Origin of the sequence: Hydrogenophaga sp. T2, assembly GCF_049843535.1 — a bacterium.
Taxonomy (GTDB): domain Bacteria; phylum Pseudomonadota; class Gammaproteobacteria; order Burkholderiales; family Burkholderiaceae_C; genus Hydrogenophaga; species Hydrogenophaga crocea.
On record NZ_JBBHZJ010000009.1, the window covers coordinates 57672 to 115342 of the forward strand.

The 57671-nt window shown below is 67.2% G+C and carries 48 protein-coding genes (2 of these 48 cut by a window edge); 12 read left to right on the plus strand and 36 right to left on the minus strand.

Features of this window, described 5'->3' with window-relative positions:
• Window positions 1–1452: the 3' portion of a recombinase family protein gene (locus WDZ95_RS19180; protein WP_425780817.1), read on the plus strand. 312 nt of this gene lie to the left of the window's left edge; only the last 1452 of its 1764 coding nucleotides appear in the window; the start codon falls outside the window, past its left edge; it ends in the stop codon at window positions 1450–1452.
• A gap of 6 nt (window positions 1453–1458) precedes the next feature.
• Here WDZ95_RS19180 and WDZ95_RS19185 read toward each other — a convergent pair whose 3' ends face one another.
• Complete coding sequence (locus WDZ95_RS19185) at window positions 1459–1791, minus strand: helix-turn-helix domain-containing protein (protein ID WP_425780819.1); 333 nt, start codon at window positions 1789–1791, stop codon at window positions 1459–1461.
• Between the two features lie 184 nt (window positions 1792–1975).
• Between WDZ95_RS19185 and WDZ95_RS19190 the strand changes: the two genes are divergently transcribed.
• Entirely contained in the window at window positions 1976–2773 is a 798-nt protein-coding gene (locus WDZ95_RS19190) for a hypothetical protein (protein WP_425780821.1), read from the plus strand.
• Between the two features lie 239 nt (window positions 2774–3012).
• Here WDZ95_RS19190 and WDZ95_RS19195 read toward each other — a convergent pair whose 3' ends face one another.
• The 6 genes from WDZ95_RS19195 to WDZ95_RS19220 form a co-directional block, all read right to left on the minus strand.
• A complete protein-coding gene (locus WDZ95_RS19195) occupies window positions 3013–3480 on the minus strand; it encodes a PIN domain-containing protein (RefSeq protein WP_425780823.1) in 468 nt (155 codons plus the stop codon).
• Complete coding sequence (locus tag WDZ95_RS19200) at window positions 3480–4634, minus strand: ImmA/IrrE family metallo-endopeptidase (protein WP_425780825.1); 1155 nt, start codon at window positions 4632–4634, stop codon at window positions 3480–3482. Before WDZ95_RS19200 ends, WDZ95_RS19195 begins: the two co-directional genes overlap by 1 nt.
• Before the next feature lies 1 nt (window position 4635).
• Window positions 4636–5079: a ribbon-helix-helix domain-containing protein gene (locus WDZ95_RS19205; RefSeq protein ID WP_425780827.1), complete on the minus strand. Its 444-nt coding sequence runs from the start codon at window positions 5077–5079 to the stop codon at window positions 4636–4638.
• A gap of 291 nt (window positions 5080–5370) precedes the next feature.
• Entirely contained in the window at window positions 5371–6486 is a 1116-nt protein-coding gene (locus WDZ95_RS19210) for a M12 family metallopeptidase (RefSeq protein ID WP_425780829.1), read from the minus strand.
• Window positions 6487–6489: 3 nt separating this feature from the next.
• Window positions 6490–8037 carry a hypothetical protein gene (locus WDZ95_RS19215; RefSeq protein ID WP_425780831.1) on the minus strand — a complete coding sequence of 516 codons (1548 nt, stop codon included), beginning with the start codon at window positions 8035–8037 and terminating at the stop codon, window positions 6490–6492.
• Window positions 8038–9133: 1096 nt separating this feature from the next.
• Entirely contained in the window at window positions 9134–10291 is a 1158-nt protein-coding gene (locus WDZ95_RS19220) for a hypothetical protein (RefSeq protein ID WP_425780833.1), read from the minus strand.
• Between the two features lie 320 nt (window positions 10292–10611).
• Between WDZ95_RS19220 and WDZ95_RS19225 the strand changes: the two genes are divergently transcribed.
• On the plus strand, window positions 10612–12159 hold the full coding sequence (locus tag WDZ95_RS19225) for an ATP-dependent nuclease (RefSeq protein ID WP_425780835.1): 1548 nt from the start codon (window positions 10612–10614) through the stop codon (window positions 12157–12159).
• The gene (locus tag WDZ95_RS19230; RefSeq protein ID WP_425780837.1) at window positions 12144–13175 is read left to right on the plus strand and encodes a DNA helicase UvrD; all 1032 of its coding nucleotides are present in this window, start codon (window positions 12144–12146) and stop codon (window positions 13173–13175) included. The genes WDZ95_RS19225 and WDZ95_RS19230 overlap by 16 nt, the downstream gene beginning before the upstream one ends.
• A 426-nt stretch (window positions 13176–13601) precedes the next feature.
• On the opposite strand, the gene WDZ95_RS19235 is transcribed toward WDZ95_RS19230, so the two are convergent.
• The 7 genes from WDZ95_RS19235 to WDZ95_RS19265 all read right to left on the minus strand — a co-directional run bounded on the left by WDZ95_RS19235 (window position 13602) and on the right by WDZ95_RS19265 (window position 22787).
• Window positions 13602–15548 carry a DUF3732 domain-containing protein gene (locus tag WDZ95_RS19235; RefSeq protein WP_425780839.1) on the minus strand — a complete coding sequence of 649 codons (1947 nt, stop codon included), beginning with the start codon at window positions 15546–15548 and terminating at the stop codon, window positions 13602–13604.
• A complete protein-coding gene (locus WDZ95_RS19240; RefSeq protein ID WP_425780841.1) occupies window positions 15545–16060 on the minus strand; it encodes a three component ABC system middle component in 516 nt (171 codons plus the stop codon). Before WDZ95_RS19240 ends, WDZ95_RS19235 begins: the two co-directional genes overlap by 4 nt.
• Window positions 16057–17271: an ABC-three component system protein gene (locus WDZ95_RS19245; RefSeq protein ID WP_425780843.1), complete on the minus strand. Its 1215-nt coding sequence runs from the start codon at window positions 17269–17271 to the stop codon at window positions 16057–16059. The genes WDZ95_RS19240 and WDZ95_RS19245 overlap by 4 nt, the downstream gene beginning before the upstream one ends.
• A gap of 28 nt (window positions 17272–17299) precedes the next feature.
• Complete coding sequence (locus WDZ95_RS19250) at window positions 17300–19201, minus strand: UvrD-helicase domain-containing protein (protein ID WP_425780845.1); 1902 nt, start codon at window positions 19199–19201, stop codon at window positions 17300–17302.
• Window positions 19202–19203: 2 nt separating this feature from the next.
• Complete coding sequence (locus WDZ95_RS19255) at window positions 19204–21174, minus strand: ATP-dependent nuclease (protein WP_425780847.1); 1971 nt, start codon at window positions 21172–21174, stop codon at window positions 19204–19206.
• Window positions 21175–22224: 1050 nt separating this feature from the next.
• Window positions 22225–22347, minus strand: coding sequence for a hypothetical protein (locus WDZ95_RS19260; RefSeq protein ID WP_277345026.1), 123 nt, complete (start codon window positions 22345–22347; stop codon window positions 22225–22227).
• Window positions 22348–22523: 176 nt separating this feature from the next.
• Window positions 22524–22787, minus strand: coding sequence for a hypothetical protein (locus WDZ95_RS19265; protein WP_166222910.1), 264 nt, complete (start codon window positions 22785–22787; stop codon window positions 22524–22526).
• A gap of 257 nt (window positions 22788–23044) precedes the next feature.
• Between WDZ95_RS19265 and WDZ95_RS19270 the strand changes: the two genes are divergently transcribed.
• The 5 genes from WDZ95_RS19270 to WDZ95_RS19290 all read left to right on the plus strand — a co-directional run bounded on the left by WDZ95_RS19270 (window position 23045) and on the right by WDZ95_RS19290 (window position 31751).
• The gene (locus WDZ95_RS19270; RefSeq protein WP_287468361.1) at window positions 23045–24595 is read left to right on the plus strand and encodes a PhoX family protein; all 1551 of its coding nucleotides are present in this window, start codon (window positions 23045–23047) and stop codon (window positions 24593–24595) included.
• A gap of 19 nt (window positions 24596–24614) precedes the next feature.
• Window positions 24615–25193 carry a PEP-CTERM sorting domain-containing protein gene (locus WDZ95_RS19275; protein ID WP_287468360.1) on the plus strand — a complete coding sequence of 193 codons (579 nt, stop codon included), beginning with the start codon at window positions 24615–24617 and terminating at the stop codon, window positions 25191–25193.
• A gap of 250 nt (window positions 25194–25443) precedes the next feature.
• Window positions 25444–28608, plus strand: a complete 3165-nt coding sequence (locus WDZ95_RS19280) for an ExeM/NucH family extracellular endonuclease (protein WP_425780851.1) — start codon at window positions 25444–25446, stop codon at window positions 28606–28608.
• Between the two features lie 25 nt (window positions 28609–28633).
• Window positions 28634–30946, plus strand: a complete 2313-nt coding sequence (locus tag WDZ95_RS19285) for a 5'-nucleotidase C-terminal domain-containing protein (RefSeq protein WP_287468358.1) — start codon at window positions 28634–28636, stop codon at window positions 30944–30946.
• 43 nt (window positions 30947–30989) lie between these two features.
• Entirely contained in the window at window positions 30990–31751 is a 762-nt protein-coding gene (locus WDZ95_RS19290) for a PEP-CTERM sorting domain-containing protein (RefSeq protein ID WP_166222919.1), read from the plus strand.
• Between the two features lie 13 nt (window positions 31752–31764).
• Here the strand turns inward: WDZ95_RS19290 and WDZ95_RS19295 are convergent, their stop codons facing one another.
• Window positions 31765–32442: a PEP-CTERM sorting domain-containing protein gene (locus WDZ95_RS19295; protein ID WP_425780854.1), complete on the minus strand. Its 678-nt coding sequence runs from the start codon at window positions 32440–32442 to the stop codon at window positions 31765–31767.
• Window positions 32443–32687: 245 nt separating this feature from the next.
• Here WDZ95_RS19295 and WDZ95_RS19300 point away from each other — a divergent pair, with 245 nt between their 5' ends.
• Window positions 32688–33488, plus strand: a complete 801-nt coding sequence (locus WDZ95_RS19300; protein WP_425780856.1) for a trypsin-like peptidase domain-containing protein — start codon at window positions 32688–32690, stop codon at window positions 33486–33488.
• On the opposite strand, the gene WDZ95_RS19305 is transcribed toward WDZ95_RS19300, so the two are convergent.
• Genes WDZ95_RS19305 through xrtB form a run of 16 tightly spaced genes read right to left on the minus strand, consistent with a single transcriptional unit; the run spans window position 33489 to window position 51720 of the window.
• Window positions 33489–34424: an FkbM family methyltransferase gene (locus WDZ95_RS19305; protein WP_425780857.1), complete on the minus strand. Its 936-nt coding sequence runs from the start codon at window positions 34422–34424 to the stop codon at window positions 33489–33491.
• Window positions 34425–34446: 22 nt separating this feature from the next.
• Window positions 34447–35826 carry a hypothetical protein gene (locus WDZ95_RS19310; protein WP_425780859.1) on the minus strand — a complete coding sequence of 460 codons (1380 nt, stop codon included), beginning with the start codon at window positions 35824–35826 and terminating at the stop codon, window positions 34447–34449.
• Entirely contained in the window at window positions 35810–36916 is a 1107-nt protein-coding gene (locus WDZ95_RS19315) for a glycosyltransferase family 4 protein (protein WP_166222932.1), read from the minus strand. Before WDZ95_RS19315 ends, WDZ95_RS19310 begins: the two co-directional genes overlap by 17 nt.
• Window positions 36913–38157, minus strand: coding sequence for a glycosyltransferase WbuB (locus WDZ95_RS19320; protein ID WP_287468353.1), 1245 nt, complete (start codon window positions 38155–38157; stop codon window positions 36913–36915). The genes WDZ95_RS19315 and WDZ95_RS19320 overlap by 4 nt, the downstream gene beginning before the upstream one ends.
• A complete protein-coding gene (locus WDZ95_RS19325) occupies window positions 38154–38999 on the minus strand; it encodes a glycosyltransferase family 2 protein (RefSeq protein ID WP_287468352.1) in 846 nt (281 codons plus the stop codon). The genes WDZ95_RS19320 and WDZ95_RS19325 overlap by 4 nt, the downstream gene beginning before the upstream one ends.
• Entirely contained in the window at window positions 38996–39556 is a 561-nt protein-coding gene (locus WDZ95_RS19330) for a putative colanic acid biosynthesis acetyltransferase (protein WP_287468351.1), read from the minus strand. The genes WDZ95_RS19325 and WDZ95_RS19330 overlap by 4 nt, the downstream gene beginning before the upstream one ends.
• Window positions 39553–40710: a glycosyltransferase gene (locus WDZ95_RS19335; protein ID WP_425780863.1), complete on the minus strand. Its 1158-nt coding sequence runs from the start codon at window positions 40708–40710 to the stop codon at window positions 39553–39555. Before WDZ95_RS19335 ends, WDZ95_RS19330 begins: the two co-directional genes overlap by 4 nt.
• Window positions 40707–42503 carry an asparagine synthase (glutamine-hydrolyzing) gene (asnB, locus tag WDZ95_RS19340; protein WP_425780865.1) on the minus strand — a complete coding sequence of 599 codons (1797 nt, stop codon included), beginning with the start codon at window positions 42501–42503 and terminating at the stop codon, window positions 40707–40709. Before asnB ends, WDZ95_RS19335 begins: the two co-directional genes overlap by 4 nt.
• A 3-nt stretch (window positions 42504–42506) precedes the next feature.
• Window positions 42507–43709, minus strand: coding sequence for a glycosyltransferase (locus WDZ95_RS19345; RefSeq protein WP_425780867.1), 1203 nt, complete (start codon window positions 43707–43709; stop codon window positions 42507–42509).
• Between the two features lie 3 nt (window positions 43710–43712).
• Window positions 43713–45338, minus strand: a complete 1626-nt coding sequence (locus tag WDZ95_RS19350; RefSeq protein ID WP_166222946.1) for a hypothetical protein — start codon at window positions 45336–45338, stop codon at window positions 43713–43715.
• Window positions 45339–45360: 22 nt separating this feature from the next.
• The gene (locus tag WDZ95_RS19355; RefSeq protein ID WP_425780869.1) at window positions 45361–46893 is read right to left on the minus strand and encodes a lipopolysaccharide biosynthesis protein; all 1533 of its coding nucleotides are present in this window, start codon (window positions 46891–46893) and stop codon (window positions 45361–45363) included.
• 8 nt (window positions 46894–46901) lie between these two features.
• Complete coding sequence (locus tag WDZ95_RS19360) at window positions 46902–47978, minus strand: CgeB family protein (protein WP_166222950.1); 1077 nt, start codon at window positions 47976–47978, stop codon at window positions 46902–46904.
• On the minus strand, window positions 47975–48961 hold the full coding sequence (locus WDZ95_RS19365) for a GDP-L-fucose synthase family protein (protein WP_425780872.1): 987 nt from the start codon (window positions 48959–48961) through the stop codon (window positions 47975–47977). The genes WDZ95_RS19360 and WDZ95_RS19365 overlap by 4 nt, the downstream gene beginning before the upstream one ends.
• 4 nt (window positions 48962–48965) lie before the next feature.
• A complete protein-coding gene (gene gmd, locus WDZ95_RS19370; protein WP_425780874.1) occupies window positions 48966–50084 on the minus strand; it encodes a GDP-mannose 4,6-dehydratase in 1119 nt (372 codons plus the stop codon).
• Entirely contained in the window at window positions 50081–50800 is a 720-nt protein-coding gene (gene epsI / locus WDZ95_RS19375) for an exosortase-associated protein EpsI, B-type (RefSeq protein WP_425780876.1), read from the minus strand. The genes gmd and epsI overlap by 4 nt, the downstream gene beginning before the upstream one ends.
• A gap of 2 nt (window positions 50801–50802) precedes the next feature.
• Entirely contained in the window at window positions 50803–51720 is a 918-nt protein-coding gene (gene xrtB, locus WDZ95_RS19380) for an exosortase B (RefSeq protein ID WP_205710696.1), read from the minus strand.
• Between the two features lie 16 nt (window positions 51721–51736).
• Here xrtB and WDZ95_RS19385 point away from each other — a divergent pair, with 16 nt between their 5' ends.
• Window positions 51737–52144, plus strand: a complete 408-nt coding sequence (locus WDZ95_RS19385) for a VanZ family protein (protein ID WP_425780878.1) — start codon at window positions 51737–51739, stop codon at window positions 52142–52144.
• On the opposite strand, the gene epsG is transcribed toward WDZ95_RS19385, so the two are convergent.
• Genes epsG through pstS form a run of 5 tightly spaced genes read right to left on the minus strand, consistent with a single transcriptional unit; the run spans window position 52131 to window position 57270 of the window.
• Window positions 52131–52997, minus strand: a complete 867-nt coding sequence (gene epsG / locus WDZ95_RS19390) for a chain length determinant protein tyrosine kinase EpsG (protein ID WP_287468340.1) — start codon at window positions 52995–52997, stop codon at window positions 52131–52133. The genes WDZ95_RS19385 and epsG overlap by 14 nt on opposite strands.
• A complete protein-coding gene (gene epsF, locus WDZ95_RS19395) occupies window positions 52994–54373 on the minus strand; it encodes a chain length determinant protein EpsF (RefSeq protein WP_425780881.1) in 1380 nt (459 codons plus the stop codon). Before epsF ends, epsG begins: the two co-directional genes overlap by 4 nt.
• A gap of 10 nt (window positions 54374–54383) precedes the next feature.
• Window positions 54384–55199, minus strand: a complete 816-nt coding sequence (gene epsE / locus WDZ95_RS19400; RefSeq protein ID WP_166222965.1) for a polysaccharide export protein EpsE — start codon at window positions 55197–55199, stop codon at window positions 54384–54386.
• Window positions 55199–56188, minus strand: a complete 990-nt coding sequence (locus WDZ95_RS19405) for an EpsD family peptidyl-prolyl cis-trans isomerase (protein WP_287468338.1) — start codon at window positions 56186–56188, stop codon at window positions 55199–55201. Before WDZ95_RS19405 ends, epsE begins: the two co-directional genes overlap by 1 nt.
• A gap of 41 nt (window positions 56189–56229) precedes the next feature.
• Window positions 56230–57270 carry a phosphate ABC transporter substrate-binding protein PstS gene (gene pstS / locus WDZ95_RS19410; RefSeq protein ID WP_166222971.1) on the minus strand — a complete coding sequence of 347 codons (1041 nt, stop codon included), beginning with the start codon at window positions 57268–57270 and terminating at the stop codon, window positions 56230–56232.
• A gap of 186 nt (window positions 57271–57456) precedes the next feature.
• On the opposite strand from pstS, the gene WDZ95_RS19415 reads away from it, so the two are divergent.
• Window positions 57457–57671, plus strand: the 5' end (the start) of a protein-coding gene (locus WDZ95_RS19415) for a response regulator (protein ID WP_425780884.1). 481 nt of this gene lie beyond the right edge of the window; only the first 215 of its 696 coding nucleotides appear in the window; it begins with the start codon at window positions 57457–57459; its stop codon lies beyond the right edge, outside the window.

Consider the following 57671-nt stretch of genomic DNA (forward strand, 5'->3'; position numbering starts at 1 on the left):
GTGATCGTGGTCTACAAGGTTGACCGGCTCACCCGGTCGTTGGCTGATTTCGCGAAGCTGGTTGAACTCTTCGATGCCAAGGGGGTTTCCTTTGTCTCGGTCACCCAGCAGTTCAACACCACCACCTCCATGGGGCGGCTGACCCTGAACGTTCTGCTGTCCTTCGCCCAGTTCGAGCGCGAGGTCACGGGAGAGCGCATCCGGGACAAGATCGCTGCGTCCAAGCGCAAGGGCCTGTGGATGGGGGGCGTACCCCCCGTGGGCTACCGGGCCAAAGGCCGGACCTTGGAGCCTGAGGCGCCGCACGCTGGGCGGATTGCCGAGATCTACGCGCTGTACCTGCAGCTCAACTGCGTGCGCAAGGTGGCGGCCGAGCTGCAGGCCCGTGGCTGGCTCACGCCCGAGCGGGAGAACAAGCGGGAAGGATTTGGGGGCAACAAGCCGTTCAGCCGGGGCCACCTGTACCGGATCCTGAGCAACCCCATCTACGTGGGCCTTCTCCCCCACCGAGGAGAAAACCACCCTGGCCGGCACCCGGCGATCGTGGAGCAGGCGCTTTGGGATCAGGTGCAGCAGCGCCTGGAAGCCAACCGCCAGGGGCACAAGAGCCAGTCCAAGGCGGCAGCCCCGAGCCTGCTCAGCGGCAAGCTCTTCGACGAAACGGGGCGCAGGCTCATTCCGTCGCACACCCGCAAGGGCAAGAAGCGGTACCGGTACTACGTAACGCCGGCGGACGACCAGGGTGAGCCGATCCGGCTGCCGGCCAATGAACTCGAGAAGCTGGTGGTCCGGGCGATCGTGGAGTGGAGCTCGAGTGAAAAACGGGTGATCGATGCTGTGGGCTGGAAGGACGCCAAGCGGGCGCAGGAAGCGCTCACTGGTGCGAAGAAGCTGGGGCAGACGATTCAGCATGAAGCCGGTACGCAAATCGCCAAGGCGGTGCGCCGGGTGGAGGTGGCGCCTGAGGAGGTACGCGTCACACTGGACCTGGTGGGCTGCGGGGTGCTGAAGCCGGAGGCAAAGTCAGAGACAAAACCCACGACCGAAAGCGGAGCAGGGCAGGGGAGCGTCACGATCTCGGTGCCAGCGAAGAGGAAGCGCTGCGGCATGGCGGTGCGGCTGGTGATCGGAGACAACGCCCCGGGGCAGAGTCATAAGCGTGCGCCTGACCCGACGCTCGTGGCGCTAATGGCCAAGGGCAAGGCCTGGCTGCAGCAATTCACCCAAGAGGGTCAGTCAATTGAGGAGATCGCCGAGCGCGAGAAGTTCAGCGTGCGCTACGTGAACCGGGTGATCAACATCGCGCTGCTGGCGCCCGACATCGTGCAGGCGATCGAGAGGGGTGAGCACCCCGAGGAGATCAATGCGACCAAGTTGCTTACCTCGGTGCCACTACCCGAAGCCTGGAGCGCTCAGCGAGAAATGCTCCGGGTGGGAGGGCGGCCGCAATGAAATGCTTCAGGGAGCAGCAGAGGCGTCACCGCTGCCCGGCAGCTGCTGGGACACAAAGTCCAGCACGGCCATGCGCTGAGCGATGGACAAGCGGTGAAAGGCGAGGAGCAGGGCGGCTTCGTCGTCGCTGGACGCGTAGAAGTAAGCAACTGGGACGTGCAGGACGTCGGCCAAGCGAGCCACCATGGAGTGATCTGGCGCGTGTTTGCCACGCTCGTACTGGTTCATCCGTGCACTGGCCGACATCTCGTCCACGCCGGCCAGCACGCCCAGCCGCTCTTGAGACAGCCCAGCCGCCAGCCGCGCGGCTTTAAGCCTCTTCGGAAAAACCAACAACACGCACCCCGTCTACTTCCAAGGCCGGGATCGTCTTGTTAACTCATGCACTCCACACTAAGGAATACTGAGTGTAAGATGGCATTTAGATGGCGCTTGAAAGTGCGATTGCGTAATCGAGGGGAGGGTTGTTTGCAGGACCAAGGGGTTCCGGTGAGTGTTCGTGATTCAAATCTAGAGCTGATTTATGAAAAACCTGATGATTCTTGTGTTGGTCGTGATGCTGTCGGGCTGTTTGCCCGATTCAATTTCGTTTGGCAGAGATAAGCCCGGGGAGGAAAAGATTGAAGAGGGCGCGGTGACCGCGGATGCGGGCACGTACTTCCGAAACCCGTCTTTGTACCTGGGCAAGCCCGTTTATCTGTACCTGCGTGAGGTGCAGGGCCCCACGAAGGAACGAGTGTTCATGTCGCTGGACGAGCGCCCGCTGTTTCAGCACACCGGGATGATCCCCACTGCCAAGGTGTTGGATCAGTGGCTGCAGGCCGGTCTTGATCCGGAAAGCAACTACACCGTCACCTTCCGTGTGACCACGACGATTGAGATTCCAGGGACTCCGCCGGTTTACAAAACCGAGTTTGATCGATTTATTGTCAACACCGAGGACGGCCCGTCCATTGAAAATGGCCGTCTCCCGATGAATCTCACGCTGATCGATAGCCTGCCGCAAGAGCGGGTAAAGAGCCCAATTGCTAAAGTGGTCAAGGAGATCGAGAGCATTGCGCTCCATCCCGAGCGGTACGTTGATGGTCGCGTGCGCTCAGCGCTGACGATTCACAAAGACAAACTTCGGGTTCACGACGACAAGAGCTGGGTCGTCAAGTACAGGGATCTCAATGTCTTGCTGCCCAAGTCCATCGCTCGGTTTGACGCGACCGCGATGCCAAGTCTGTTCGACCTCGCTGTTGCTGGCACGCTCGAGTCGAAGAGGGATGGGTACTGGCTGACGGCCGATCAAGTCGGGTACGTTGTGCCAACCCGTTGAACTCGGTCCGCAGGGTGTGACGCCACTTCGTGTGAGGAGCCATTGGACCAGGCCTGGCGTTCAGCTTGCGTCGAATGGCGTTGGGCTGCTGTGCAGCGTTCTCGGCCGATCGGCGCTGCTGGTGGTCCGACCGGTCCTTAGCGCATTCCGCTCACCAAGGCGCTTGCTGGCTTGGACGTCGGCCGGCCTGTATGTGCGCTGGACCCGCCGTTGCTGCAATCACCCGTAGCGAGTCGAGTTCAGAACTCCCAGCCTTCCTTCTCCATGAAGCCCTCGAGGTCGAGGTACGGAATCTTGAAGTGCTCGCAGATATTTGGGACCTTTACTGCGTTTGGCTTTAACCGCTCCATCGTCACGACGGTTCCTCCAATGGCATAGGCGCGCGCCACGATGAACGCGTCAGCGTTGCGGCCACCTTTAAGGAGCTTCTGCTTCTCAATGTTGGCCTGGAAATGAGCCACTGAGTAGATCTGTCCAACGAAGGTGCCCTCCTTTGCGTCAGGCGTCGTGAAGAGGCCTTCATTGGCCATGGCCCATTCGGTATCAGCGCCCGGCACTCCATCTTGCAGCTCGCGATAGGCTTCCCGGGTTGAGGTGATCTTGCCGTCTGCGACGAGTTGGTCGAAGGCCTTCCATAGAGAGACAAATCGCTTGCGGTAGTAGTTCTTGTGCAGGCTCGAAATGACGTTGGTGTCCAGAACGTACATCAGAGGCCGCCCCCAGCGAACTTCTCTGCGAAAGTTGGCAGATTCTTCGGCTTTAGATTTAGGTACTCGGCGAGCTGGCCGCGGTCAAACCGGCGCTGGTGGTACCTCGTAAAGGCCAAATCAATGTAGCGTTGCCCCAGGTAGGCGCGCTGGCTGTTGTAGTAGTTGCCCGAAGACTCATCGTCCGTGCGCTTCATCTGCGCAGCCCATTCCTTGGCGGCCGAGTCGTACTCGGCAGGGTCAATCAGACCGCGATCAAGGAATTTCCGGTAGATCACCTCGCGACTCACGCTGAAGTAGCCGGCGATCTGGGCAGCGAGCGGCCGGCCGATCGTGGCGCCCACAAGCATCTTGTCGAGCACGTCGTCAGGCACCAAGACACGAGCGGCGAGGCCGTTGCAGATGATCTCGATCTTCTGCTCTATGCCGGCCAGGTGGTCGATGAAATGGTCATCGAGCATGTCTATGCCGCTCGTATGAAAGAGCAAGTGCCCCAGCTCGTGAAACAGCGTGAAGACTTGCCTAGACTTGGCCGAGCTGTTGTTTATGTAGATGACGGGAAACTCGTCGTCGTATAGGCAGAAGCCGAAATAGCTGGGCGCACGGAAGGCGTCCTTGAAGACGTAAACGCCGGCCTTCGTGGCAAACACTTCGCGCCAGCGCTCAAGGGCTTCGTCGACGCTCTTCCAGCTAGCCTGCTCGTCGATGCTTACGCCCAAGTACTCTCTAACTTGAGCAGCGATCTTGTCGAGCGACATATTCGCAGACGGCTTGAGGTCGCGCGAGATCACGCGACCGGCCGGATTCTTTCCGTCGTTCAGCTCTGCCAGATTAAGCTGCATCGCCTGGCCGCGGCGAAGGAAGAGTCGAACCGTGCGGGGGATAGCAGCAAAGTCCGCGGCGGTGAGCGTACGAAAAGACTGCTCAATCGGCGGCACTGCGGGCGGTTTGGGAAAAAAGAAAACAGCAACCGGGATCTTGAAGCGCTCTGCCATCTGTTCCACTTGGACGTAGGTGGGTAGCGCATCGCCTGATTCCCAGGCGGCGATCCTCTTGAAGTGACGGACAGCGTCGTCCACCGAATAACCAGCGCGCTCCCGCGCCCACCTTACAACAGCAGGTGTGACCGGCAAGCCTTCCTTGGCCTCTGCCATATCAGCGCCCTCCGCCCAGATAAGTAGAGACGGGCACGTTGTGTTTCCTAAATAGGTCGTGCAGCGCTTCGGCCAAGCAATCCTTGACGTTGTATCCCGTCTTCGCCTGGACCATTCGCAGCGAAGCTTTCACCTCGGCTGGAAAGTAGGCTGAAATGTTGACCTCGCCCACCTTGTGGACTTGGCGAGGCTTTGGAGCAACTGCTGACATTCCCCCAGGAGCACCAGGATTAACCTCGGCGACAGACGGACCTCGCTTGACCTTCGCTCCCGTTTCCGCCGGAGTGATGAAGGGTCTTCGAGTTGCTTGCTTCGCCACGACTTCGCCACCATGAGATGTTGAGAGATTGAGAGAATACACCGTAGCGCGCTGCGGGCGAGCGACCGTTGGCGGGCTTGGAGCGGCCGGCCAGTTCACAGAATGCCAGTGGACGCTATCAGGCATCGCTACCACTCAGTATCTGGCCCACGAGTGACGCGGATCAGTCTAGTGCTGCCCTCGTAGCTTCGTAGTGGTCTTCGGCGTCGGCCTGGCTGCGGTTGCGGCTGGTCGATCTGGTGGGGTGAAATCACGCCGACCGTCACCAAGCCAGCCAGATGGCTGGCGACGTCTTCGATGTCAGCGAGTGATCCACAGTTGCCACCTGAGCCGCCACCTTGTCTGCCTGGGGCGACCGACCGGTACTTGTCGGGCCGGCGCAATGGCAGCCAGAAAGCGGTCCAGCGTCCAGCTCAACTAGAGCTTGAACGCCCTCAACGCTGCACGTTCAACCGATGTGATGTTGGGATGTTTCTTGAGGACGTTCTCAATGAGTGTGTTGTTCGCCAAGATTCCTTTGGTCGAATTGGATTTCGGATACGCCCGCGCTATTGCCGCCTGGTCCCCGCTAGACGGCTCCGAATTCACTGTCGGATCGAAGCAGCTCCCAGGAGGCTGCTTGAAATCTTCCGAACGCAAGTCATAGCGCATCACGCTCAGTCTGTCCGGCATGTTGCTGAAGACATAAACGTCTCCGTCGGGACCAAGTCCCGCCTTGTAGAACTTGTCCTCAGCGGCGACGCTCGAGAGCTGCAGCGTCTTCAGGTTCTCTTCGACGTCCTTATCGCTCCATTCGTAGGCCTGCTTGATCGCATTGAGATTGAACTGGGGGAAGCAATCGGCGACAGGGTGCTGATGCTCATGCGCCAGGCCAAGCGCATGCCCAAACTCGTGCATGACGATGGACTTGAACTTGTCCCCATCGATTGGATACCGAGGCTCGTCGAGGTCCTGCAGGCCCATCGTGACTTCGTTGTTGACGTCGCTCAGCAGCGCTCGCGTGCCGATCCGAGAGAAGTACCCCTTCTCACGAAAGGAGACTCTGACGAAAGCGCCATCCTTCGCTTGGCATATCCGGAACGAAGGGGTCTTTCCGAAGTCGAAGTAGATGGCGCCGTACTTGGACCACTGGCTCGCAATCTGGGCGATGCGAGCCTTTACGTCGTTTGCTCCCGCCGAGTGGAAGCAGACCTTCAGCGTAGTGCCAGGCTCCCATTTGCGAAACTTGTCGATGATGGAGAAGGGTGCGACGCCCCCCTTCAGGAGGTGCGCCATGTAAGAGGGTGTGGCCGCATTCGCCTGGAACAGCACTTTGAACGCCTGCTCTTGCTCTCTAGCACGCATCACCTGCTTTGCTAGGTCAACAGACGTCGTGGGGGGTACGGGTTTGTCAGACTGCGTTGCTTGCTGGCTCAGCCGCCTCTCAGAGTGGATGCCAGCCAAATCGTGTGACAGCACCGACGTCGGCGTCGCTGCTGCGCCGACGATCAACGCAAAGAGCAGCTTAGCGAAAGCGCTGTGAGAAAGGCACATACTCTAGTCGAAGTCAGGGAATGGTGAGGAGACACCGGCGACACGAGCCGCAGCATTGGCATCAATCTTGGCCTGTGCCAACTGAATCTCAATCACTTTGCGGGCGGAGGCAGTTCCACCGATGGCCTCTTGCAGCGCCGAGTCGAGTTGAGAGACCTTCAGGAGCGCAAGCTGGTACTTCTGTCGAGCGTCACGATCAGCCGCCACTCCCTCAGCAGCCAGCTCGTCTCTTCTCGCTGGATTGAACTTGTCGTTCAGGGCGGTCTTGACCTTGTCCTTGTCCTCGTTGAAGACCGCAGACAAGGACTTCAAAAAAGCAGAGGCTTCCGACGTCTCGACAACTGTCGCCCCTGCGTAGTAGCTGCCCACCTTGGGCTGGCCATTCTTGTAGGCCGGCAGCTTGCAATAACGGTACGCCTTGATAGGCACAGAGTCGTCCTTCTGCTGCTCGTCAAAGCCGTCGTTGTGCGCGCACTTCCTCATGTAGAACGCCTGCGCCCACGCTAGCTCAGAGGCTACCTGAGCTTCAATATACGCCTTATCCGCAGCAAGCTTGGCATCCCATAGCGCCAGCGGACAACGCGGGTCTGAGAACCTCTGTTGAGTACCTTCTACCCTCTCACTCTTGCCGGCGGGAGTGGCCTTGTTGGCCTCGGCAATCTGATCGCAAAGCTGGCGGACCATGTCGCGATACGCCGTGTTGCTTTCGATAGGCGTCTTGACCAGGGGGGTCAGAGCGGCCCGCTTGAGGATTCCGTTCGCCTCGACGTAGCTGGCGATGGTCGTCTTCCTGTCAGACGCAGCCTCCTTCGTTGCGACCGATTCCGGCAGCTTCGGTAGACGCGCCGACATCGGCCAGTCCGCAATCCGCTCCAGCTGGTTCGTCAGGCCGTTTGGCTGGACTCGAACGTATGCCTTGCCTGTGTCGATGCTCTTGAACGAGAACGACATCGCCCCGAAGGACGCACCCGTCTCCTCGGAGCTAAGGGAGACGGCGACAACGTAGTCCTTCCCTTGTTTTCGAAACCAGCCGTTGTCGGGCGCCAGCGACTTCCCGACGTAAAACATCTGCGGCGTCGCCTTTATGCCGTCGTTGGCAGCGATGTGTTCAAGCTCGATCTCCATGTAGAAATCCGGAACACTCCTGAGCTGTGTCATGTCGGCGGTGACCTTTGACATCCATTCAGGATTGCTTGCCCCGCCTGAGCCTGCCGTGAACAGGACGACGCAACCGACGCTGGTATCGGTCACAAGGTTGGCCTTCTCGTCAACGGTGTAGTAGGTTGCCGAAGCACTTTCGCCAGAGAGCGTCGTGACCTTGTCCTTCGCCGCGGCCGCGAGAGCGCTACCGGCGATATCGACGCCTCTTGAGATTACTTGCTGAATCAGTAGGCCAGCGAGGACAGCCATTTTCTGGCCTCCGCCAGCTCCCGCCGGCGCCGTCACCGGGCACTTTGATCTCAACTCGACTTGGAGCGACTGGGCACTGACAAGTGACGAGAACGTCAGGAAGGACGCGAGCAGTGCAAGGCGCGCAGGACTCTTCGACATGGTCTTCCCCCTTGAATCCGGCTTTCTGCCGTGGCCTTCAACCAAACTTCTGTCGGTGACGTTGCCTAGAGGTGCTGCGCGAGGCAACGAGATTCATCAGTCGCGCAACGATGATATCGGCAGCAGCTTTGGTCCGCCTCATTAATATTGAGGACTGTCGATCTGCCTAAACACGCCGATGTGCCTGCGTGGCAAGCGACATTGCCCACCCGAGAGGCGACATTCGCCACCGACTGCCTCTGGCCGAGTCCCGGCAGTCACGAAAGTCCGGTTCCTGGACGCGAAGCGAGTGACATCAAGGCCCAGTTGTACGGCAGCTCCCGGCAACGTCGAGCGACAGCAGTCCCTCGGCCACGACCCACCAGCGGCTGAGGAAGCAGCCATCGAGGTCGCGTCGATCGACTTCTGGCCGCTCGTGATCAATGCTTGGGTGGAGGGCCGGTTGCAGAGTGAAGCCGCCGGATTGCTGGCTGCGGGGTGAAAGACGGCTACCCGCCACCGCCGCCGTTCGCCGGCGGAATCCGACCGACAGCAGCCAGTCTGAAGCTGTCACCGCATGAGCATCACTGAGACACCACGGCATACATATAGCCCATTACTGCTCTTCTGCAAGCGCCTTTCGCGTTGTAGTGTCACGAGCTGAGGGTCATCCGCGGCGGACTTCCTCCAGGTCGGCTCTAGACTGGGCGAAGTCACTCAGGCTCGGCGCTTCAGCGGCGGCTCTGCCCGCAAGCAGTCTCACGCCGTTGGCGCACCAATGACGGCTCCACGTCCGCCATCGGACAGCCGACCGTCGGCGCCCGTGCAACGGCTGCCGAACGACCCGTGTCACCAGCGGCGCGCTGGCTATACCAACCTTTTGGGGCTGGTCGCCGAGCTTGCATCCGGTCACCGAAAGTTCCACTGGACGGCATCTACCTGTTCAACGATATGCTGGGCATTGGTGCGGACTACCGCACTACGTTGTCACAGCGCACAAGATGGCGGTGTCTCGTCAGATGTGCCCATCGTCGGCTCATTCATCACTCGCCCACCCGCGAGTACCAAACCCATATGCAGGCTTCAAAGGCGGATAGGCCTCAGACACTTCCCTGTTCTAGCGAGATGGCTTTGATGAAGCCACATATGCATCCGACATTTCACGTCGCGCTAGTTCCTCACGCATCAGTTCAAATCGAATCAGAGTGGCGACCTCCGAGTTACTTGCGTCCCCTGAGAGCATACGGGTGATCGACCTGTATGGGAGGAACTCTTCGGCGAAGGTGCTAACGACCTGTCCGTCGACAACGTCCTCCTCCAGCGCTGCTCCGAGCCACTCGTGCGGCAGCGGGTTTGCGGCGTTCGGATTCCGAATCAGCACCGTGCCCTGCCGCCAACTCTCCAGGGCGAACTTGCGGTCACCCACCTCGTAGGCAAAGGGATGTGGCCACACAGCATTCGGATCGTGTCGGTAGCACACGCCTGACCGAACCATGCGTACCGCAGTGCTGCGGTACTTTCCCTGATGTCCCATACGGCCGAATTTGGGGATGGTACCTGTGTTGCAGAACAGTACTGCCGAGATATTCTGCGCATCTGGTTGGTGGAAAAAGCCGGAGGGAATCCGCTTCGCCCCTGCTACGTGGCCTTCTACGCCCTCCTCAGTGATGATTAGCTTCCCGTCGTCGTCGTGATACCAACGTTGCTCAAAGCCATTTAGGTAACGGCTCAGCGGAGTCGATGAGTGAAGGAGTGAACCCGGCGCGGAGAAATCCTGAATGGCCAGGACAAGTGGCCGACCTTGAACGTGAGGCTCAAGCCAGTACCGTTGCCTCAGCTTGCTAAAGAGAGGACTACCAAGGCGGATTGGCAAGCTGTCACGGATGTATGCGAGCAGTTCCTCCGTGGTCTGAGCTTTTGGCAATGAGAAGTAGGGGTGTATGCCGCCGACCGCTGGCACACTCGCCGTCACTGCTTCCACAGCGACAGTATGCCCAAGTTTGCTAAGCAAGAAGTCCGGTCTTGCGTGGCTGCGGTCAATCGTGTGGCCCTGCTCCATAAACATGGCGAAGAGGAACAGCTCGAAGGTTCTCGAGTCGAAGCCGGTCGTCTGGAACTGTTCGACGAAGTTGCCGTCTGGGTCATCGAAGGCCTCTTGCAGCTCTCGAAGAGCCCTACGGGCTGGCTCGTACCGCTCCAGGTCTCGAAGATGGACGAACTGAGGGTGTAGTTGGGAAGCGGGCTTCCCCGTCTCAGCGAACAAGTCCAGTGCCATGCCACATCCTCACTCTGGTCCAAGACAGCTTCAGAAGGAGTTCGGCCATCATGGGTGAAGGACGAACGGAATGAAAGGCTGGCAGAGTGCGCCCCAATGGGCTCCGGCTGGGCTACACGGCAGGCCCCACTATGTTAGAGCGCAGGCATTGTAGAAGCGCCGCAAACTCCAGGACTGAGCGGCGGTCGTTGCACAGCTAACATCCTAGCTGTGGACTCTGCGTTCATGTGATTGTGCGCGCCATCCTTGACCGCAATGCCGGGATTTCAGGCCCGAATTCCGAATGGGAGCAATAAGAAGTGGGAACAATAAGACGATTGTTGCTTAAGAATTTCAAGCGCTTCAAGACGCTGGAGCTGGAGTTCGACCGTGAGTTGAACATCCTTGTGGGCGGCAACGAGGCGGGCAAGAGTTCGGTGCTGCAAGCGATGGACATCGTGCTCAGCGCCAGCCGCAGCAAGGTCGAGAGCATTGGAATCGCAGCCCTTTTCAACGCCGACTGCATTTCAGAGTTCTTGGCCGGCAGCCGCAAGGTCGCAGACCTGCCCGAGCTATTGGTTGAAGTCTATTTCGATGACCTGCCAGGGCGCCATGACCTAGATGGCCGGAACAATAGCAAAGGCGTCGACCACCTAGGCATCAAAATGGTGTGCCGTCCGGTCGACGAGTACACGAGGGAGATCCAGGCGATCCTGGCCGAGAAGCACGACAACTTCCCGTTCGAGTACTACGGCATTCACTTCCAGACATTTACCGACGAGACAGTCTTTCCCCACAAGAAGCCGCTGCGGCACCTGCTGATCGACAGCTCGCAGATCAACAATGAGTACGCCACGCGCGAATACACGCGCGCCATGTACGCCGCGCATGCGACCGTCGCACAGCGCAACCAGCATGGCTTCGAGTACCGCAAGGCCAAGGCGAACTTTAGAGATGAAGCCTTCAAGGCGATGAACGACACGCTGAAGGACTACAAGTTTGATGTTCGTACGAGCCCCAAGGCCAGTGTCGAGACAGACATCATCCTCACCGAGGACGACATCCCGGTCGACAACAAAGGTAAGGGCCGCCAGTGCTTCATCAAGACAGAGTTCGCGCTGCGCAATCAGGAGCATGCGCTGGACGTTCTACTGCTGGAGGAACCAGAGAACCACCTCAGCCACGTCCACATGCGCAAGCTTATCGAGCGCATCCGGGCCTCGGAGAAAAAGCAGCTCTTCGTGGCCACCCACAGCAGTTTCATTGCCACGCGCCTTAACCTGAAGAAGGTGCTGATTCTGAGTGAGGAGAACCCGTCGCGGCCGGCGAGCCTCAAGAATCTAAGCCAAGGCACGGCCGAGTTCTTCATGAAGGCGCCGGACAACAATGTGCTGGAACTGGCGCTATGCAAGAAGGCGATCCTGGTGGAGGGCGATGCCGAGTTCATCTTGATGGAAGCGCTCTACAAGCTCAGCGCGCCGGGGCACAGCCAAGACGCTGATGGCGTCCATGTAATCTCAGTCGACGGCACCAGCTTCAAGCGCTACCTGGAACTGGCGAAGCTACTGGGCATCAAGGTGGCGGCCATCCGTGACAACGACGGCGACTACGCCGCCAACTGCGTGGCGAACTACGCCGACCATGTCTCTGCCTCCATCCAGATCTTCGCCGACACGGACAACGCGCGGCACACCTTCGAGGTCTGCATGTATCGTGACAACCAGGCGGTGTGCGACGAGTTGTTCGAACCGGGGCGCAGGAAGTTGAGCGTCGAGGACTACATGCTGAAGAACAAGACCGAAGCTGCATTCCAGCTGCTGGAGAAGAAGGGAGCTTTGCTGGTTGTTCCAGGCTACATCCAGCAGGCGGTGGCATGGATAAGCGCGTAGTGTTCGCGGTCGCCGGCTCGGGCAAGACCACCAGGCTGATCGCATCGCTGGACGAGGTGCGGCGCTTCCTGCTGGTCACCTACACCGACGCCAATCACCACAACCTGCGGGCCAAAGTCATCGAGCGCTTCGGCTACGTGCCGCCCAACATTGCGATCTACACTTACTTCAGCTTCCTTCATGGCTTTTGCTACCGGCCGTTCCTGCGATCCAAGAAAGGCACGCGGGGCATCACCTTCAGCACGCCCGAGCGGTTTCCTAACTACCCCCTGACCAATGACCGGCGCTACATGACGGCTGGCCGCTGGCTGTATGCCAACCGGCTTGCCAAATTCATAGAGCAATGCGGCCTGCACTGCGCCGTGGTGGCGCGGATAGAGAAGTACTTCGATGTGCTCCTCGTAGACGAGGTCCAGGACTTCGGAGGGCACGACTTCAACTTCCTGATGAACCTCAGCGAGGCTCGCTTGGACATGACCTTTGTCGGCGACTTCCACCAGCACACGTTTGACACGAGTCGTGACGGCAACGTCAACGCAAGCCTTCACGCCGACTACGGCGCTTACAAGAAGAAGTTCGAGCGGGCTGGGCTGAAAGTCGACACCGACAGCCTCAAGCGGAGCCGCCGGTGTAGCAAGAGCGTCTGTGACTTCATCACGCAGATGATCGGCATCAAGATCGAGTCGCATGACGAGCGGTCCAGCGTGGTGCGATTCGAAGACGATCCAACCGCAGTGGCTGCGCTCTTCGAAGATCCGGAGACAGTCAAGCTGTTCTACAAGGAGCACTACAAGTACGGCTGCTTCTCGCAGAACTGGGGCGCTTCTAAGGGCATGGACAGGTACGGAGATGTGTGTGTAGCCTTGAACCCAGGGAACGTGAAGGCGTGGCAAGCCGGCAGCTTCCGCACAATCAACCCGGAGACACGCAACAAACTGTACGTTGCCTGTTCCCGGGCGAGGGGCAATCTCACCTTCGTGCCCGAGTCACTGCTGAAGGCATGTAGGCGCCCCTGAGGCCGCTGCCGCCGGCTACGTGCTGGGAGTCGCCCTTCGAGCCGTCAAGTTGAATGACCGCTTCCCATGCACGCCGGATCAGGGGGCGCGTTGGCGAGGACGTCTAATGGTCGGTACTTCCAGTTCGCGCTACAGGGCAGCGGTCATTGTGAGACCTTGACCGGGTGCGCGATGTCGTACGACCACTTCACCTCGGACTGCGGCCTTTCAAGCTTGCGCTGGTCGTCTGGCCCAATGGCCGCTTAGTGACAGGCTGCGTGAGTAGAGCTGGTGGTGGCGACGGACCGCTACCGCTGCGAAGCTGAAAGCTGGGTTCTGAGGTCGGCTCTAGACTGAGTACGGTCGTCCTGCGTCAGCGCCCCAATGACTGCTCCTGCCGTTGGCGGTCATTTGCACCCGGAAGTACGGATGGCAGCATGAAGGCGCTCAGGCGGCACGTGGCCAATCTGCGGGCACCAACTTGAGTCCGTCACGCCAGCGCTCCCTCAACGAGGCTTGGAAGCGGGTGTCGTCGCTGAAGTCCGGGTGATCCGTGATGATCACCTGGAACTTGCCGTCCAGGCTGGCGACCACATCAAAGATCAGGCCGAAGAGGCGCTTCACGGCCTTGCGATCGGCGTCGATCTTCTCTTGGGGCACTCCCTCGTCCGGCACCGTGTCCGGAGAGAAGTGCGCCTGCGACAGCTGATCCAGTAGCAGGAAAGAGGGCACCGGCCGACCGCGGCTCGCGAACCAGGTGTGCAGCGCCAGGTGCGCCACGATGTGATAGCCGACATGGTTCTCGCCACTGCCGATCTCGCGCATCGGCACCGGCCGCTCCGGCGTGTCCGCCACGATGGTCAGGTTGCGCGGGTCCAGCCGCAAGGGTGTATCGGAATACTCCAGGTCGATCTGCTTGGCGTAGTTCCATAGATGCTGGTTGACGTTGGACAAGCAGGACTCCATCTTGGCCTGGATGGTGTCGGCACTGACTGCCTCCTCAAGTAGCCCCTCCTGCAGCCGCAGTTCCTTCAGTCGCTCCTGCTGCTCACTGAGGTCCGGCATTTGAGGGATGTTTTCCATGTACAGGCTGATCCGGCCGAGCACCATGGCGCGTCGCGCTTCCATGTCCGAGGCCAGTTGCAGACGCTGGTTGCCGCGCTTGACCGCCGTCAGCAGAACGCGGTTGTCTTCCATGCGGCGCCGCACATCCGAGAGCTTGGTCTCGACATCCTGGATGGCGGTCTCGATGCGCGGAGTCGCCGAATCCATAGCCCCACTGCGTTCGCCGATGTATTCCTGGGCGGCTCGCAGGTCGCCGATGGACGGAACCTGCGAGGCTTCGGGCAGCCCTTGCAGGCACAACGGGCAGGTATGTCCTGGCTGGTCATGCTCAAAGACGCTCACTGCTTGCAGACGCGCCGTATGTTCGCGTGCTTCCGCTGAATAGCCCTTTGAGCTGCCTTCGAAGCTTCGGGCACGCTCCAGGGTGGACTGCAGGGCTCGCTGCTCCTGCACGAGCTCGTTGCGCACCGCGGAAAGCCTGCGGAACTCGGCGTCGCCGTCAACCTCCGACGCTGCGGAGGGCACCGGCCTGTTCTGAATCTGGCGGAGGGTGTCGAGCTTTTCCTGCCAGGTGGCACTGTCTGGAAGCTCGCTCATGCCCACAGATTTGGCTTCGGCCAGCAGCGTGTCCGCGCGGCCCACGCCATCGCCTCGGATCGCAGCGGCTTCCGCAAGGCGGCGGTCGATCTGACGAATCTCGACGCGAACGCGCTTGAGTTCCTGCTGTTTGGCGACGTAGTCGTCAGTGACCGCACCCAGGAAGTAGGGCAGGGTGTCCTTGATTGCCTGCGCCACAAATCGATCGCTGGAGCCGTGGAACAGGTGCTTGCGCTGCGCGATTTCGTTCTGGGATTGGAAGCAGAACGTGAGCGCATGGCTGATGGTGGCGGCTAGCGCGTCGCGCGTTTGCCCTGGCGGCGGTTCGTGCAGGTAGTCCGACAGGCCAGCCCAGGATGCCAGGAGTGAACGCAGGCCCTCTCGGTTGGTTGTCTGGCGCAGCGCCGAGGCGGGAGGAATGTCGACCTCCGTGTCGGTTTGAACGTAGACCGTCTCGTTGGACTTGCCGTCCCCTGTCGGCAGCTGGCGCGCCACAAAGGCCTGACCACGCGGTGTTTGCAGCAGCAACGCAAACCAGGCCACGTTGCGACGGACTTTGCCCTCGGGCACGTCGATCTCCTTGGCCCCAAAGCAGTAGTCGATGATGCCCAGGATGGCCGACTTGCCGGTGCGCGAGTCTCCGGAAATGATGTTGACGCGGCCTGGTTCGAAGGGCACCACGCGGTGGCGTCCGTCGTGGCTGTAGATCACCACGGCGCGAATCTGAATCATGCTTGAACTCCCAATAGCGCCAACACCGTTGGGGGCGCGCCCGCTTTGCACAGCCAACGACCGACGAACACGGCCTGGCGCATGCAGTCCCTCACCTCAGTGCTCGATGCGAGCAGGTAGCTCTTGATCTTCTTGGCCTGCGAGTCGCTGGCGGCGATCCAGCGGCCATCCAGCGTGAGCAGCTGGTGCTGCGCGCCGAACAGCAAGGCCTCGCGGACCGTCTGCCGCAATACGACCACGCCCTTGGCGACGGCCGAACGCTCCAGCGGGTGATCGTGCACCCAGGTGGCTAGCGAACTCGTAATCGTGCGAGGCAATTGCTCCCGCGTCTGGCCACGCAGGATGAGGCTCGCGCCCACGAAGGCCAGCTCAAACGGCAGTGCCTGTTGGCCAGTGCCGAGCGTCGTTGCTTCCGTGGCGTAGCCACGCGCGAGATGCCACACTGCGACGGCGCAGAAGGCGGGGTTGAGCAGGTTGCGCTGCTCGATTGTGCGATCCTGCCAAGCCGTCATGCCGTCTTCCCCTGCGCGGCTGCGTCGAGGACGGCTTTCAGCCGGGTCTCGAACTGTGGATGCCAGCCCACGCGCATGTCCTCTGCGAGCATGTGCAGCGAACCGCGGCAGACCCAAGGGACATTGACACCCGAACGGATGGAAATATGGGCGTCTTCTGCCCACTTCAGAAGGGCGCGCCCCGCCTGTGCCATTGCCGCATCGGTAGCGTCCGGGCCGAGCTCGTCGCAGACCTGGCCGTACTGCAGCTCCCATTCGGCCTGCAGGAGCTTGTCGTACTTGTCCAGGTCGGCATCGAACAGCAGGTCGTGGCGGGTCCAGGCAGAGCGTTGCCGGAAGGCCTGCAGATAGCTGATGATCGCGTTGCGGATGCGCAGCTGGCTACCGCTGACCAGTTCGACCTGTTTGTAGAACGGGCGATCAGCGAATTCCGGCAATTGGTCCAGCGCGACCATCAGCGCGTCGATGTCTTCATCGATCGGCAGGGCGTCGGGTTTCAGCGTTTCCTGGATATCCGAGATCTGCGCGTCGATCTCGGCGCGAGGGATCCCGCCCTCCGGGTTGACCAGCTCATTCAGCACCCGCTTGAACCACCAACCTTCGAGCATCTGCACCGACAGCGCCTGATGGTTCAGCGAGACATGGTAGAGCTCGGACTGCAACTGCTCTGTGATCTCGACGGCGTCGGGCTGCGACGGGATCACGTAGACCTGCGCTAGCAGGGCTTCGCGCTCAGACTCCTCCAGTGCCAGGTAGGCCTCGAAAGCCGGCTTGAGTTCGCTGTTGGTGGAACTGGTCGCTGCATGCTTGAGTCGCTTGGCGGCCTCAGCCACGTCGCGGTCGCGGCCTTCGATACCCAGGGCGGCGCATGCGCTTCCGGGCGCGGCCGCAGCGGTGGTGATCAGGAAACGCGCTGTGGCAAGCGGAATTTCACCGCTGGCCAGGCCCACCAGCCAGATGCGCAGCGTCTTCCACAGCTCGGCGCTCAGATCGGTCAGGGTCGCAGCCGCCTTCAGCGAATGTTTGGCCTGCAGCACTGCCAGCGGTTCTCCGCCGACTTCGAAACTCACATCGTCCAGTGTCTCCAGGCTCACAATGAAGTCGCTGGTACGGCTGCGCCGGATTGCCCACAGCAGGGCGAGCCGAACCTGGTACAGGTAGCCCACCATCGACGGGGCGGCGCCGAAGGTGGAGATACTGGGCGGGATCATGGTGGATGCCTCCTGTCCTGAATTCGAGCTACGCCACCGCAACGCGAGGCACGCCGGCCTTGTCGAGCAATTCGTAGAGCGGCGCGACCTTCGTTCGCTGGCCGCGCTCGGGCGAGTAAGTGAAGATCACCCGCTGCTTGGCGCGGGTAAATGCGACAAAGAATCCGGCCGTTGCATCGACCGGGTCCTGGGTGTAGCTCCACCAAGCATCGTCATCGAGCCCAACGAAAATGACGGTGTGATACTCCAGGCCTTTGCTCTTGTGCAAAGTCATCAGGGGGAGCGCGTTGGCGCCCTCATACGCGTCCAGTGCTGCACGCCAGTCCTGCGCTTGGGCGGCGCTAGCCAGCAGGTGCAGCACGACGCTGCTCTCCACCTCGGCGAACCAGTTTCCCTGGCCATAGGGCGCGTGCGCGGCGACTAAGGCACTGGGATCCAGGAACGCCAGCACTGCCTTGACCATGGACCGGGCTTGTGCTTCGGTGGAGGGGGGCCGTGGATGTTGCCGGAGAAATCTACCGGCGAAGCCGTCCAGATCGCGGGCCAGCGCACGCCGGGCTTGATCATCGGTGGGGTCAACGCCGCGCAACTCGGCCAACGCATGCTGGGCCTCGCTCCAGCTCGATCCACTGCGTGCGGCGCAGGCCAGGCGCAGCATCACGAGCACCAACTCCGAAAGCGGCTCCGTCAGCAACTCCTGCAGCATCTGGCTGCCGACATAAGCGGCTTCGTTGCGGACAGGGATTCCGGCTGCCGCGAAAGCGGGCGTCAGCACTTGGGCATAGTCCTCGGCCTTCTGCCGGACCAGCAGCACGAAATCGGTGGGCTGCAGCCCGTGCTCGCGCATTTGCGCCGCGACGTAGGTTGCCAGCCTGCTGGCCTCTGCGCGTGTACTGGAGAAGTCCCAGATGGAACAGCAGGCGTCGGAGATGGCTGCTTTGGCCTTGGATTCGGGGTGTGCTGCACTCGCGTCCAGGGCCTGCGCCAGCACGTGCTGAATACGGACCAGTTCGGGCGATGAGCGGTAGTTGCTCAGCAGCGGGATGCGCTTCGCGGCGAAGGACCGCTCAAAGGCACCGAATGGATCATCCATCGCGAGCGCGAAGCGCATGATCTGCTGCTTGTTGTCGCCCACGGCCGTCATGACCGTCGAGGTACCGAGGAAGATGGTCTGCACCAGGTCGAGTTGGGCTTGAGTGGTGTCCTGGAATTCATCCATGAACACATGCGAATAGGTCAAAGCCAGGGCATGGCGTACCGCTGCGTTGATGCGGACCAAGAGCTCGGCCAGGCGGCTGAGCATGGGGAAGGACAGGTAGCTGCGCTCGGCACTGCGCAACTGATGATCCCAAAAGCGCTGGCCTGCCCAGCGGCCGGCCGTGGTGGTGGGCCAGCCGGCTTCCGGCAGGGGCCCGTCCAGGACATGGCGCCGCTCGAACGCGATGGCCGGGATGGTCTGAACGGCCGCGGCTCCGAACGGGTTGTCCTGCGCCTGCCCCGCACTTAGCAGGAAGTCGGCCCAGTAGGCCTTCTTCGGAAACAGGATGCCGTAGTCGGCGGTCGGCCGCCAGCGGTCCGGCAGTGCTTGGCCGAAACGATCGACAAGGCTTTTGGCGAATGCGTCGAACGTCAGAGAGTCGAAGCGCCTTGCGTGATCCGCGTGGCAGCGCTGGCGCACGCGGCGGGACAGATTGCGCGCCGCGTCGCGCTTGAAGCTAATCGCAAGGATGCGTTGCGGGGCGGGGGATGCGCCGGTCTGCAAGAGAAAGGCCGCCCGCTGCGCCAGCAACTCCGTTTTTCCGGCGCCCGGTCCGGCGAGCACCGAACAATGCTCGCTGGAGCGCACTACAGTCAGCGCATTCGGCTCAAGGCTGTCAACGCCCACCGGCAGCCAGTCGGCCGCTGGGATGCGCCGTGGCGGCAAGGCCATGCTCACAGCTGCGACACCTCCGCGGCAATGTGCTGCAGCACACGCTGGAGTACCGGTGGCATGCCGGCACGCAATGCGGGCAGATCGATGTGCGTCAGGGCGCGCAGGTGAGTGGCGGGCTTGCTTTGAGTCAGGAAGTGATAGCGATAGGCGGCCATGTGAGCGCAGAAAGGCTGCGCGTTGCCGGTGTAGCCGGTCAGGCCGGGTCCCGCCGTTCCCAGGACCACCTCGGCGGCAGCCTCGTTAGTCATGCGCGGTCCCGTCCCCTCGATGGTGGCTGCATAGGCGGCTGGGAAGGCGTGCAGCATGGCCAGATCGAGATCCAAGGGCCAAGAGAAGAAGACCGATGACGAGCGCTGCAGATAGTCGAGCCAGCCTTCGAGATTCGCACCGTCCCACGTGTCCATCGTTGCCAGGCTCTCGTCGGTCAGGATCGAGCCGTCAGACAAGGCCAGGATCTGCTCACGAGGCGTTCCCAATGCAAGCAGTTGCTGCAGCGCGTTCTTGACGCGGCCATAGCCACCGCCGTCGCGCCCGAGGTCCAGGTCGAGCAGAGTCGCATACGGAATGCCCAGTCCCTTCAACAACCTCCAGAAGTGGTTCACATGGCGACCACCGAGCGGCACGATGGCCACGAAGGACGGATCAACCAGTAGGTCCAGGGCCTCGGCCAGCCGAGGCAGCACTAAGCGCTCGGAGTCACCTTCGACCAGTAGAACGAAACGCGCGAAGTACAGCTCAGGAAAGGCCAGGAACGCATTGCGGACGAACTTGATCGCCTCGACGCTTCCGGTGGGCAACGGGATGTGCTGGACGGTCGACGTACCGCTGGCCATATCACGTCTGCAATAGCGCACGTCCTCGGGCGGGATGCGCCCGAGCACCGAGGGCGCATGGCTGCTGACGAAGGCCTGCCCGGCACCAGTCTCCACGAGACTGCGGATCTGCTTCAGGATCCGTGAGAGGTAGTACGGAGTCACGTGGTTCTCCGGCTCCTCGACCGCAAAGAGGGTCAGGGCAGGCACGCTGAGCTCCTCGGAGCGGAACCCCTCGATCCGGCCTGCCACCGCAGCCCGCTCCACATCGAACACGGCCGCCGCCAACGCGAAATAGAAGAGGGACTGCTGCCCATCGCTCAAGGCTTCCAGCCCACGGTCCTGACCCGCCGGGCCGCGCTTGAACATCACATCGATGCGCGCGATGACTTCCTCGAAGCGTCGGCTCGTCAAGCTGAGCTCCGGCGCGCAGTCGATGTCGCCCTCGTGTAGGGCGTCCCAGCGATGGGACAGTGCTTGGCTGATCGCCTGGATGGCCTTCTCGCCACCAAAGGCAGTCGTCAGTTGTTCCGTAGCGGCGTTGACCGCTGACTGCGTCCCTGCCGACCACTCGATCGCCCTGAGCAGCCGCGCGGCCAGAGTCCCTGTCGTGGCGCGGATCTGCGTGGCTGCATCGCGGCTGGCCGGTGTGTAGAACAACTGGATTAAGCCACGGTCAGCGGGCGCCACAGGGAAGGCCTGGTCGTCGCGGACGATCGGCTCGGCGGTCCCTATCCAGTTCAGCTCCTGGCTGACAGTACCTTCGGCCGTACCATCGTCGTCCCAGCGAGCGCGCAGCCGCAGCCGGCACAGCGGAGTACCACCGGGCCGCTCCACCCGTACATGACGGAATACGGGAGCCACCGTTGCCGCGGTGGCGCTACCGTCCGCCAGCTCCGGCAAGCTCAGCCGCACATCGATGGTCAGCGCCCGCGACTTGGGGCGCTCGGTTTCGGTGGGTGGCACATGGAAGTCAGAGAGGACGACCGTGCGCAGTGCCCGGGTCACCCCGAACAGGCGCATGAGGGCTTGAAGTGCCGCTGTTTTGCCGGAAGCATTGGCCCCGACGAACCCGGTTAGACCCGGGCTGAAATGGATAACCGTCGGGACAGGACCATAGCACCGGAACCCGGTGATAGTGACACTTTCGATATGCATTGGCACCGCTCCCTAGTGGCTATTTGTTGTCCATGCGCTCCAGATCTTCCGTCGACGTTGCAACGCACATAACAGCTCTGCTTAATGGTAACAAGGCAATGCGAGTGCTCGCCTGGACGCAGTGAGATCTGCCGTTCCAGCGATCGAAAAGCGATGGATACCGGACGTAGGCCCCACCGACGTGAAGGACCGCAACCGCTGCAGTGCGGACCTTGGTGCGCTGCCTATCCTTCAGTGCTCGGGCGCATCCCGTGTCCCAAGGCAACGGATTCACGGACTGACCGGTACATGGTTGCGCGTTCGAACTATCTGTGACTTGAGCGATTGACCACATCGCGGGCAGATGTGGCGATCCGGCTCTAACGGGATCGACCGAATCCCGGGTTGGAGAGAAAACCCTTCGCAGCCCGCCCAAGAGAGCTGATCCCGGTACTTTTGAGAGCCGAAAGAAATCGCCCAGCCCTCTGCAACCCCGCGCCCCGCCTCGCATTCGCCCAACAAAAAAGCCCCTGCATCGCAGGGGCTCCAGACTCGCTGGCGGTGGGGGTAGGCCGCGCTGAACCCGTCTCAGGGGCATGTGCGCACTCAAGTCGCCTGCTGTGGTGCCTCGAAAACTTCGCTGTACGGGCAATTGAGCTCTCGTTTTTCGCCAGCCTTTAAAAAAAAGCGCGCGCGCACGCGCGCACGCGCGTTTTAGAGAGGAGGTATCGCGGTGGGAGTTGGCAAGCGGGTCCACTGGCCTTGCGTAGCGCTAGCCGGGTAGTCGGGTCCCCAGGCGTACGCCATCAGAGCACGGGCACCGATGAACTGATGGATGGCTCATCGGAAGTGGGCTCGGATGCAACTTTGATGAGGTATGCGGCAGCCAGCTGCTTTAGCCGTGCTCGTTGTGCCGGTAGCGAGGATCCGCGCGCCGCCATGCATCGTGTCGCCCTTGGCCACCTGCGTTGTGCTCTCCTGGTCTTGGTCTATGTCGATAGCCTGTCGTTTTGGAGCCTTGCGGTTCCCGATGCGGGAACCGCAGGGGGGAACGGCAGGGGGCGGGCTGCTTCAGCCCTTGCTACCCCAGGTGCCCGCTTTTCTGCGCGAGTGGGTCAGAGGCAGGTACACGTCCAACTCGGTGAGCAGCACCAGCTCGTGCAGCACATTGCCGCGCGCCTGTTCAGCTTCCACGAGGCGACCCAAGACGCTTGGGCACGACCACAAAAGTGTGGCTCACCCTGCAGGCCCGGCACCAAAAGCACTTTGGTGGCTCACATTACGTTGGACTTCCCCCCTGTTTAGGCGGTTGAGCCAGCGACGCGCTGGCGCCGCCAATGATCTCGACACGTGTCGGCCGAGTCCCAGCGTCATCCGATCGCTGGTTCCGTGTGGCGACCAGCCAGCAGGGAGGCATCCAAGAGCCGGTACTTTGCGCTGTAGTACCGGTCAAGCCGCCATTCCTGAACCAGCTTGAGTGCCAGTTCGAAATCTTCATAGGGCAGGCCATAAAGCCGGGTGAGGTTGAAAGGCTCTTCTGACTCCAAGGCCAGCACGAGGGCGGCGAGCACGGCCGACCGCGACGATGCGGGATCTGCCTGAATCAGCTTCCGAACGGATTTGATGGCTTGCATGGGGGCTCCTGACAAGGAACGCGGACCATAAGCGCGGCCGTGCGGCCGGTCAATCCGGTGTCACCAAACCGTCACGGCGCGCGCAAAGGCCGCGCGTGCGGCCGCGCGGACCGGGCCGCGTTGTCAATGCACCGTTCGGACCAGGGTTCGTGTACCGCGGCCCAAGCGGCCGGGACAAACAGACGTGCACGGGTCAAGCGCCGTTCACGGTCGGCGAAGAAATTCCGGGGCTCCCCCCACTTTTTAAGGAGTCCTTAATGTCCGACAGTCCCCAGGATGTCTCGCGCCGCCAGCTGCTGCTGGGCGGCACCGGCGCGGCGGTTGCCGCCGCCTTCGGCGGTCCCATCGCCGCGCTGGCGAACACGGTCGATCAGGCGTACGCCGCGCAGTGCCTGCCCGACGACGCTTCGGTGCGCACGGACAGCCCCTACGGCCCCGTGGCCCCGGTGAACGACCAGACCACCGGCCTGCCCCTGGTGCAACTGCCCGCGGGCTTCACCTACAAGAGCTACGGCTGGGCGGGCGATGTGATGAGCGACGGCCTCATCACGCCGAACTCGCACGACGGCATGGGCGTGGTGCTCTCGCGCCGGGTCGGCCGCAGCAACGAAATCATCCTGGTGCGCAACCACGAGCGCTCCACCAGCAGCAGCGCGGCCAACATCGTGGGCGCTTCGCGCGAGAGCGTGGCCAAGTACGACACCGGCATCACCGGCACCAGCTACCAGATCGGGGGCAACACCAACCTGGTCTGGCGCGATGGCAGCTGGGTGTCGAGCTACGCCACGCTCGGCGGCATCTACCGCCCGTGCGCGGGCGGCGCCACCACCTGGGGCAGCTGGCTCAGCAACGAGGAGATCCTCAGCAACAACGTCAGCAGCACGGGCAAGAAGCACGGCTACATCTTCGAGGTGCCGGCCGACACCAGCCTGAACGCGGCCGATCCCACGCCCATCGTGGCCATGGGCCGCATGGCGCACGAAGCCAGCGCCATCGATCCCGCGACCGGCTACTGGTACCTCACCGAAGACCAGGGCAACGCCAACACGCTGTACCGCTTCCGCCCGAACAACCTCAGCGGCGGCCTGGGCAGCCTGCACCAGGGCGGCCTGCTCGAAGGCCTGGCCGTGGTCGGCCAGCCCAACGCGGACCTGCGCTATCCCACGCTGTGCCAGGAGTTCCAGTGCGCCTGGGTGCCGGTGGACAGCCCCGACGCCGATGCCGCCACGATCTCGACCACCGTCGGCTCGGTGACCGGCAGCGGCCCGTTCCGCGGCGCCTATGCGAACGGCGGCGCGATCTTCGGCGCCAACGAAGGCTGCTGGGTCGCCAACGGCACGGTGTTCTTCACCGACAAGGCCACCAGCGCCGCCGGCAACGGCCGCCCCGCGCGCAGTGGCGTGATCTGGGCGCTCGACCTCGCGACCCTGGTGCTCAAGGCCATCTTCGTGGGCCGCGACCGCGTGATCGGCAACTCGCCCGACAACATCTGCGTGAGCCCGCGCGGCGGGCTGCTGTTCTGCGAGGACGGCGGCACGTCCAGCCCCACCAGCGGCACCATCGTCGCGCAGGAGCTCAAGGTGCTCACGCCCGAAGGCAAGACCTACACCTTCGCGTCGCACAACTTCAACTTCACCAGCGCCCAGATGCAGGCCGTGGGCAAGGCCGGCAGCAACGCGGGCAACCACCGCAACACCGAGTGGGCCGGCAGCGTGTTCAGCCCCGATGGCCGTGTGCTGTTCGTCAACCTCTACACGCCCGGCGTCACGCTGGCCATCACCGGCCCGTGGAGCAAGGGAAGCCTCTGAACCCCCAGGAAGCCACACCATGAAATCCCTTGTCCTTTCCCTCATCGCGGCCCTGGGCCTGAGCGCGGGCGCGCAGGCCGCCACTTTCGAAGGCGTGGTGGCCGGCACGGCCACCCACACCGAGTACAGCGAACCCGGCCTGATCTCGTTCGACCTGGACTTCGCCTCGCTCGGCACCACGACGCTGCGCTACGTGGTCGAAGCCGCCGACCTCGGCAGCCTGAGCTTCAACGCGCTGCTGATCAACCGCATCGGCCTCGGTGGCGTGGGCGTCACGGGCTATCGCGTGGACATCGGCGCCGGCCTGTTCGCGTCCGTGGGCACGGCCTACCGCGAGTTCTCCGAGTCCTATGCCAGCGTCGACTTCAACGGCTCGAGCGCGGTGGTCGATTTCGGCACGCCCGAGTTCTACGACGTGCGCCTGGGCGATCCCAAGGGCTATGCGGGCAACGTGAACTGGTCCATCACGGGGCTGAACGCCGGCGACGTGCTCAACATCTCGGTCACGGCCGTGCCCGAGCCCGAGGGGCTGGCGATGTTGCTCGCCGGCCTGGGCGCCGTGGCCGCCTTCGCGCGCCGCCGCCGCAGCGCGGCCTGATCCCGGCCCGCGGCCCGCGGTCCGTGTCCGAGGCCCGGGCCATGGCCCGGTCTTCGCCGGGCCCGTCGAACGCCCATCCCGCGCATGCCGTTGGATGGGCGTTTGTTTTGAAGCCGCAGCTGCAATGGTCTTTTCGGATCAGCGCGGCGCGCTTGGCGCACAGCAAAGCCGTGATGCTGGCTGACCATCATCACGCAGGCCTTTGACAGGGTGCCGCTCGGGGCACCCGCAGGTGCACACGAACACGCCCATGCCGCTCCGATCCGCACACCACCGCCCCGTTCCCTCCACCGCGCGCCTGCGCCGCCTGAGCCTGGCCATGTCCCTGGCACTGCCGCTGTCGGCCATGGCCACCGACGTGCCCCAGGCGCTGCCCTTTGCCCAGAATTGGAGCAATGCCGGCCTGATCACCACCGCCAACAACTGGTCGGGCGTGCCGGGCATCGTGGGCTATGTGGTGGCCGGGCCCACCACCGGCGGCATCGATCCGCAGACGGTGCTCGCGCCCTCGACCGACGTGAACGTGGCGCCGAACCAGACCGCGCCCAACACCTACAGCACCGGCGGTGTGGCCGAGTTCGCGCTGGCCGACCCGGTGGTGGCGCTGGCCGGCTCGAACGGCGCGCACGCGCCCAACATCGTGCTGCACCTGGACACCCGCGGCAAACAGGCCGTTCGCGTGCGCTACGTGCTGCGCGATCTCGACGGCTCCAGCGACAACGCCATCCAGCCCGTGGCCCTGCAGTACCGCGTGGGCCGCAGCGGCAACTTCATCAACCTGCCCGCGGGCTTCGTGGCCGACGCCACCTCGGGCCCGAGCCTGGCCACCCTGGTGACCCCGGTGGACGTGGTGCTGCCCGCCGCCGCCGACAACCAGGCCGAGGTGCAGGTGCGCATCATCACCACCAATGCGGCCGGCAACGACGAGTGGGTGGGCATCGACGACATCCAGGTCGACGGCGACAGCCTTGGCGGGGGCGTGAACGCCCCCATCGCCACCACCTGCCCGGCCAACGCCGCGTTCGACACCGGCACCGGCGGCAGCTTCGCCGTCTCGGCCAGCGACAGCGACAGCGTGGTCAATGGCGCCACGCTCGCGGCCAACACGCCCGCCGCCATCACGCTGTCCGCGTTCACGCCCGCCACGCTCGAAGGCGGCAGCGCCAGCGCCACCATCGCCGTGGCCAGCTCGCTGGCCGCGGGTTCGTACCCGGTGCAGATCAACTTCGCCAACGACGAGCTGCAGACCGCGAGCTGCACCGTCACCATCGCCGTTGAAGGCACCACCCCGATCCCGCAGATCCAGGGCAGCGGCGCGCGCAGCCCGCTCGAAGGCCAGCGCGTGACCACGCGCGGCGTGGTCACGCGCATCAACAGCAACGGCTACTTCCTGCAAGACCCGGTGGGCGATGGCGATCCCGCCACCTCCGACGGCATCTTCGTCTTCACCAGCACCGCGCCCACGGGCGTGGTCGCGCTCGGCAACGAGCTGCGCGTCACTGGCACCGTCACCGAGTTCGCGGTGGGCACCGGCGCCGAGGCGCAGGCCCGGCCCGTGACCGAGCTCACCGGCACCACCGCCACGCTGGTGAGCACCGGCAACAGCGTCGCGCCCGTGGTCATCACGCTGCCCGAGGTGGCCGATGGCGAACTCGAGCGCTACGAAGGCATGGTGGTGCGCATCGCCTCGCCGCTGACCGCCTCGCAGAACTTCTTCCAGGGCCGCTACGGCCAGGTCACGCTGGCGGCCGAGGGCCGGCTCGAAAAGCCCACCAACCGCCACCCCGCGAACTCCGCCGAGGCCCTGGCCATGGCGCAGGACAACGCGCGCCGGCGCATCCTGCTCGACGACGGCAGCACGCAGCAAAACGTCAACCCCACGCCCTACATCGGCGCCGACAACACGCTGCGCGCGGGCGACACCCTGCCCGACGGCCTCACCGGCGTGATCGACTACGGCCTGGCCACCAACCTCAGCGACGGCCTGAGCGACTACCGCATCCACCCGATCGGGCCCGTGAACTTCGTGCGCAGCAACCCGCGCCCGGCCACGCCGCCCGCGGTCGGCGGCAACGTGCGCGTGGGCAGCTTCAACGTGCTCAACTACTTCAGCACCATCGACCAGGCCGGCGCCTCGTGCTTCCCCGGTGGCACGCGCAGCGACTGCCGCGGCGCCGACAGCGCGCTCGAACTCACGCGCCAGCGCAACAAGATCGTGCCCGCCATCAACGGCCTGGGCGCCGACATCGTGGGCCTGATGGAGATCGAGAACAACGGCAACGGCGCGGCGCAGGACCTGGTGAACCAGCTCAACGCGGCCGCCGGCGCCGGCACCTGGGCCGTGGTGGGCCTGCCCACGGGCGGCACCGGCACCGACGCCATCCGCGTCGCCATGATCTACAAGCCCGCCCGCGTCACCCCGTACGGCGCCGCGCTCAGCGACACCGCGGCCATCCACAACCGCCCGCCGCTGGCGCAGACCTTCCAGCTGTCCAATGGCGAGCGCTTCACCGTGGTGGTCAACCACTTCAAGTCCAAGGGTTGCGACAGCGGCTCGCCCGCGGCCGACCTCGACCAGGGCGATGGCCAGGGCTGCTTCAACGACCGCCGCCAGCAGCAGGCGCAGGCGCTGCTCGGCTTCATCGGCCAGCTCCAGGCCACCGACCCCGACGTGCTCGTGATCGGCGACCTCAACGCCTACGGCAAGGAAGACCCCATCCTCACGCTGGCCGGCGCCGGCCTGGTCGACCAGATCGACCGCTTCAACGGGCTCGGCTACTCGTACGTGTTCGATGGCGAGGCAGGCTACCTCGATCACGCCTTGGCCACGCCCACGCTGAGCGCCCAGATCACGGGCGCGCGCCACTGGGCCATCAACGCCGACGAGCCCTCGATCATCGACTACAACACCGAGTTCAAGGTCGGCGATCCGCAGTGCAGCGGCAGCTGCAGCCCCGACTATTACCAGGCCAGCGTGTACCGCTCGTCGGACCACGATCCGGTGCTGGTGGGCCTGTCGCTGCTGCGCCCGGTGCAGGGCACGGCCGGACGCGACACCCTGGTCGGCGGCGCGGGCGATGACCGCATCACCGGCGGCCCGGGCGCCGACACGCTCACCGGCGGCGCGGGTGCCGACACCTTCGTCTACACCGACCTGCGCGACGGCATCGACACCATCACCGACTTCACGCCCGGCACCGACCGCATCGACCTGAGCGCGCTGCTGGCCGCCATCGGCCAGAACTCCGCGAGCGCGATCGCCGACGGCGTGGTGCGTCTGGTCGATACCGCGGCCGGCCTGAGCCTGCAGATCGACAGCGACGGCAGCGCCGGCCCCATCGCGGCGCGCCCGCTCGCGGTGCTGCGCGGTGTCACCGCGGGCCAGATCCAGCCGGCCCGCGACCTGGGCCTTTGATTTCCACCTCCACAGGACCGATCCCATGAAGAACCGTTTCACCCTGGGCGCGCTCGCCGCGTCGCTGATGCTCGCCGGCAGCCTGAGCGCCGTGCAGGCCGAAACCCTCACCATCCTGCACATCGGTGACCAGGAGTCCTGGCTGATCTCGGCCCAGGGCAACCTGCGCAACGACGCCAGCCAGCCGATCTCGTTCTACGGCGGCATCGACCGGCTGGCCACGGTGGTGGCCAACCGCAAGGCCGCCGCGCCCGGCACGGTGCTCACGCTGAATGCGGGCGACTCCTTCCTGCCCGGCCCGCGCCTAACGGCAAGCTTCGCCAACCTCGCCACCGCGCACCCCGACGGCGGCCAGGACTTCTACGACGCCATTGCCAACCGCCGCATCGGCGTGGACGCCACCACCTTCGGCAACCACGAGTTCGACCTCGACAACACCGGCCCGGTCGCCGCGCGCTTCGCCCAGGTCTCGGGCACCACCTACCTCTCGGTCAACCTCGACTTCTCGGTCACGCCCCAGTTCGCCGACCTCGCGGCGCAGGGCAAGGTCGCGGCCTCCAAGGTGTTCACCACCGCGGGCGGCAAGAAGGTCGGCGTGATCGGCGTCACCACGCCGCTGCTGCCCTCCATCTCTTCGCCGCCGGCCGGCATCATGAAGAACTGGAGCGCCGGCAACAGCGAGCTGCAGAACCTGCAGGCCCTGCTGCCCCTGGTGCAGGCCGAGATCGACGACCTGCGCAATAACCAGGGCGTGAGCGTCATCGTGGTGATGAGCCACCTGCAGAACGCGCAGAACGAAACCGGCGTGATGATTCCCGGCCTGCGCGGTGTGGACCTGGTGATCTCCGGCGGCGGTCACGAGCTCATGACCGACAGCGACGACCTGCTCATCAACAGCGGCGTCGCGCCCACCTACACGCAGCACCCGATCACCGCGCTCGACGCCGAAGGCAAGGCCGTGCCGCTGGTCACCGGCCACTTCGGCAACCGCTACGTCGGCGAACTGCGCATCGACGTGGACGACAGCACCGGCCGCGTCAAAGGCCTGCTCGGCTCGAAGATGATCCGCGTGAGCGGCGCCGCGGCCGACGCCGACGCCGTGACCGGCGACGCCACCATCCAGGCCCAGGTGGTGCAGCCCGTCAGTAGCTACATCGCCGCGCTCAACGCCCAGGTCATCGGCACCACGGGCGTGAAGCTCAACGGCCCCACCCACGTGGCCTGCTCGCCCGCGCCCTGCCAGTACGTCGCGGGTGTGCGCAACGCCGACACCGGCCTGGGCAACCTGGTCGCCGACGCCCAGCGCTTCGCCGGCAAGGCCGAGGTCGCGATCCAGAACGGCGGCGGCATCCGCACCAGCATCGCGGTGCCGGGCAACGTGACCGTGGGCGACACCTTCAACGTGCTGCCCTTCACCAACCTGGTCAAGCGCGCGCCGGCCATGAACGCCGCGCAGCTCAAGGACCTGATGGAGCACTCGGTGGCCGCCTCCACGCCCACGGGTAGCGCCCAGGGCCGCTTCGCCCAGGTCTCGGGCATGCAGGTGGTGTACGACACCACGCGCACGCCGCGCGGCACCGCCGTCGGCAGCGGCGACCGCATCCGCCGCATCGTGCTCGACGATGGCACCGTGCTGGTCGACAATGGCCAGGTCGTCTCGCCGCGCGTCTTCTCGTTCGCCACCATCGACTTCACCGCCAACGGCGGCGACGGCTATCCCTTCGCGGCCAACGGCGTGGTGTTCGAGAACAACGTCAACACCATCACGTACCAGGAAGCGCTGGCCAGCTTCATCCGCGCGCCCAAGGCCGAGGGCGGCCTGCAGCGCCTGAACGTGGCCGACGGTGACGAGATCACCGCCAACATGTACGGCATCGAGAACGCCTTCGACCGCCACGGCCGCCTGATCGACCTCGCCGTCGCGCAGGCCACGCCCGGCATCTCGATCAACGGCACCGCCGGCCGCGACACCCTGGTCGGCACCGCGGGCGACGACGTGATCACCGGCGGCGCGGGCGCCGACACCCTCACCGGCGGCGCCGGCGGCGACCGCTTCGTCTACACCAGCGTGCGCGATGCGGGCGACACCATCACCGACTTCACGCCCTACGCCGACAAGATCGACGTGAGCGCGCTGCTCGCCAGCCTGGGCGTTGTCGGCGACGGCGTGGCCAGCGGCCACATCGGCCGCGTGGACGTCATCGGCGGCGTGCAGCTGCTCATCGACACCGACGGCAGCGCCGGCCCGATCGCGCCGCGCCCGCTGGTGCTGCTCAAAGGCCTGACCGCGGCCCAGTTCGTGCCCGGCCGCGACCTCATCGGCAACACCGCTCCCTGATCCCGCCCATCCCTGAACCGATCTCTTCACCCAAAGGAAAGCCATGAAAACCACCCGCCAACTGCTCGCCGCGGCCGCGCTGATCGTGACGGGGGTGGCCCCCGCGCTCGCGCAGGGCACCACCTTCCAGAACGGCAGCTTCGACGCCGGCCAGACCGGCTGGACGCTCTGGGGCGATGCCCAGATCCGCACCACCGGCAGCAAGACCGCGGTGCTGTCCACCGCCACCACCGCGTACGAAGACGACGCGCCGCTGCCCGCGGGCTTCAACAACAACAGCGGCGTCTCGCCGGTCAACTTCTACGAAGCGCCCAGCATCGCGGGCCTGCTGCCCACGGCGCTCGACATCGGCGGCTACGCGATCGAGGCCTCGGCGATTTCGCAGGACTTCTTCGCCACCGCGGGCGACACGCTGTCGATCAAGTTCGACTGGGCCTTCCTGTCGACCGAATCGATCAACCCCGACTTCGCGTTCATCGCCATCAACGACACCGTGGTGAAGTTCACCGACGCGTTCACGCTGCCCAACGTGAGCACCTTCAACAGCACCTTCGGCGATTTCAACGATGTGGCCTGGGGCTGGTCCAACGCCTCGTTCAGCTACACCGCCAACGCCAGCGGCGCGGTGCGCCTGGTGCTCGGCGTGGTCGACCTCAACGACGACCTGAGCACCTCCGAGCTGCGCCTGGACAACATCAGCGTGAGCGCGGTGCCCGAGCCCGAGACCATCGCCATGCTGCTGGCCGGCCTGGGCGTGATCGGCGCCGCCGCGCGCCGCCGCGCGCCGGCCCGCACGGCCGCCTGAGCCGGCGCTTTGTTCAGCCCGCCGCCACTGCCTTGCCGCGCCGATGACGCAGCCAGCCGCCCAGACCCGCCAGACCCGCGAGCCACAGCAGCGCGGTCTCGGGCTCGGGCACGGGCGATACGCTCACGCGCACGATGAGGTCGTCGAAGTCGGGGCGGCCCTTGTCGCGGCCGATGTTGAAGAACAGCAGCGCGCTGCTGGCGTCCTCGGACAGCACCAGCGCGTGCGGCCGCAGGTGGCCCCAGCGCGCGCCGACCAGATCGTCGAGCACCGACAGATCGACCCGGCCGGCGCTGGCCTGCTCGAAGCTCAGGCTCTGGCCCAGCGTGAAGGGCAGGCGCTGCGCGTCGCGTGCGGTGTCGTGACGGCCTTTGGCGGGGTGGTGGTGGCCCCAGTGGCTCCAGTGGCCCCAGCCCCAGCCCCAGCCCGGCCGGTCGGCCGCCTCGGTGCCGACCACGGTGAAGCTCAGCGTGGCCGGCCCGTCGAGGACCAGCCGCGCGTTGCGCAGCACGCTGTCCAGATCGAAGCCGCTGGTGTAGGTGGCCGCATCGCCCCACCAGACCGGGTCGAAGCGCGAGGGCAGGTCCATGGACTTGCCGCCCTGGGTGGACAGCGATTGCGCGTGGCCCAGCGAGGCCGCCAGGCCCAGCGCCAGCACGGTGGCGCGGGCGATCGAACGAACGGTTTGCATCACGGTTTCCTTGGCTGTGGCCGCGCCTGGCGCGGCCGGATTCATCACGAAGACATCGAGGAGCGGTACACCCTTCGGCAGGCCTGACGTCGAACACCCCATGGTCGAGACCCCGGTGAAGGGCTGCTGGCCGGAATTTTCCGGGCCGCGGTCCTGCGCTGTGTGTCTTCGCGTGCCTGGGCGCGGGCATATCCATGGTCCGATCGGATGATTCCGGAGGCGCGGTGCGAATCCCATCCCCTGTCGTGCGGCGGCGTGCCGCGCTCTGGTGCCTGTTGGCCGCGCCGCTGACGGCCGCAGCGCTCGAGGGCGGGGCTGGCGCGTCCGACCCGCAGGCGGGCACGCCGGCCGCCGCCGTCGGCAGCCTGTACGCGGCGCAGCGCCTGCTCTCGGGCGTGCTGATCGATCGGCAGTGGGTGCTCACGGCCGCGCACGCGGTCAACGGCGCGGTGCCGGCCGAGGTGGTGTTCCGCTCACCGCTGGCGGGCGGCTTCGTGGCGCGCGCCCGGGCCGTGCACGTGCACCCCGGGTTCGTCACCGGCCAGGTCGACCTCGCGCTGGTGCAACTCGAACGCCCGGCGCCCGCTGCGCTGCCGCCCGCGCCGCTCTACACCGGACCCTTGCTCGGCCACATCGTGCACCTGGTCAGCCACGGCGGCAGTACCACGCTGATCACCACCGGCGAGAACCGCGTCGACGCGCTGCAGCCCGATGCCGCGGGCCGGCCCTTGCTGTACCTGTTCGACCAGGACGGGCCCGACCTCTCGAGCAACGTGATCGGCCCGGCCGTGCCCGCCAACGGCACGCTGGGCGCGGGGCGCGAGGCCACGCTCGCCGCGGGCGATTCGGGCAGCGCGGCCTTCGTGGTGCTCGATGGCCGCTGGGGCCTGGCCGGCATCAACACCTTCCAGGCCACCGTCACGCCCAAGGGCGGCGGGCCGGTCGGGCGGCTGGCCGGGGGCATCTGGCTCGCGCCGCAGGCGGCCTGGATCGCGCGCGTGCTGCGCGGCGACAAGCCCGACGGCGGTGCGGACGCCAAACCCTGATCAGGCGCCGGGCGGCAGACCGAGCGCGTGCTGAAAGCGCGGTGGCACCGCCACCAGCATCGAGTGGTGGCGCGCCTGCACCTCGCTGGCCGTCACGATGCGGTGGGTCTGGCCGCGCCACAGGTCGCGCAGATCGGCCCAGCGCCGGCCCAGCCAGGTGCGGGGCAAGGGCGGGGCGGCATGCCAGGCGAAGCGGTAACCCAGGCCGGCGAGCAGGCGCACGGCCTCGGGCTGGCCATCCCGGAACTCGGCCAGGTGCTGCTCGAGCACGATCAGGGGCTGGCCGCGCGCGATGGTGTTCAGGCCGCCCTTGAGCACCTCGGTCTCGAAGCCTTCCACGTCGATCTTCATGAAATCGGGCCCGCGCCCGTCGAGCGCGAGATCGTCGAGCCGCTCGATGTCGATCGACACCTTGCGATCGCCCTGCGCGGACGCGTTGCGCAGCGACGAGCCGCCCAGGTTGGTGGCGTGTTCGAACAGCTCGAAGCGCCCAGCCTCGCTGCCCAGGCCGACCCTGCGCGCGTGGATGCGCGGGTCCCACTGCGTGTTGAAGCACAGCAGTCCGAAGGTGTCGGGGTGGGGCTCGAAGGCATGCACCGCGGCGAAGCGGCGCGCGAAGAACAGGCTGTGGTTGCCGATGTTGGCGCCGACGTCCAGGGCCACGCCCGCGGCGAACGTGGCGGCCAGCGGCTGCAGGAACGCGAACAGCAGCGCCAGTTCGTCGCGTTCGTAGACGCCGTGCTGGTTGATGTCGATGCCGATCAGGTCGTTGGCGAAGATCGCCATCTTGTGGCCGCGTTGCGCCGCATGCACCGCCGCGCGGCGCAGCAGCGCACGGGTGATGTAGCGGTCCACCAGGGCCCCGACGGGCTGCGCCTGGCGCACGCAAAGCAGGGTGGCGGCCTGGCCGGGGGCGGAGGGGGTCGAAGGCGTCATGGGCGGGCTGTCGGTTGGCGCATCAGCGCGGTGCGATGGGCGGGGGGCGCAGGGCAGGGCACAAGGCCACGCCATAGCCGGACCCCGAGCGGAACAGGCGGTCGAGCGCGGCCGGCACGTCCGCGCGCCGGGGCAGAAGCCGGCAGGCATCGGCATCGGCGCGCGCGTGCAGTGCGGTCATCGGCACCAGGTCCACCGCCTCGCGCGCACCGGCGGGTGGGCATCCCTTGAGCCGCGGCTCGTAGGCGGGCTCGAAGGCGTTCGCGGGCAGCAGCAGCGTCAGCCAGGGCGGCACGCCGCACACCGCCACCCCGCGGTCCTGCAGTTGCCGCAGCGGTCCGAGCGCGGCCGCTGCATCGGGCCGCTCGCGCCAGGCGCTCACGCCATCGCGCAGCAGCGATTGCGCCAGCCCCGCGCTGGCCAGCAGCGCGCACAGCAGCGCCGTGGTCCGCGCTGCGGTCGGCCCGGGCGCGCGCGGCGGCGCATCACGCAGCGAGGCCAGCAGCACCACGAACAGCGGCGCCAGGTTGTACCAGGCCGGCGGCACGCGCAGGCCGAAGTACGCCACCAGGGGCAGCAAGAGCAGCAGCGCGGGCCGCCGCCAGCACGCCAGCGCGAACACGCCCGCCATCGCCAGCCCCAGCAGCGGGAAGAAATCGCTGCGCACGAAGTACACCAGCAGGCCGCCGTCCTGGCGGCCCGCGAACTGGCTGCCCTGCTGCGACAGGCCGGCCAGCAGGTCGGCAAGCGGGAACGGATAGGCCAGCACGATCAGGCCCTGCACCGCGAGCACGGCCGGCAGGCCCAGGGGCGCGCCCCGCCACAGGGCCCGCTGGTCGTGCGCGTCGAGCGTGAGCAGCGCATGCGCTGCCGCCAGCAGGCAGGCCGTGGGCTGCGTCCAGGCCAGCAGGCCGATGCTGGCCACCCAGGCCCAGGCCATGCCGCGCACGCGCCATGCATGGCCCAGCAGCGCGATGGGCATGGCGAGCGTTTCGGGCCGAAAGCCCAGCTTGGCCTGCAAGGCACCAACCACCGTGATCAGCAGTGCGGTGGCCCACACGCCATGGCGGCTGCCGAAGCCCCAGGCCAGCGCCAGGGCCGTCAGGCCCATGGTGATCGCCAGCGCGATGAAGCCGCCCTGCAGCGAGCAATCGGGATTGAGCAGCGACAGCAGCCCGGGCCAGGCAATGCCGTGCCACACGTAGCGGTAGGCGCCGGTGGGGTCGAGCGGAAAGATCGGCGTCTCGAAGACGCCGCTGGCGCAGTGGTACTGCGCGACCGAGGCAAACAGCACGCCGTCGCCCACCGGGGCCGGCAGCGGCAGCGCCGCGAACACCGCCACGCGCGCCGCCAGCAGCGCCAGCGCCAGCGTGGCCAGCGCGCTGTCACCACCCCAGCGCATCGATCACCTCGCCGGCCCAGCGCTCCATGGTCGGCAGCGTGGGCAAGGGCCGGTCGAACAGGCCCGGCCGCTGCACCCGCCGCAGCATGGTCTGCAGCGCCGCCGCGAAGCCGGCCTCGCCGGGCTCGGCGATCAGCACCCAGGGCGTGCCTTCGAGAATTTCGCTCACACCCGATTCGCGGTTGAGCACCACCGCGCAGCGCCGGTACAGCGCCTCGATCGCCGGCAGGCCGAAGCCCTGGCGCGCGGGCATCAGGAACACATGGGCCAGGCGGTACAGGTCTTCCAGCCGCGCGTCGCTCACGAAGCCGTGGAACACCACGCGATCGGCGATGCCCAGCGAGGCGGCCAGCGCCTGCAGTGCGTCGCCCTCGGGCCCCTTGCCCGCGATGTGCAGCCGCCAGCGCGGCCCCCCCGGGTCGCCGGCGGCCAGCGCGCGCAGCATCCAGTCGATGCGCTTGCTGGCCTGCAGCCGGCACACGCTGAGCAACTGCACCTCCTGCTCGCTGCGCAACGGCAGTTCACCGGCGATGCGGCCATGACCACCCAGGTAGTGCACCTGCGCACGGCGCCCATAGAGCCGGTGCATCTCGTGCGACAGCGCCTGCGTGTTGGTGAGCAGTTGCTGCGCCGCGCGCACACCGCGGCCCGTGGCCCAGTCGCGCACGCGCAGCCTCATGCGCTCGCCCACCGTGTCTTGCGGCGCGGGCGAGAGCAGGCTGTAGGTGTCGGGGATGCGCAGCTGGAAATGGCGCGCGCCCACCAGCCCGGCGTGCATGGCCGACTGGATGTTGAACAGCGCGGGCAGCGGCGAGCCCATGGCCCGGATGCGCGCCAGCGCAGCGCGCAGCGCCCAGGCCTTCACCGGTCCGCCGGCCTCGGGCCGCAGCTGGTGCACGCGCAGCGGCAGCGTGGCGTGGCGCGCCAGGTCGATATGGTCGTGGTAGCAGAGCACACAGTGCGGCTTGCCGCGCGCGTGCAGGCCTTCGCTGAGCGCGAGGATCACGCGCTCCTCGCCGCCGAACTCCACGAACTCGGGCTGGAAGATCACGGCCTCGCCGGCCGCGGGAAACGAATCGCCAACGCTCATGGAACGGTCCTCGTGTCGGTGCGGCCTTCGTTGGCCACGAGCCGGGCGAGCAGGGCGCTCAGCACGGCGTCGCGGTCGATGTGCTGCTCGGCGTGGGCGCGCGCGCGCTGGCCCAGCGTGAGGCGCCGCGACGGGCTGTCCATCAGCGATGCCAGCGTGGCCGCGAGCGCGCGGTCGTCGCCCGGCGGCACGCAGGCCCCGCAGCGCGAGACCACGTCGGCCAGCTCCGTGCCCTCGCGGCAGGTCGCGATCACCGGGCGTCCGCTGGCCAGCATGTTGGTGAGCTTGGAAGGCAGCACCAGGTCTTCGGCTTCCACGCTCTGCGGCAGCAGGTGCACGTCGGCCAGGCCCAGCAGATCGCCCAGCCGCTCCAGCGGTTGCAGCGGCAGCAGCCGCAGGTTGGGCAGGCGGCGCGCCGCCTGTTCGAGCTCGGCCTGCATCGCGCCCTGGCCGCACACCACGAACACGATGTCGCTGCGGTGCGCGAGGTGCTGCGCGGCGCGCGCGATCACGTCCAGCCCCTGCTTGGCGTTCCAGGTGCCCGAGAACAGGGCCACACGCACCCCGTCGGCCAGGCCCAGCTCGGCGCGGTAGGGGCTGGGGCCGGCGAGCGGGCGCACGGTCTGCACGTCGGCCCAGTTGGGAAACAGGCAGCCCCGGGCTTCGTCCACGCCCTTGCGCCTCAGGTGCGCGAGCATGCGCCCAGAGATCGTGGACACGGTGTCGAAGCGGCGCAGCAGCCACGATTCCAGGCCCAGGGCCGTGCGGCGCAGCGCGGCGTGGCGCAGCAGGCCCATCTGCAAGGCCACGTCGACCTCGAAGTCCTGCACATGCAGCCACGCCTGGGCGCCCGTGGCCCGGGCCGTGAGCCAGCCCATGGGCGCGCACAGCAGCGCAGGCGCCACCACGATCACCGCGTCGGGGCGCCAGGCCCACTGGCGCAGCATGGCCGGCAGCGAGGCCAGCGCAAAACTCGCCAGGTGCAGCACGCGCTTGAGGCCCCCCGGGTGCCGCGGCACCCACAGCGGTGCGCGCCACACGCGCACACCCTGCCACGTGTGCTGGCGCCAGGCCGGACGGCGCCAGCCGGCATCGACCTGCCAGGCCGGGTAGTAGGGCGGCGCGCACACCACGCGCACCTCGTGTCCGCGCGCGGCCAGCCAGGCCGCCATCTCGCCCGAGTACTTGCCGATGCCCACGGGTTCGGGGGCGAAGTTGGTGCTGTAGACGAGGATCTTCATGGCCGGGGTTCGCGGGCCGCGGCCTCGCGCTCCTTGACCTTGAGCACGATGAAGTACTCGTAGATGCACTGCAGCAGCGCGTAGCGAACGCCGGCCATGCCGTCGAGCAGGCCGCGACGCCACAGCAGCATGTACAGCAGCTTCACCAGCGGCCGCGCGGGCAGCCGGTAGAACAGCGCCTTCTGGTGCACGCGCCGCTGGTTGAAGTCGGCGCCGAACAGGGCGATGCGCCACGAGGGCCGGGCGATCGCGCCCTGCACGATCAGATCGGCCTCCATGCGCGAGTACTGGTTGTGCTTGTGCAGCCAGTGGTCCAGCCCCTTCGAGAACGGGTAGTGGTCGAACGGCGCCTGCAGGTCCTCGATGCCGCCATCGACCTGCAGCACCTCGTTGATCTCGCGCTCGTAGCGCACGTGCGGCGGCCGCACCAGGCGCACGTAGAAGGGCGAGATCTGCGAGTGCCTGAGCCAGCGTCCCCACCAGATGTCGCGCCGGCGCATGCGCGCGGCCACCACCCCGGCGGGCGCGCGCTGCACGAAGCGGCCGATCTCGTCGCGCAGCGCTTCGGGCAGGCGCTCGTCGGCGTCGAGGATCAGCACCCAGGGGTGCTTGAACGGCAGGGCCAGGCCGGCGTTGCGCTGGCTCGCGTAACCGGTGAAGGCGCGCTGCGTCACCGTGGCGCCCGCGGCCTGCGCCAAGGCCACGGTGCGGTCGTCGCTGAGCGAGTCCAGCACGTGCACGTCGTCGCTCCAGGCCACGGTGGCGAGGCAGCCCGGCAGGTCGCGCTCCTCGTTGCGCGTGAGCACCAGCACCGACACCGGCGGCTTCGCTGGCGCGCTCATTGAACAGCCCCCCGGCGCCGCTGGCGCACCCGCACGGCGGGGTGGCCGGCCCACACCGTCCAGGCCTCGTCGACCGATCGCATCAGCACCGAGCGCGCGCCGAGCACGCATCCTGGCGCCAGACGCACGCCGGGCCCGACGAAGGCCTCGGCGCAGACCCAGGCGTGTTCGCCGATGTCGATCGGCCGGGCCACGAGCTGGAAGTTGGGCGAATCGATGTCGTGGGTGCCGCCGCAGAGGTGGGCGCCCTGCGAGATCACGGCCCCCGAGCCGATGCGCAGCGGCCCCATGTTGTAGAGCGTCGCGCCATCGCCCACGCCCACCCGGTCGCCGATCTCAAGCTGCCAGGGCGCCCAGATGCGCACGCCCGGGTACACGTGCACGTGCCGGCCCAGGCGTGCCCCGAAGGCCCGCAGCAGCGTGCGGCGCCATGCGTGCGCGGGCCGCGGGCTGGGGCGAAACAGCAGCAGCCACACCAGGCCCCAGAGCGCGCGCGCGAGCCGGTTGCCCAGCGCGAACGAGGCCTGCGTGGCGGGGTCGTTGCCCTGGACGATCATGGCCGCCCCAGCGCGTGCGCGACGTCGATGAGCGACTGCGCCATCGCATCGACCGAGAACTGGCGCCGAAAGAGCGCGCGCGCCGCCTGGCTCATGGCGTTGCGCTGGTCCGCTTCGAGCGCGAGCCAGTGGGCCAGCAGCCGGCGCATGCCCTCGGCGCTGTCCGTGTTCACCAGGCCGGCGCCGGCCGCCTGGATCTCGCGCCAGATGTTCACCTTGTCCGAGATCAGAACCGGCAGGCCGCAGGCCAGTGCCTCGGCCACGGCGATGCCGAAGTTTTCCTGGTGCGAGGGCAGGGCGAAGGCCTCGGCCAGGTGCAGCGCGCCCCACTTGGCCTCGCCGCTGAGCATGCCGGTGAAGTGCACGCGGTGGGCCACCGAATGCCGCCTGGCCAGCAGCTTGAGGCGATCGAGCTGCCCGCCGTCGTCGGGCCCGGCGAACACCAGGTGCAGGCCCGGGTGCCTCGGCGCCTCTTCACCGAAGGCCTCCACCAGCAGGTCGCAGCCCTTCTTCTCGTGCAGCCGGCCCAGGAACAGCAGCAGCCGCTTGCCGCGCAGTTCGGGATACGTTTCGAGAAACCGCTGCGCCAGGCGCGGCCCGTCCTCGGGGGGCGGCCGCGTGCCGTAGGCCACCACCTGTTCGCGCGCGGCGTAGAGCCAGAACGATTCGCGCGCGAGGCGGCGTTCCTCTTCGCTGGTGAACAGCACCGCCGCGGCGTCGCGCAGCACGCGGTAGTCGCCCCAGGGCCAGTACAGCCACTTCTTGAGGTGCTTGAGCGGGTAGGTGTGCTTGAACCAGGGGTCGAGCATGCCGTGCGTGAACACCACGTAGGGCAGGCCCATCGCGCGATGGGTGTGCCAGGTGGCCAGGCTGTGGTACTGCCAGAGGCCGTTGACCACGGTGAGGTCGTAGCGGCGCGCGTGCTGGCGCAGCCAGCCCGAGAGGCCACGGTGGAAGCCGTACTTGCCGTGGCCCGGGCCGATCGCGTGCACCGTGAGCGGGTGTTCGCGCACGTGCGGCATGGACGGGTCGTCGAGCGCGACGATGTCGACCTCGTGCCCCATCTCGCGCAAGCGCAGCCCGCGCTGCAGCACCCCTTCCATCGGGCCGCCGCGGCGGGGATCCACGGTGGGCAACACGTGCAGCAGTTTCATGCGACCGCCTGTTCCTGGGTGAAGGACCGGTAGAGGAAGCGGGCCCAGCCGCGGTGGTTGCCCACGGTGTGGGCGGCGCCGGGATGCAGCCACTGGTGGATGGGCACGGCGAAGCCGGTCTTGGGCCGTTCGAGCACCGGCGCCGGCAGTTGCGGCGCCACCGCCCGCGCCACCGCGCGCTTTTCGCGCGTGGCCGACAGGCCGGGCAGCTCGCGCCATTGCCGCAGCAGCGTGCCGTCCACGAACGGCACGCGGATCTCGAGCGAATGCGCCATGCCGGCCCAGTCGGCGTCGCGCAGCAACTGGTGGCGCATGTACCACTGCATCTCGAGTGCCGAGAGCGCCAGCCGCGGCGAGCGAAGACCACGGGTACTCGCCTGCAGGCGGGCCAGCGTGTCGAGTTCGGCCAGACCTTGCGCGGCGAGCTCCGGGTCCATCAAGGCTGGAATCTCCCAGGGCATGAACAGCGCACGCCGCAGCAAATAGGCGCCACCGATCGAGCCGCCGTACTCCACCAGGCCGGCGTACTTCGCCGAGGGCAGCAGCCCTGGCATCCGGCTCATGGCGTGGCGGATGCCCAGTCCCAGGTGAGGCACCCGGGCCAGCGGCTGTATTCGCCGCTGCAAGGTCGGCACCTGGCTGAAACTCGGGTAGGAGCCGAACAATTCGTCGCCGCCAATGCCCGATAAAGCCACCTTTAGGCCTTGTGCAGCGGCCGACTTGGCCACGAACCAGGTGTTGATGCCATCGACGGTGGGCTGGTCCATCGCGTGCATCAGGGCTTCGCGGTCCTTTGCAAAGTCAGACGCATTGAAGCGGTGCAGGTGGTGTTTTGCGCCGAGCTGGCTGGCCACTTCCGCCGCCAGCGCGGCCTCGTCCTGGCGGGTGCCCGCGTACTCGTCGAAACCGAGGGTGACGGTGTGCAGGGCCCGGTGCCTGGCGGCGCAAGCCGCGATCATGGTGGAGTCCAGTCCGGCCGACAGGAACACGCCGACCGGCACATCGGCCACCATGTGCGCGGCCACGCTGTCGTCCACCGCGCGGGCGATGTCGTTCAACGGTTCTGCGAGCGGATCGCGCCGGGCCTCTTGCGCGCACAGCAGGCCATGAAGTGGGCTGTCGAAGGGCACCGCGCCGCCGGCTTTGCCGTCGCGCACCTGCATCCAGTGCCCTGGAGGCAGGGCCCGGATACCCTTGTAAAGCGTCCAGGGGTCCGGCACCGATCCCCACAGCAGGAAACCCGCGTGGCCAGCAGGCTCCGGTCGACGGTCGACGTCCGCTTCCAGCAACGACTTGACTTGTGAGGCGAAGCGCAGCGTCGCGCCATCGTCGGCGACGTACAGTGGCTTGACGCCGAACGCGTCACGCGCCAGAAACAGCGTGCGGCTGGCCGCGTCCCAGATGGCGAAGGCGAACATGCCGCGCAGGCGGCCGAGCATGGCCGGGCCGTCGCGCGACCACAGCTTGAGCAGCACCTCCGTGTCGGACGCGGTGCGCATGGCCACGCCGCTGCGCACCAGGTCTTCGCGCAGCGCCGCGTGGTTGTAGATCTCGCCGTTGAAAACGATCTGGTTGCCGTTGCGTTCGTCGCGCATCGGTTGGGCGCCGCTGTCGTCGGTGGCGATGATGGCAAGGCGCCGGTGCGCCAGCGCAACCCGCCCATCGCTTGAACACCACAGGCCTGCGCCGTCGGGTCCTCGCGCTCGCATGCGCTCCCGCATGCGCATGAGCTCGTCCAGGTTCACAGGAGAGGCGTCCGGGTGGTAGGCCAGCGTGCCGGCGATTCCGCACATGGGTCAGCGTCTTTCGGGTGTCGGCATGGCGGCGGCAGGCGTGGCGGTATCGCTCAGCAAGCGCGCGTAAATGCGGAGGTATTGATCGATGGCTTTTGAGGCCTCGAAGCGGCGCGACCAGGCCACGCAGGCGGCGGCCCGGCGGCGCCGCTCACCGGCGGGCACGTCCAGCAGCGCCTGGAGCACCTGCGCGCCATGGGCTGCCCAGGCGTCAATGTCGTCGCTGGCATTCAGCAAGGGCAGGTAGCGCGATTCGGGTCCCCCGATCTCGTTCATGGGGGCGTCGTCGGTGGTGATCACCGGGCAACCGCAGGCCTGCGCCTCGATGATCGGCCAGCCGAAGCCTTCTGCCAGGCTCGGAAACAGCAGCGCCTGAGCCAGCGAATAGGCCGCCTGCAGCGCGGTGTTGTCGAGGTTGTAGAGAAACCGAACCTGGGCCGTCGGGGGAAGCGCATGGACAGCCTGTCGAATAGCCGGGCTTTGAGGCACCCCCACCAACCACAGCGGCAGTGGCTGCGAATGGCGGAGGACGTGCTGTGCATAAAGGCGCAACACCCCCTGCACGTTCTTGTACCAGCTCCCACCGCTGACGTGCAGCAACATCCCGGGACCCGGCACGGGGTGGCCCGCGGCCTCGAGGATGCCTGTCGCGGCCTCGGCCGTCATCGGTTCATAGGGGTGGTTCATACCGTTGTGAACCACTTCGCAAGTGGTGGCCTGCAAGCGACTCAACCGCAGCAAGTCTTCCCGGGTCCGTTGGGAGATGCAGATGAAGTGCCTCGCGTGCTGATAGCCGTGGCGAATGAAGCGCTGATAGAGCCGGCCAGTAAAGCGTGTGGGGTTCTGCACAATCTCGCCGAGGGCGCTGCGAAGCGCGAGCAGGTCGTGCACGTGGACGACATGCGGACGGTCCTGCAGGCGCGGCGCCCAGGGGCCCTGCGCCTGATCGGTGAGCACGAAAAGGGTGTCTGCGGGCTCTCGCGCCACAGCCCCTCTCAACCACCAGGCGAACAACAGGTACTGATCGACGTAACCGGCCCATTTGCTCAAGGCGCCACGCTGTATCCATGCACGCAGCCGGGCGGGCGGCGCCCACACCTGCACCTCGTGACCGCGCGCTTCATACGCCGATCGCAACATGCCTGCAAAGCGCGGCATGCTCTGCGAATCCATGAACGCCGGGTGGGCCAACAGCACGATGCGCACGGCTCAGGCCCTCCCGGGCTGGAGCCCGCGCGCGGGTTCGGCGGGCAGGGCGTCGACCGAGGGCCGCGAGCCACCGAACAGCGCGCCCAGCGCCCGCGCCACACCGGCCACCAGCAGGAACAGCACGATGTTCTGCGGCAGGTTGCGCACGGTGCCGATGAGCCAGGCGTGCAGCGAGTCGTTGCTCAAGCCGTTCTGGAACAGCTTCCAGACCAGCAGCATGCCCACGGCCGACAACATCACCTGGCCCCGGCGGTGCCGGAAGGCCAGCAGGTCCATGGCCGCAAAGGCCAGCAGGCAGCCCGCGAAATACATCGCCAGAAAGGCCGGCCCGGCCACGCCGAGGCCTTGCGCGAGCATGGAGCCGGTGCGCCGGCTGCCCAGCGCGGCGCCCTGGCTCAGATGGCTCAGGTAGTCGCCGATCGAGAACTCGAGCGCCTTCTTGTCGATGTCGATGCCCAGGCGGCGGATCACCGGGTCGGGCAGCGCCACCCAGAACATGTCGAGCGTGGTTTCGGTGAGCAACTGCCGGTCGCTTTGCGTGAGCGTGCTCGCGAAGTACAGGGCGTTGTCGTGAAACTTGGTTTCGACCAGGCGCGCCAGCAGGGGGTTGTCGAAGTAGTGCTCGTCGTACTTGCGCAAGGTGTCGGCGCGCTGCTCCTCGCGCACGTTGGCGAGCTCCTCGGGGCGCGTCCAGTAGTGAAAGGTGTTCTGCACCATCTGCACCGCCGACACGCTGCCGCGCGCCTTGCGCGCCACCACCATGGCCGTGGCGAGATCGCTGAGCGGAATCGACAGCGCGGCCAGCACCAGGCCGGCCACGGCCACCTGCAGCACGCGCTTGCCCGACACGGGTTGCGCGCTGCGCATCACGCCGAGCAGCACGAACAGGCCGACCGTCACGAAGCCCGACAGCATCACCTGGCGCGCGTTGGCGGCCAGGCCCAGCAGCACCACCAGGCCGGCAAAGAACAACAGGCCCAGCCACTGCTGGCGCCAGCGGCTGTAGGCCTCGCCGAACTGCAGCATGTACATGGGAATCAGGAACGGCGCCCAAGCCAGGAACGACAGACCCTGCATCACCTTGCCGAAGGTGCTCTCGCGGCCTGCGCCCAGCAGAAAGGCCAGCAGGCCCACATAGCCCGTGAACCACAACACACCGGTGCTGGGCGTGGCATACAAGCCCAGGCCGCGCAGCCATTGGCGCGGCAGCGATTCGCCGTGCGCCCCGGACGGGCTGAGCACCCAGCGGTAGCCCGTGTGCGCGAGCATGGCCAGCAGCTGGAAACCGGCCAGCATGCCGAAGGTTTCCAGCGGCAGCCGCAGGTTGCCGGCCAGCGAGGTGCCGTACGCGGTCTGGCCCAGCAGCGCGCCCAGCTGGGTGGTCACGCAAAAGCCGAACAGCGCGAAGGTGGACAGCGGGTGGGTCTGCAGGGCCGGTGTCCACAGCAGGTAGAGCAGCACCGCCATCGACGAGGCGAAGGCGATGCAGGCCGAGGCGATGTTGTCCGCTGCGGGGTCGATCAGCAGCTGGCCCGCCAGCGCCCCCAGCGAGAGCGCCATCAGCAGGTACAGCACGAACCGGCCGGTGCTCGGGGCGGCAGATCGACGGACCGGGGGCGTGTTCATGGGGGCGCGGGGTGGATGGGGGTCAGCGTCGGCTGGCCAGCGGCAGGAAGCGTTGGGCGCGCTGGCGCAACCACGTGCGCTGGTCTTCGGGCAGCCGGCTCAGGAAGGCGGCCATCAGCGCGCCCGTGCCCAGCAACACCCCGCTGCAGACCGCGGGGCCCCACGGCGGCACCCAGGCGATCGCCAACATGGCGGCCACGCACACGGCGGCCTGCAGCAGCGCGAACCGGAACAGGCCCTGCGGCCACACCAGGCCTTGCTGCGCCATCCAGCGGCGCGCCCGCACCAGCATCGTGACGGCGCTCGCGGTTTCCGCCGCCAGCAGCACGACGGCCACGCCGCCCATGCCCAGCCGCCCGTCGAGCCAGACGATGCCCGCGACGGTAAAGCCCGCGAGTGACGCGGCGGTGACGAACTGCACCCGCAGCAGGTTGTTGCCGACCACGATGGACTCGGCCGGGCGCGCCAGCGCGAACACCAGCATGGCCGCGGAGAAGAGGGCGAACACCGGCGCGTCGAAGGGCAGCTTGCCCTGGGTCCAGGCCTCGAACAAGGCCGGCCCGAGCGCCTGCAGCAGCACCAGCAGCGGGCCGAGCATGAACACCACCAGCAGCCAGATGAAGGCGAAGGTGCTGTCGATCGCGCCCTGACGGCGATCGCGCAGAAAGCCCATGAACTCCGGAAACAAGGGATCGATCACGGTGGCCACGCCCTGCAAGGCCAGGTTGCTCGCGGTGCGCAGCGTGGTGAACACCACCGCGGGCGCGGCGCCCAGCGTGGCGCTCACCAAGACGCGTGTGCCTTGCTGGCGCACCAGGCCGAGCAGGCAGGTCAAGCCGAGACCGAACGAGGCCAGCAGGTTGCGCCAGCCCAGCCGCCACGACGGCAGGCCCAGCCGCACCCGGTGGGCGCGCGCGATGCCCCACAGGTCGGCGAGGTACAGCAGGTGCAGCGCCAGCGTGAGCAGGCCCAGTGCGATCGACAGTTGCAGCAGGCCCGCGCCCCGGTGCAGCAGCCCGGCGGTGGCCACGGCGTTGGCCAGTGCGATGCCCACGCCCCACCAAGCGGCGCGCGGAAAACGGCCGAAGGCGCTCGCGACCCGCCCGTACAGCCCGCTGATGCAGACCGAGAGGTAGGTGGTTCCGCAGTGCACCAGCAGCGCCGTGGTGGCTTCTGCGGTCAGCCGCGGCGGCAGCAGGCCATCGAGGTCGAACAGGCGCGCGGCCTGGCCGCTCAACGCCAGCGCACCGAGCAGCAGCCATTCCGCCAGCCCCAGCGCCAGGCTGAAGGGCAGGGCGGCCGACAGCAGCAAAGAGATCGCGCGGGCATCGCGTTGCGGCACGCGCAGGATCTCGTTGCCCACGTAGGTGTGGTGGGCGTAGCTGAAGATGCCCACGAAGCTGCCCACCGACACGATCACCAGCCAGCACCCGTACTGCTCGACAGGCCAGTGTGTGAGGAACACCGGCACCAGCCCCACCTGGGTGACCACCATCACGCCGATGCGCGCCCATGCCGCCAGGCTTCCCGACAACACACGTGCGGCGGTTCCCATGGCGCTGCTCAGGCGTGCTCGCTGTGCATCGCGGCCTCGATCACCGTGGCCGGCCCTTCGTCGAGCGCGGCGCGCAGGATGCGCTGCATCACGCGCTCGTTGTGGTGCCCGTCGCGCTGGTAGCGCCGCTGCCCGGCCTGCGCAAGGCGATCGCGCCGCGGCTCGTCGGCCAGCAGGGCCGCGCAGACCTCGGCGCATTCCTTTGCGTCGCGCCAGAACACGGCCTCTTCGCCCTCGCGGTACAGCCGCTCGTGCTCGTCGGTGCGCTCGGCGCACAGCAGGCCGCCGAGCGCGGGAATTTCCAGCGAGCGCGTGGTGTGGCGGTCGCGGTTGTCGTGCGAGAGCAGGCCCAGGTTCACGCGCGCGCACTGGATGGCGCGCGCGTAGTCGTCGCCGCCGATGGCGCCGCCGGCCCAATGCGCCTGCAGGCGTTTCCACTCGGGCGCCTTGTGCCAGTTCGGGCCGCGGATGGTCAGCGGCACGCCGCGTTCGATGAGTTCGAGCAGGAAGGGACCGCGGTCGGGAAACCAGGAGCCGAGGAACAGCACGTCGCTGCCCCATGCGATCCGGTCGAGCGCCGACACGGCGCGCGGTGCGTGGCTGACTTCGTCGGCGCTGCGGAACACGCGCATGCAGCGGCGTGCACCCAGGCGTCGCAGCTCGGGCAGGTTCTCTTCGCGCACCACCACGAGCAGGTCGTAGTCGGGCACGGCCTGCCGGTAGGCGGCGAAGCGCGCGCCGTCGCGTGGCCCTGTGGGGTCGTCGATGTTGTAGTTGACGATGCGTCGGGCGTGCCGGCGCAGCCGCGCCACCACCTGCGGCGTGACCCACTCGCCGCCGTCCACGTGGCAGACGTCGAAGCGACGCTGCCCCAGCACACGCTGCAGGCCGCTGTCGATGCGGCGGCCGAACCAGTGGCCGCCCACGTGCCAGGTCCAGCGGTCGACCCAGGGGCTGGCGGGCAGCAGCTCGCGCAGGTCGAGGTGCTCGACGCTCGCGCCCAGCCGTCGCAAGGCGCGTGCGCGGTCCAGGCAGGTGCCGCTGCGCGGACCGAGGTAGAGCACGCTGCAGCCGGCCGGATTCATGCCGCAGCCTTGTCGAGGAACACCTCGCGGTACACCGCGCGCAGCCCGTCTTCCAGCCGGCGCTGCGGGCGAAAGCCCAGGGCCGTGAGGCGGCTCACGTTCATGAGCTTGCGCGGCGTGCCGTCGGGCTTGCTGCGGTCGAACTCGATCGCGCCTTCGTAGCCGACCACGCGCGCCAGGGTTTGCGCGAGCTCGCGCACGGTGAGGTCTTCGCCCATGCCGATGTTGATCAGCGGCGGCTCGAAGCGGCCGGTGGCGGCCTCGTCGCTGCCCAGCAGGCTGTCGAAGCCCGCGTCGTCCAGGCGCATCAGGTGCAGGCAGGCGGCGGCCATGTCGTCGCTGTGCATGAACTCGCGCCGCGGCGTGCCGCTGCCCCACACGCTCACGCTCGGCGCGCCGCTCACGCGAGCCTCGTGAAACTTGCGCATGAGCGCGGGAATGACGTGGCTGCTCTGCAGGTCGAAGTTGTCGCCGGGCCCGTAGAGGTTGGTGGGCATTGCCGCCAGAAAGCGCGTGCCGTGCTGGCGGTTGTAGCTCCAGCACATCTCGATGCCGGCGATCTTGGCGAGGGCGTAGGCGCGGTTGGTGGGTTCGAGCGGGCCGCCGAGCAGGTGAACCTCCTGCAGCGGCTGCGGCGCCAGGCGCGGGTAGATGCAGCTCGAGCCGAGGAACAGCAGCCGCTGCACGCCGTGCCGCCAGGCCTGGTGGATGGCGTTGGTCTGGATCAGCAGGTTGTCGCGGATGAAGTCGGCCGGTTGCTCGCGGTTGGCGAGGATGCCGCCCACGCGCGCCGCCGCCAGGAAGACGTAGGCCGGGCGTTCGCTGGCGAAGAAGCGTTCGGTGGCCGCGGCGTCGGTGAGGTCGAGCTCGGCGTGCGTGCGCAGGATCAGCCGCCGGTGGCCGCTGGCGCGCAGGGCCCGCACGATGGCCGAGCCGACCAGGCCGCGGTGGCCCGCGACGTAGATGGGGGCGTCGAGGTCCACGGCCTCACTCCTGGTACTCGTAGGCCGGAAACCCCGCGAGCTTGACCATCGCGTCGCGGCGCGCGATCTGGTAGTCGGTGAGCACCATTTCGCGCACCAGCTCGGGCAGGCCCACGCGCGGCGCCCAGCCGAGCTTTTCCTTGGCGCGGCTGGGGTCGCCCAGCAGCGTCTCGACCTCGGTGGGGCGGAAGTAGCGCGGGTCCACGCGCACGATCACGTCGCCTTCGCTGACCTTGAGGTCGCTGCGGCTGGTCGATGCCACCACGCCGGCTTCGTCGATGCCCGCGCCCACCCAGGTGAGCGCGATGCCCAGCTCGGCCGCGGCCATTTCCACGAACTGGCGCACGCTGTGCTGCACGCCGGTGGCGATCACGAAGTCCTCGGGCCGGTCCTGCTGCAGCATGAGCCACTGCATCTCGACGTAGTCGCGCGCGTGGCCCCAGTCGCGCAGCGCGCTCAGGTTGCCCAGGTACAGGCAGTCCTGCAGGCCCAGCGCGATGCGCGACAGCGCGCGCGTGATCTTGCGCGTGACGAAGGTCTCGCCGCGGCGCGGGCTCTCGTGGTTGAACAGGATGCCGTTGCAGGCATACATGCCGTAGGCCTCGCGGTAGTTCACCGTGATCCAGTAGGCGAACAGCTTGGCCACCGCGTAGGGGCTGCGCGGGTAGAACGGCGTGGTTTCGCGCTGCGGCACTTCCTGCACCTGGCCGTAGAGCTCGCTGGTGCTGGCCTGGTAGAAGCGGCAGGTTTTTTCGAGGCCGTGCTGGCGGATGGCTTCGAGCAGGCGCAACGTGCCCATGGCATCGGTGTCGGCCGTGTACTCGGGTGTTTCGAAGCTCACCGCCACGTGGCTCATCGCGCCGAGGTTGTAGACCTCGTCGGGCCGCACCTGGCCCACGATGCGCGAGAGGTTGCTGCTGTCGGTGAGGTCGCCGTAGTGCAGCACCAGGCGGCGGTCTGCCTCGTGCGGGTCCTGGTAGAGGTGGTCGATGCGGTCGGTGTTGAACGACGAGGCGCGCCGCTTGATGCCGTGCACGCGGTAACCCTTGGCCAGCAGCAGCTCGGCGAGGTAAGCGCCGTCCTGGCCGGTGATGCCGGTGATGAGTGCGGTTTTGGGGGTCATGGTGCGTTCGTTGGGTGGAGCGCGAGGCGCGTTGCGGTGTCGAGTCCGGCGAAGCGGCCGCGCAGGGCCGGGTCGATGGCGGCGACCATGGCCGCCGCGAAGGCGGCCTGCACCGCGTGGCCGCGGCGGTGGTCGCGGTCGATCGAGGACACGCGCACCAGCATGCCGTCGGGGATGCGCCGGTCGAGCAGGCCGTAGCGCATCTCGGTGAGCTTCTTGTCGAAGCCGCCGGCGGTGATGTGGTCGCCCACGACGGTCCAGTAGGTCACGGGCTCGAAGCGCTGGCCCAGGTGGGTGCGCATGCGGCGCGCGGTGATGGTCTGGTCGGCGAGCGCGAGCGGGAAGGTCTCGATGTGTTCGAGCTTGAAGCCCTGGGCCGGATAGCAGACCTCGGGCAGGTGCAGTTGCAGGTTGTCGGTCTGCGCCTTGCCGTAGGCGATGGACAGCATGATGCGGTAGCCGTCGGCGCGCGCGTAGGTGCGCGTGAGCACCTGGGTGTAGATGGCGTCGATCGTGCGCTGCAGCTCGGGGTCGACGATCTGCACCGGCACGTCGCCGAGCTCGCGCCAGTCGGCGAAACGCGGCGGCACCATGGCCTTGAGGTCGATGGGAGCACGCACGTCGGCCAGGCTGCCTTCGGGGCGCAGCGCCTGCGCCAGCGCGGCGCCGCCGGCCATGAGGCCGCCGAGAAGCAGGTGTCGGCGCGGGATCGTCATGGTCAGGCTCCCAGAACGGCGGGTGGCGGGGCAGGGGGCTGGCCGCGCAGGCGCTCGACGAACTGCAGCAGGTTGTCGAAGCCGATGATGAGGATGAGCGCGCTCAGGAACAGCACCATGCCCGCAAAGCCATGCAGGAAGCCCTGGCCGGCTTCGTTGCCGAAGTGGTAGGTGATGAGGCTGAGCGCCATCACGCGGATCACGTTGGCGGTGAACGAGATCGGCACGATCAGCAGCGCCAGGCCGACGTTGCGAAACAGCGAATCGCGCCGCACCAGGTTGAGGTAGAGCAGGCCGAGCGCTTCCAGTGTGAGCAGGGTCTGCAGGCCTGCGCAGGCGTCGGCCACGAGCAGCATGTACTGGCCGATCTGCAGCACCACCCCGTTGCGGCCGATGGGGTAACCGAAGGCGTAGAGCACGTGCTCGGCCACGTAGGACACGGCCATCTTCATGGGCATGGTCACCACGTCGACCACCTGAGGCGGCAGCGGCACCATGAAGCCCATGAAGAACAGCGCGAACCACTGGGCCTTGAGCGCGGACCAGCCACGCAGCACCACGATCAGCCCCGCGAGCAGCCAGATCACCGAGCCGACTTCGAACACGCCCACGCCCTGCGAGCGGCCCAGCGCATAGAACAGCAGGGCCAGCGCCACGAGCGGCCAGCCCCAGGCGCTGGGCTGCCGGCCTTCGGCGGCGGCTTCCATGGCGCCCCAGTTGCGGTACAGCAGCCACAGCGAGATGCCGAGCACGATCGGCCCGTGCATCTGCTCGTCGCGCGCCCAGGGGCCGGTGAAGAGGTCGGCCAGCGTTGGCACGTAAAGGACACACAGGCCGGCCAGAATCGGCAGCCAGGCCAGCCAGCGCTGCACCGGGTTCGCGCGGTCCCCGGCCGAGAGGAAAGGATCGTTCGTGTTCACGTCAGTCTCGAGACTTGTGCGCGGATCGCGCCCGCAGGCGCGCCGGCTGGCGCTGGGCGTGTTCGCCTGCCTGCTGATCTGGGTCGGGGGCAACCTGGTGCACGCCCAGGTGGCCGAGGTGCTGGTGTCGCCCTGGGACAAGCTGGTGCACCTGACGCTCCACACCGGCGTGGCGCTGGGCGCGGGCCTGCTGCTCGGCGTGCGGCGACCGCGCGACCTGTGGCGCTGCTTTCTGCTGGCCCTGCTCGTGGGCGTGATGGACGAGGGGCTGCAGTTCTTCGAGCCCGGCCGCTCGGTGGACGCCGACGACCTGCTGGCCAACGCGGTGGGCGCGCTGCTGGGCACGGCGCTGCACGCGCTGCATTGGCGCTGGCGCGCCGGCCCGCGGGCCGACAGCGAGGACTCGGCGCTCACGCGTCATTGAGCACCGTCCCCACCAGGGCGACCCCGGTGTCTTGCAGGCGGCGTGCGAATTCGCCGGCGCCGCGCAAGGGTGTGCGGTTGCGCCGCGCCACGAGCACGGCCGCGCCCACGCGGGCCGACAGGATCTCCGCGTCGGCGCAGTCGTGGCCGGCGGGCGTGTCGATGAGCACCACGTCGTGCTGGGCGATGGCGGCATCGAGCAGTTCGGCCAGCGCGGGGCTGCCCACCAGCTCCTGCGGGTTCGGCGGCGTGGTGCCCGCCGGCAGCACGCGCAGCCCCGGCAGCCCGGGCACCTGGGCGATGACCTCGGTGCCCACGCGGCCCGCGAGCACGCCGGCCAGGCCCGCGCTGGGCTCGGTCTTGAACAGGGTGTGCAGGCGCGGACGGCGCAGGTCGCCGTCGATCACCAGCGTGCGCTGCCCCTGCTGCGAGAAGGCCACCGCGAGGTTGGCCACGAGGAAGCTGCGGCCGTCGCGCGGCTGGTGGCTCACCACGGTCAGCACCTTGCGCAGCGGCTCGCCGTTGAACCAGCGCAGCATCAGCTGGCCGCGCAGCGCGCGCATCTGCTCGGCCACGTTCGAGAAGGGCTTGTAGGCCGTGACCAGCTCGCGCGAGAGGCCGTCGCTGGCGTCCTGCAGGTAGCCGTAGTTGAACTGCTTGGCCAGCGCCGATTCGAGGTCGCCGCGCTGGATGAGCCGCAGCGCGATCGCGGCCTCGCCGAAGGGCAGGCGCTTTTCGCGCTGGTGCGCGATCACGCGCGGGATGTCGTCTTCGCGCAGCAGGCCGCGCGACACCAGGATGTCGCCGATGGCGCTGCCCATGCGGGCGCTGCGCAGGCGTTCGGGCGCGTTCATGCACCCCCCTTGGCCAGGCGCGGCGCGCGCATCATGCGGCGCGCCGAGGACACCTGGCCCAGCAGCGGCAGCTCGCCGAACAGCGCGAGATCGTCCGCCGAGCGCACGCGGCGCTGCAGGAATTCGAGCGCCATGGCCAGCATCACGCCCAGCAGGCCGCCCAGGAACATGGCCAGCGCCACGTGCAGCCGGGTGCGCGGGCCCGAGGGCTTGCCCGGCGGTGTGGCCGGGTTGAGCACCGAGATGTTGGTCTGGTTGGTCTGGCTTTCGAGCGTGCTTTGCGAGGCGCGCCCGCTCAGGGTGTCGAACAGGCGCTGGGCCGATTCGATCTCGCGCCGCAGCACGTTGATCTGGTCGCGCTGCTGGTTGATCTCGAGCACGCGCGCCTTCTGCGCTTCGAGCGCCGCGCGCAGCTGGCCCTCGCGCTGGCGGTTCACTTCGTAGGTGGTGTTGATCGAGCCGGTGATCTTGGTGGTCTCGGCGCTCAGCTGCTCGCGCAGCGCGTTGAGTTCGGTCTGCATGCGCTGGAACTGCGGGTGGTTCGCGCCGAGGTTGATGCTGGCTTCGTTGAGCCGCGCTTCCTGGCGCGCGATGTCGGCCTTGAGGCCATTGATCAGCGGGCTCTGCATCACCTCGGCCAGCGAAGCGCCGTCGTTGCGCAGGCGTTTGCTCTGGCTGTCGGTGGTGCTGGCCTGGATGGCGGTGAGCTGGCTGCTGGTCTCGTTGAGCTTGGCGGTCTCGAAATCGAGCCGCTCGTCCACCGAGGTGATGCCGTGGCGCTGCTGGTAGTCCGACAGCGCGGCCTGGGCCTTCTCGAGCCGTTCGCGGGCGGCGCGGGTCTGCTCGTCGAAGAAGCCCGCGTACTGGCGCGCGGGTTCGGTGCGCAGCTCCACGTTCACGTCCACGTAGGCCTGGGCGAAAGCGTTGGCCACCGCGGCAGCGAACTGCGGGTCGTTGCCCACGTACTCGATGTTGATCACGTTGCTCTCGCGCGAGGGCTTGACCTCGAGCGGCAGCTTGATGCGCTCGGACAGCCAGTCGACCAGGTTGCCGCGGCCGCCGGTGTCTTCGGCCCACTGGGCCTGCACGGCCGCGCTGCTGTCCATGCGCAGACTGCGCACCACGCGGCGCGCCACGCGGTCGCTCTTGATGATGTCGACCTGCGTGGCCATGTAGCCGGGCGCCATCAGGCCGGCCAGCATCATGCCGCTCACCGGGTCGGGCGATTTCACGTCGAGCACCACCGAGGCCGTGGCCGTGTACTGGCGCGGCGACAGCAGCGACCAGGTGGCGGTGGCGCCGACCACGAGGGCGAAGGTCACCAGCAGCACGAGCCAGCGCGCGCGCAGGATGAGGAAGAACTGCTGCGGGGTCATCGCGGGTCTCTCAGAACAGGCTTTCGCGCAGCTGCAGCACGTCGTTGGGCTGGATGCGCTCGGTCATCGCGGGCTCGAAGGTCTGCACCGTGCCGTCGGCCTGCGTGCGGTGCAGCTGCAGCCGGCGCAGCGTGCCGCGCGGCGTGGGGCCGCCGGCCTGGGCGATCGCCTGCATCACGGTGAGGTCGCGGTCGACGCGGAAGGCGCCCGGGCGCTGCGCTTCGCCGAACACGTAGAACATGGGCGCGCGGTGCACGTAGACCACGTCGCCGGCCTGCAGCAGCAGGTCTTCGGCGCTGCCGGGCTGCAGGAACAGCGCGGGCAGGTCCACCGTGCGGCGGAAGGGCTTGCCCTCGCGCTCGCCGCTCACGATCACCACGTCGTCGCCCGAAGGCGTGGCGCCGCCCGCGTTGGCGAGCATGTCGGTCAGGCGCGTGTTGGTGCTCTCGAGCGGGAAGCGCCCCGGGCGGCTCACCTGGCCCAGCACCGACACCTGGCTGCCGCGCACCTGCGTGAGCAGCAGCGTGACCTGCGGGTTCTGCAGGAAGCCGCCGGTGCGCAGCGCCTCGGCGATGCGCCGCTCGGCCGCGGCCACCGTGAGGCCGCCCAGGCGCACGGTGCCGATCAGCGGGTAGCTGATGGTGCCGCTCTCGCTGATGCGCGTCTCCAGCGTGAGGTCCTGGTTCTGGAACACCTGCACGCGGATCACGTCGCCGGCCGCGAGCGGGTAGTCGCCCGAGGAGGGCGACTGCGCCCACGCCGGCACGCAGAGCACGAGCACGGCCCAGGCGCGCACGAGCCAGGTCAGGCCGACGAGCCGCCGCATCACTTGAGCCCTTGCAGGCCGCGCTCGATCACGCTGGCGTCGGGGCCGTCGGTCTTCGCGGGCTCTGCCGTGACCGAGGGCGCCGCAGGCGCTGCCGCGGCCGCCGGTGCCCGCGCCGCTGCCGCCGTCTGCTGGAACTCGCCCATGTAGGTGATGGGCGTGGCGGCGCGCAGCCGCTTGATCTCGTTGCGCACCGTCTCGGTGGTGCCCAGGTTGCCCAGGTATTGCACGATGCCGGGCGTGGCCACCTCTTCGCTCACCGGCACCTGGCGCGACGACGCGACGCGGATGAAGGTCGCGCCTTCGCCGGCGGGCACCACCAGGCTCTGGCCGTCCTTGAGCGCGTGCAGCTTGGGCAGCAGGTCGAGCGGGATCTGCTCGGCCGTGCGCGTGGCGCTGCCGCCGCCGAAGGCGATGCCGCGGGCGCGCAGCGCGTCGGCCACCTCTTCGATGCGGCGGCCTTCGCGCGCCATGGTCTGCAGCAGCTCGAGGTTGTCGCCGAGCTTGACCACGCGGATCTCCTGCAGGTTGAAGACGCGGCGCTCGGCGAACAGCGCCGGGTTCTCGCGGTAATAGGCCCGCACCTGGTCGGGCTCGGGCTTGGCGCTGGCGCCGGCCACCTGCTGCAGGTAGGCGCGCGCCAGCACTTCGCGTCGCGCGGCCTCGAGCTGCGCCACCACCTCGGGCGAGCGGTGCAGCTTCTGCTCGGTGGCCTGGTCCACCGCGAGCTGCTGGTCGATCAGGCGCTCGAGCGCCGCGCGGCTGGCCGCCTGCACGGCTTCCTTGCTGCTGGTGTTCACCGGCGTGCGGCTGAGCACCTGGTTGATCTGGTGCACCGAGATCTCGCTGCTGCCGACCTTGGCGGCCACCTGCGTGGCTTCGCCCGAGGCCGATGCCTCCTTCTGGCCGCAGGCGGCGAGCAGCAGCGCGGCCGAGGCGGCCAGGGCGATCGCGCCCAGGCGCGGTGCGAGGGAAACGGGGGGCTTCATGGTGATCACTCCGGGGGGACGGCCGCGAGGCTGCGCGGCGATCAGGGTTTGAACAGGGCCTGGCCGTCGCTGCCGACGATCTCGCCCCAGCGGGCCTGCAGGCTGTCGAGCGCCGACGGGGGCAGGGCCGCGTAGCCCAGTTCCTGCGCCATGTCGCCACCGCGCTGCAGCGCCCACTGGAAGAACTTCAGGCTCTGGGCCGCCTGCTCGGTGCGCTCGGGCTTGCGCGGCATGAGGATGAAGGTGGCGCCGGTGATGGGCCAGGCCTCGGGCGGGGACGCGTGCGTGAGCATCTGCGCGCTCGAGGCCTTCCAGTCGATGCCCTGCGCCGCGGCCGCGAAAGCCGCGGTGCCCGGGGCGGGCCACTGGCCGGCCGCGTTCTGCACCAGCACGTGGGTCAGGCGCGACTGCTGCACATAGGCGTATTCCACATAGCCGATGCTGTTGGGCAGGCGGCCCACCAGGCCCGCCACGCCAGGGTTGCCGCGCCCGCCGGTGCCCAGCGGCCAGGCCACGGTCGCGCCTTCGCCGAGCTTGCTGCGCCACTCCTCGTTGGTCTTGCTCAGGTAGTTCGTGAAGATGAAGGTGGTGCCCGAGCCGTCGGAGCGGTAGATCGGCGAAATGGTCGCGTCGGGCAGCGCCAGCGTCGGGTTGAGCGCGCGGATCGCGGGATCGCTCCAGCGCGTCACGCGGCCGAGGTAGATGTCGCCCAGCACCTTGCCGGTCAGGCGCAGCGCGCCCGGGGCCACGCCGCGCAGGTTCACCACGGGCACGACGCCGCCGATCAGCGCCGGAAACTGCACCTGGCCCTTGCGCGCGAGCTCGTCGTCCTTGAGCGGTGCGTCGGTGGCGCCGAAGTCCACGGTGCGGTTGTCGATTTGGCGGATGCCGCCGCTCGAACCGATGGCCTGGTAGTTCACCTTGATCCCGGTTTCCTTCTGGTAGGCATCGGCCCACTTGGCGTACGCGGGTGCGGGAAAGGTGGCGCCCGCGCCGGTGATCTCGGCCGCGTTCGCGGCAGCGGCCATGCAGGAGAGGGCGATCAGGGAGGCACCGATCCGGAGCCGGGTGGTCGAGAACATGAGACTGCTTTCAGCGTCGGACGGGGGCGTTGGGTGCGGGCCAGTCTAGGAAGGCAGTACGTCAGATCCGTGACCGCCACGATGGTCCGAAAGAACCATGGGCCGGCACCGGCGGTGCGCCCCGCGTGCAATCAAAACGTCACCCCGGCTTCCTACGATCGCGCCACTTTTCATCACTGCTGTCACATGGCTGCGCAAATTCTTGTGGTCGAAGATGAGCCGGCCATCCAGGACCTCCTGAGAGCCAACCTGCTGCGCGCGGGGCACGAGGTGCGCTGCGTGGACGCGGCGGAGCGGGCGCGCGACCTGTTCACGCAGTGGCAGCCCGACCTGGTGCTGCTCGACTGGGGCCTGCCGGGCATGTCGGGCGTGGACTTCCTGCGGCTGCTGCGCGGCGACCC

What these genes read in the sequence shown, in the direction of transcription:
- WDZ95_RS19360 (WP_166222950.1), bottom strand. Translation starts at nt 47,978, where the DNA reads ATGAATCCGGCCGGCTGCAGCGTGCTCTACCTCGGTCCGCGCAGCGGC.
- WDZ95_RS19200 (WP_425780825.1), bottom strand. Translation starts at nt 4,634, where the DNA reads ATGGCAGAGGCCAAGGAAGGCTTGCCGGTCACACCTGCTGTTGTAAGG.
- WDZ95_RS19210 (WP_425780829.1), bottom strand. Translation starts at nt 6,486, where the DNA reads ATGTGCCTTTCTCACAGCGCTTTCGCTAAGCTGCTCTTTGCGTTGATC.
- WDZ95_RS19205 (WP_425780827.1), bottom strand. Translation starts at nt 5,079, where the DNA reads ATGCCTGATAGCGTCCACTGGCATTCTGTGAACTGGCCGGCCGCTCCA.
- WDZ95_RS19255 (WP_425780847.1), bottom strand. Translation starts at nt 21,174, where the DNA reads ATGCATATCGAAAGTGTCACTATCACCGGGTTCCGGTGCTATGGTCCT.
- WDZ95_RS19215 (WP_425780831.1), bottom strand. Translation starts at nt 8,037, where the DNA reads ATGTCGAAGAGTCCTGCGCGCCTTGCACTGCTCGCGTCCTTCCTGACG.
- WDZ95_RS19265 (WP_166222910.1), bottom strand. Translation starts at nt 22,787, where the DNA reads ATGCAAGCCATCAAATCCGTTCGGAAGCTGATTCAGGCAGATCCCGCA.
- WDZ95_RS19220 (WP_425780833.1), bottom strand. Translation starts at nt 10,291, where the DNA reads ATGGCACTGGACTTGTTCGCTGAGACGGGGAAGCCCGCTTCCCAACTA.
- WDZ95_RS19320 (WP_287468353.1), bottom strand. Translation starts at nt 38,157, where the DNA reads ATGAAGATCCTCGTCTACAGCACCAACTTCGCCCCCGAACCCGTGGGC.
- WDZ95_RS19305 (WP_425780857.1), bottom strand. Translation starts at nt 34,424, where the DNA reads ATGACGCCTTCGACCCCCTCCGCCCCCGGCCAGGCCGCCACCCTGCTT.
- WDZ95_RS19240 (WP_425780841.1), bottom strand. Translation starts at nt 16,060, where the DNA reads ATGACGGCTTGGCAGGATCGCACAATCGAGCAGCGCAACCTGCTCAAC.
- WDZ95_RS19230 (WP_425780837.1), top strand. Translation starts at nt 12,144, where the DNA reads ATGGATAAGCGCGTAGTGTTCGCGGTCGCCGGCTCGGGCAAGACCACC.
- WDZ95_RS19350 (WP_166222946.1), bottom strand. Translation starts at nt 45,338, where the DNA reads ATGAACACGCCCCCGGTCCGTCGATCTGCCGCCCCGAGCACCGGCCGG.
- WDZ95_RS19195 (WP_425780823.1), bottom strand. Translation starts at nt 3,480, where the DNA reads ATGTACGTTCTGGACACCAACGTCATTTCGAGCCTGCACAAGAACTAC.
- epsI (WP_425780876.1), bottom strand. Translation starts at nt 50,800, where the DNA reads ATGACGATCCCGCGCCGACACCTGCTTCTCGGCGGCCTCATGGCCGGC.
- WDZ95_RS19405 (WP_287468338.1), bottom strand. Translation starts at nt 56,188, where the DNA reads ATGAAGCCCCCCGTTTCCCTCGCACCGCGCCTGGGCGCGATCGCCCTG.
- WDZ95_RS19315 (WP_166222932.1), bottom strand. Translation starts at nt 36,916, where the DNA reads ATGAGCGTTGGCGATTCGTTTCCCGCGGCCGGCGAGGCCGTGATCTTC.
- WDZ95_RS19355 (WP_425780869.1), bottom strand. Translation starts at nt 46,893, where the DNA reads ATGGGAACCGCCGCACGTGTGTTGTCGGGAAGCCTGGCGGCATGGGCG.
- WDZ95_RS19325 (WP_287468352.1), bottom strand. Translation starts at nt 38,999, where the DNA reads ATGAGCGCGCCAGCGAAGCCGCCGGTGTCGGTGCTGGTGCTCACGCGC.
- epsF (WP_425780881.1), bottom strand. Translation starts at nt 54,373, where the DNA reads ATGACCCCGCAGCAGTTCTTCCTCATCCTGCGCGCGCGCTGGCTCGTG.
- WDZ95_RS19290 (WP_166222919.1), top strand. Translation starts at nt 30,990, where the DNA reads ATGAAAACCACCCGCCAACTGCTCGCCGCGGCCGCGCTGATCGTGACG.
- WDZ95_RS19245 (WP_425780843.1), bottom strand. Translation starts at nt 17,271, where the DNA reads ATGATCCCGCCCAGTATCTCCACCTTCGGCGCCGCCCCGTCGATGGTG.
- WDZ95_RS19235 (WP_425780839.1), bottom strand. Translation starts at nt 15,548, where the DNA reads ATGATTCAGATTCGCGCCGTGGTGATCTACAGCCACGACGGACGCCAC.
- WDZ95_RS19270 (WP_287468361.1), top strand. Translation starts at nt 23,045, where the DNA reads ATGTCCGACAGTCCCCAGGATGTCTCGCGCCGCCAGCTGCTGCTGGGC.
- epsE (WP_166222965.1), bottom strand. Translation starts at nt 55,199, where the DNA reads ATGCGGCGGCTCGTCGGCCTGACCTGGCTCGTGCGCGCCTGGGCCGTG.
- WDZ95_RS19330 (WP_287468351.1), bottom strand. Translation starts at nt 39,556, where the DNA reads ATGATCGTCCAGGGCAACGACCCCGCCACGCAGGCCTCGTTCGCGCTG.
- gmd (WP_425780874.1), bottom strand. Translation starts at nt 50,084, where the DNA reads ATGACCCCCAAAACCGCACTCATCACCGGCATCACCGGCCAGGACGGC.
- pstS (WP_166222971.1), bottom strand. Translation starts at nt 57,270, where the DNA reads ATGTTCTCGACCACCCGGCTCCGGATCGGTGCCTCCCTGATCGCCCTC.
- WDZ95_RS19285 (WP_287468358.1), top strand. Translation starts at nt 28,634, where the DNA reads ATGAAGAACCGTTTCACCCTGGGCGCGCTCGCCGCGTCGCTGATGCTC.
- WDZ95_RS19275 (WP_287468360.1), top strand. Translation starts at nt 24,615, where the DNA reads ATGAAATCCCTTGTCCTTTCCCTCATCGCGGCCCTGGGCCTGAGCGCG.
- asnB (WP_425780865.1), bottom strand. Translation starts at nt 42,503, where the DNA reads ATGTGCGGAATCGCCGGCACGCTGGCCTACCACCCGGACGCCTCTCCT.
- WDZ95_RS19190 (WP_425780821.1), top strand. Translation starts at nt 1,976, where the DNA reads ATGAAAAACCTGATGATTCTTGTGTTGGTCGTGATGCTGTCGGGCTGT.
- epsG (WP_287468340.1), bottom strand. Translation starts at nt 52,997, where the DNA reads ATGAACGCGCCCGAACGCCTGCGCAGCGCCCGCATGGGCAGCGCCATC.
- WDZ95_RS19310 (WP_425780859.1), bottom strand. Translation starts at nt 35,826, where the DNA reads ATGCGCTGGGGTGGTGACAGCGCGCTGGCCACGCTGGCGCTGGCGCTG.
- WDZ95_RS19280 (WP_425780851.1), top strand. Translation starts at nt 25,444, where the DNA reads ATGCCGCTCCGATCCGCACACCACCGCCCCGTTCCCTCCACCGCGCGC.
- WDZ95_RS19250 (WP_425780845.1), bottom strand. Translation starts at nt 19,201, where the DNA reads ATGGCCTTGCCGCCACGGCGCATCCCAGCGGCCGACTGGCTGCCGGTG.
- WDZ95_RS19295 (WP_425780854.1), bottom strand. Translation starts at nt 32,442, where the DNA reads ATGCAAACCGTTCGTTCGATCGCCCGCGCCACCGTGCTGGCGCTGGGC.
- WDZ95_RS19335 (WP_425780863.1), bottom strand. Translation starts at nt 40,710, where the DNA reads ATGAAACTGCTGCACGTGTTGCCCACCGTGGATCCCCGCCGCGGCGGC.